Genomic DNA, 42,904 nt, shown 5'->3' with positions numbered 1-42,904 from the left:
CGCGATCACCGGTGTGCCGATCAAGGAGGATCCGTACGTGCTGTACGCGATCGGTGACGCGGCGGCGGAGATCGCGGCCTCGCGGGCGGCGATCCTGGAGACGGTGGACCGGTTCTGGGACATCACGGAGAAGGGCCAGGCGGTCAGCTTCGAGCAGCGGGCGATCGGTCGGCGCACGCAGACCGCGGCGGCGTGGCGTGCGGTGCGTGCGGTGGACGAGATCTTCGCTCGCTCGGGTGGCGGTGCGCTGCAGATGAAGACGCCGCTACAGCGGTTCTGGCGGGATGCGCATGCGGGTCTGTCGCATGCGATTCACGTGCCCGGGTCGATCTTCCACTCGTCGGCGCTGACCCAGCTCGGTGGCGAGCCGAAGGGCGTCCACCGCTCGATGATCTGAGTCTCCCGGGGGATCGGTTGACGTGGAACAGGGCGGCCGCTCACCGGCGGCCGCCCTGTTCCGCGTTCGACCCGATCCGCAGCGCCTCTGCCGCCACACTCGGCAGTCCGGAGAGACGACGGTTCATGGCGGTCGCGATCCCGGTGCCCTGCACTTTGGCGCGATCGGCTCGCGGTCCGGCGTACATCTCGTCGACGGTCGCGCGCCACAGCGTCAGCCAACGGTCGAAGTGCGGGGCGCCGAACGGGTGCCGGGTCCGTACCCGCTCGTGCACCCGCAGGGCGCTGCCCCGGTACGGCCCTGCCCCGAAGAGCACGGTCTCCCAGAAGTCGCACATCACGGGCAGGTGCGACTCGAGCCCCTTGTCCCTGACCTCGGTGAACGGCTCCGCGAGCAGGTCGTCCACCAGAGCGCGGCCGTAGAAGCGGCGCAACAGCGCCTCGATGTCGCCGCGAGTCTCGATGTCTGCGGTGCGACTCACAGGACCGCTCCGGCGATCGCGTCGGCCAACGTGATCGCGGCGGCGATCAGCAGCACGACCTTGACCAGTTCGAGCGCCACGTACGCATAGTGCATACGCGAGCGCGGCGCCTGCTCGCCCGCCAGTATCCGGTTCGACCGGCGGGTGAGCGGCGGACGGACCACGAGGACCTGGACGGCAAGGACCACCGCCACCGAGGCGACCAGCACCCAGGACGCGACGCCCGGACCGACGATCGCGCACGCGACGAGCAGCACGACCGCGAGGACCGCCTCTAGGGTGTTGAGCGCGCGGAACACCAGCCGGCCGATACCGAGACCCGAAGCGAGGGTGACACCGGGCGCCCGGAACTTCAGCGGCGTCTCGACGAACGAGATGGCCAGCACCATGCCCAGCCACAGCATCGGCAGGAACAGCAGCAGATAGCGCGCGACCTCGGTCATGCGCGGACCTCCTCGGGGCGACGGATGCACGGAGACAGAATGTTCGCATGACTATGCAGCGCGGGCATCTCACCCCCCTGTCGCGGACACACCAGTTCTGCGCGCGCGACGCGGGCGTGTCGGCGACAGCGGGTGTGTACGGAAGCGGTGCTCGCGGATCGAGGTGCGAGTGATCAGTACCTCAGTCCCCCGCGCCGACCCGCGACTCGGCCAGCGCGGCGGACCGGTGACCGCGGGTGCCGACGTGCGACTCCGCCCGCATCCGCTCGACCATGTGCGGGTAGTGCAGCTCGAACGCCGGGCGCTCCGAACGGATCCGGGGCAGCTCGGTGAAGTTGTGCCGCGGCGGCGGGCAGGTGGTCGCCCACTCCAGGGAGTTGCCGTAGCCCCACGGGTCGTCGACCGTGACGATCTCGCCGTAGCGGTAGCTCTTGAAGACGTTCCACACGAACGGCAGCGTCGACCCGCCGAGGATGAACGCACCGATCGTCGAGATCGTGTTCAGCGTGGTGAACCCGTCCGAGGGCAGGTAGTCGGCGTACCGACGCGGCATGCCCTCGGCGCCGAGCCAGTGCTGCACCAGGAACGTGGTGTGGAAACCGATGAACGTGGTCCAGAAGTGCCACTTGCCGAGCTGCTCGTCCATCAGGCGCCCGGTCATCTTCGGGAACCAGAAGTAGATGCCGGCGTAAGTGGCGAACACGATGGTGCCGAAGAGCACGTAGTGGAAGTGCGCGACGACGAAGTACGTGTCGGTGACGTGGAAGTCGATCGGCGGGCTGGCGAGCAGCACGCCCGAGAGGCCACCGAACAGGAACGTCACGATGAACCCCAGCGAGAAGAGCATGGGGGTCTCGAAGGTCACCTGGCCCTTCCACATGGTGCCGATCCAGTTGAAGAACTTCACGCCGGTCGGAACCGCGATGAGGAAGGTCATGAACGAGAAGAACGGCAGCAGCACCGCGCCGGTGGCGTACATGTGGTGCGCCCACACGGCGATCGACAGCGCCGCGATGGACATCGTCGCGAACACCATGCCGGTGTACCCGAACATCGGCTTGCGCGAGAACACCGGGATGACCTCGGTGATGATGCCGAAGAACGGTAGTGCCACGATGTAGACCTCGGGGTGGCCGAAGAACCAGAACAGGTGCTGCCACAACAGGTTCCCGCCGACACCCGGGTCGAAGATGTGCGCGCCGAGGTGCCGGTCCACGAGCAGTCCCATCAACGCCGCGGTCAGAATCGGAAACGCCAGCAGCACCATGATCATCGTGATGAAGATGTTCCAGGTGAAGATCGGCATCCGGAACATGGTCATGCCGGGTGCCCGCAGGCAGATCACCGTGGTGATCATGTTGACCCCGCCCAGGATGGTGCCGACGCCCGCGACCGCGAGGCCCGTGATCCACAGGTCCGCGCCGACGCCCGGAGAGTGCAGGGCATCCGTGAGCGGGCTGTAGGCGGTCCAGCCGAAGTCCGCCGCGCCGCCGGGAGTCAGGAATCCGGACATGGCGACGAGCGCGCCGAACAGGTACAGCCAGTAGCTCAACGCGTTCAGCCGCGGGAACGCCACGTCGGGGGCGCCGATCTGCAGCGGCAGGATGTAGTTCGCGAACCCGAACACGATCGGCGTCGCGTAGAGCAACAGCATTACCGTGCCGTGCATGGTGAACAGTTGATTGAACTGCTCGTTCGACAGGAACTGCATGCCGGGGACCGCGAGCTCCGTGCGCATCAGCAGGGCCATCAGGCCGCCGACGAGGAAGAAACCGATCGACGTCACGATGTACAGGATCCCGAGCACCTTGGGGTCGGTGGTCGTCACCATCTTGTAGAGGGCCGTCCCCTTGGGTCCGAGCCGCGCCGGATAGGGACGCGTGGGTCGGACCTCGAGGTCCGGGTTCGGCCGCACGGCCGTCATCGCGCACACCCCTGCGGACCCGCCGGACCGGCAAGCGGCCTCGACGATGCGGGACGGCATCTCACGGACTTCGCGACCTGATACGGCATCGTGCCCCCTCGGTTGACCGATTCGCACTCGCTCCCAGTAAACACCGATCGACAGCGTCCCGGGCCACGATCGCCTCCGCCTCGCGCCGACTTTTCTCGGGCCGTGGGTGCCGCCGAAACGCTGGAGTCGGAGGTGTCAGTAAAGATTCCATTACGCCACGCGGCGGACCACGCAAAGGATGCGGTTCGCCGCGCACACCACATAGGGTCACCAACTATGACGAACGCGGGTGAATCGGGGGCTGGCGTGTCGACCGCCACCTCCCCCACCATGATCTCGATGACCGCGGTGCAGAAGCACTACGGCGACCTGCACGTGCTGCGCGACATCGACCTCGAAGTGCCGACCGGGCAGGTCGTGATCGTGCTCGGCCCGTCCGGGTCCGGCAAGTCCACCCTGTGCCGGACGATCAATCGGCTCGAGCCGATCGACTCCGGCACCATCGCGGTCGAGGGCAAGGTCCTGCCCGCCGAGGGCAAGGCGCTGGCCGCCCTGCGTGCCGACGTCGGGATGGTTTTCCAGTCCTTCAACCTGTTCGCGCACAAGACAATTCTCGAGAACGTGATGCTGGCCCCGGTGAAGGTGCGCAAGAAGAGCAAGGCCGAGGCGAAGACGCGGGCACTCGAACTGCTCGAGCGGGTAGGCATCGCGAACCAGGCCGACAAGTACCCGGCGCAGCTGTCCGGCGGTCAGCAACAGCGCGTCGCGATCGCGCGGGCGCTGGCGATGAGCCCGAAGGTGATGCTGTTCGACGAGCCCACCTCCGCGCTCGACCCCGAGATGGTCAGCGAGGTGCTCGACGTGATGACCACCCTCGCCAAGGAGGGCATGACGATGCTGGTGGTCACCCACGAGATGGGATTCGCCCGCAAGGCCGGCGACCGGGTCATCTTCATGGCCGACGGGGCCATCGTCGAGGACACCACCCCCGACACCTTCTTCACCGCACCGAAAACCGACCGCGCCAAGGACTTCCTCAGCAAGATCCTCGGGCACTGAGCGACAGGGCAATCCGGTGAGACTTCGCAAGACGATTCCGGCCGTGGCTGCGCTGCTCGCGGCCGCGCTGACGCTGTCCGCGTGCGGCAGCAGCGAACCACGCGACGTCCTCGGCGACGCCGCGAACGGTCACCTGATCATCGGCACCAAGTTCGACCAGCCCGGCCTCGGCCTGCGCGAGCCGGACAAGACCATGACCGGGTTCGACGTCGAGGTGGCCAAGTACATCGCCAACTACCTGGGCGTGCCCGAGAGCGGGATCACCTGGCGCGAGGCCCCGTCGTCGCAACGCGAGACGTTGATCAAGAACGGCGAGGTCGACTACGTCGTCGGCACCTACTCGATCACCGACAACCGCAAGAAGGTCATCGACTTCGCCGGCCCGTACTACGTCGCGGGACAGTCGCTCCTGGTGCGCGCCGACGACGACTCGATCACCGGGGCCGAGTCGCTCGAGGGCGGCAAGAAGCTCTGCTCGGTGGCCGGGTCCACCCCGGCGCAAAAGATCAAGAAGTCGTACCCGGGCGTGCAGCTGCAGCAGTTCGACAGCTACTCGTCCTGCGTCGAGGCCCTGCACCGCGGCAAGGTCGACGCGCTGACCACCGACGACATCATCCTCGCCGGCTACGCGGCCCAGTACCCCGGCGAGTTCAAGCTCGCCGGCAAGCCGTTCACCACCGAGCTCTACGGCGTGGGACTGCCCAAGGGCGAGACCGAGGCCCGGATGAAGATCAACGACGCGATCACCGAGATGATCGACTCGGGCGCCTGGCAGGCGGCGTTGGAGAAGACCATGGGTAAGTCCGGCTACCCGCTGCCGCCGCCACCGACCGTCAACCGCTACTGACCCACCGCATCCAAGGGAGGTGAACATGGGACACCTGCTCGACACGTACGGCCACCAGTTGGTCAGTGCCTTCTGGACCACGATCCAGCTCACGTTCTGGGCCGCGATCGGCTCACTCATCTGGGGGACCCTGCTCGCAGCGATGCGGGTCTCGCCCGTGCCGATCCTTCGCGGGTTCACCACGGTCTACGTCAACATCGTCCGCAACACCCCACTGACCCTGATCGTGATCTTCGCGTCGGTCGGGCTGTACCAGAACCTCGGCGTGGCATTCGCGCCGGAAGGCGACCCGGCCTTCATCGACCACAACAACTTCCGCCTCGCCGTGCTCGGATTCATCGTGTACACCTCGGCGTTCGTCTGTGAGTCGCTGCGGTCGGGCATCAACACGGTGCCCGTCGGCCAGGCGGAGGCGTCCCGCTCGCTGGGCCTGACGTTCAGCCAGGGCATCCGACTGATCGTGCTGCCGCAGGCATTTCGCGCCGTGGTCGCCCCGCTCGGCAGCGTGCTCATCGCACTGACCAAGAACACCACCATCGCCTCCGTGATCGGCGTCGCCGAGGCCTCGCTGTTGATGAAGACGATGATCGAGAACGAGGCGGATCAGTTGTTCGTGGTGTTCGCGATCTTCGCCATCGGCTTCATGGTGCTGACGCTGCCGGTCGGGTTCCTGTTCGGCTACCTCGGCAAGCGGTTGGCGGTGAAGCGATGACCACGCAGGCGAGCGTCCTGTACGACATCCCGGGTCCGCGTGCTCGGATCCGGAACCGGCTCACTGCCATCGTCTTCGGGATAGTCCTGATCGCGGTGGCGCTGTACGTGATCCGGGTCCTGGCCGAGAACGGTCAGTTCGACGCGGACAAGTGGTCGCCGTTCCTGAACCACTTCACCTGGACCACATACCTCCTACCGGGCCTCAAGGGCACCCTGATCGCGGCCGGCCTGTCCATCGTGTTCGCACTGATCCTCGGCGCCGTCCTCGGCATCGGCAGACTGTCCGATCACCGCTGGGTGCGCTTGGCGAGCGGGGCGGTCGTCGAGTTCTTCCGGGCGATCCCGGTCCTGATCCTGATGATCTTCGCTTACCAGGCGTTCGCGCAGTACGGCATCTTTCCGTCGAGCCAGCTCGCACTCGCTGCGGTGGTCGTGGGGCTGACCCTCTACAACGGGTCGGTGATCGCGGAAATCCTTCGGGCGGGCATCCTTTCGCTGCCGAAGGGCCAGACCGAGGGAGCTGTCGCCCTCGGCCTGCGCAAGGGGCAGATGATGCGGCTGGTGCTGTTGCCGCAGGCAATCACCTCGATGTTGCCGGCGCTCGTCTCGCAGATGGTCGTCGCGTTGAAGGACTCGGCACTCGGCTACCAGATCGGCTACGTCGAGCTCATCCGCAGTGGTCAGCAGGCGGCCTCGTACTACCGCAATTTCTTCGCGGCACTGGTCGTGGTCGGGGTGATCATGATCGTCATCAACTTTGCGTTGTCGAGCTTCGCGACCTGGCTCGAGAAGCGGCTGCGCACCGGACGCCGCGGTGGCAGGCCGCCGATCGCACCACTGGACACCGACGTCATCGAGGGTGCGCCCGGTATCGACGACATCATGGACTTCACCGACAAGCGGACCGCCTGAGGGGATCTGCCCCGCTGACGAACGGCCCCACAGCCAACTGACCCCGCCCGGATCGGATCCCGGCGGGGTCAGTTGCTGTGTGCGTGCTGTCAGTCGACAGACAGTCCGTCGGTGTCGGTACCGGCCTGCGCGAGTTCGGTTTTCACCACGTCGAAGGCCATGCCCTGCGGATAGCCGCGACGGGCGAGCATCGACACCAGTTTGCGCACCGCGCGGTCGCGTTCGCTGCTGCGACCACCCGGACCGTCCACCGGGAAATCCAGCGACATGGTGCGGAGCTTGCGCTGGACCAGTTCAGTGGCGCGGTCACGCTCGTCGTCGCCGTCGATCTGGTCCAGGGCGGAGGCCGCGACGTCCGGCGCCACACCCTTGGTCCGCAGCTCCATCGCCAGCGCGCGCTTGCCCTTGCCGGAGAACGTGTGCCGAGAGTGCACCCACTGTGCGGCGAATGCCGCGTCGTCGATCAGTCCGACCGCGGTCAGCCGGTCGAGGACCCGCTCGCTGACCGCGTCGTCGTATCCCTTGTCCGCGAGCTTCTTCGACAGTTCCGCGCGACTGCGCGCCCGGTCCGTCAGGAGGCGCAGGCACAGGTCCTTGGCCTGCACCTCCTGAGCGGCGGGAGTCGGGGTCTGCGCGGCGTCCGGCCGCGCAGCGGATCTCGGTGACACGGGGCTAGAAGTCGACCGGGGCCGCGTCCTCGGCCGTCACGTCGGCACCGATCCCCAGCTTCTCCTTGATCTTCTTCTCGATCTCGTCGCGAATGTCGGTGTTCTCCAACAGGAACTTGCGGGCGTTCTCCTTGCCCTGCCCCAGCTGATCGCCCTCGTAGGTGAACCAGGAACCCGACTTGCGGATGAAGCCGTGCTCGACACCCATGTCGATCAGCGAGCCTTCCTTGCTGATCCCGTGACCGTAGAGGATGTCGAACTCGGCCTGCTTGAACGGCGGCGCCATCTTGTTCTTGACCACCTTGATGCGGGTGCGGTTACCGACCGCATCGGAGCCGTCCTTCAACGTCTCGATTCGGCGGATGTCCATCCGGACCGACGCGTAGAACTTGAGCGCCTTACCGCCGGTGGTGGTCTCGGGCGAGCCGAACATCACGCCGATCTTCTCGCGCAGCTGGTTGATGAAGATGACGGTGGTGCCGGAGTTGCTCATCGCACCCGTGATCTTGCGCAGCGCCTGGCTCATCAGGCGCGCCTGCAGACCGACGTGGCTGTCACCCATCTCGCCCTCGATCTCGGCGCGGGGTACCAGCGCCGCCACCGAGTCGACGACCAGGATGTCGAGCGCACCGGATCGGATCAGCATGTCCGCGATCTCCAGTGCCTGCTCACCGGTGTCCGGCTGCGAGACCAGCAGCGCATCGGTGTCGACGCCGAGCTTCTTCGCGTAGTCCGGGTCGAGCGCGTGCTCGGCGTCGATGAAGGCCGCGATACCGCCGTTGGCCTGGGCGTTGGCGACCGCATGCAGGGCCACGGTGGTCTTGCCGGAGGATTCCGGACCGTAGATCTCGATGACACGACCGCGCGGCAGACCACCGATGCCGAGGGCCACGTCCAGCGCGATCGACCCGGTCGGGATCACCGCGATGGGCTGACGCGACTCGTCTCCGAGGCGCATCACCGAACCCTTGCCGAAGTTCTTGTCGATCTGCGCCAGTGCGAGCTCGAGCGCCTTGTCGCGATCGTGTGCCTGTGGTGCCATCGGGTTCTCCTTAGTCAGCAACTCGGGTCGGCCGGGCCATGCTCAGCGATCTGGGTGATCATGCTCGGCGATCTGGGTGATGTCGTCACCGTAGAGGGAGGCACCGACAAACTCTGCCGACACGACCTGACGAACACTCCCCCAGTGTAGGCGAACACCTGTTCGAGTCAATTGCCAGGCCCGGCGCGTCGCCGGACATCCGGGCACTACCAGCGGTGTCGGGGCACCTCGAAATCGGCGCACAGCGCGCGCCACACATCGCGCGGTTCACGGCCGTCCTCGATCGCCTGGGCCGCGGTCTTGCCGCCCATGCTCAGCAGTACGTGGTCCACCAGCAGCGACTCGCCGTAGAGGCGGCCGAACTCGCCGTGTACCAATTCGTTGAACTCGGTCAGTCGCACAACGCCACGGTAGCGCGACCGCTCACCCGACCGCCGCCCTGCACACCGCGACCGGATCGGCCACCGCGGTGCTCGACGCCGCCGCCTTCGCGGCTGCCGCCGCGAAGCCCGGGTCGTCGAGCACCCGCAGGACCGCCTCCCGCAGCGCCTCGGCCCCGAGCGGCCGGACCACCACCGCACTGCCCTGCCGCGCCGCCCGGTTCGCCAGCTCCCACTGGTCCCCTCCGCCGGGCACGACCGCCGCGGGCCGGCCCGCGAGCAGGGTCTTCGCCAGCATGCCGTGGCCGCCGCCGCAGACCACCGCCGAGGCGGCCGCGAGGAGGGCGTCCTGACGGCCGAGACCTGCCCGCGCCCAGGACGGCAGATCGGCGGGCGGGGTGTCGAGCATCGAGGCGACCACCCGCACCCCGGCCCCGTCCAGTGCCGTCAGCGCGGTCTCGAGCATCCCCTCGGCGCCGGTGAAGGCGGTCGACGGGGCGATCATCACCAGCGGGTCGTCGCCGGGCGGCGGGTCGAGCAGTTCGGCCGTCGGCTCCCACAGCAGCGGACCCACCACGTGCGCGTTCTCCGGCCAGTCCGGTCGCGGCACCTCCAGCGCGGGCAGCGTCGCGATCAGCCGCGCGACCGGCCCCGGATCCTGGGCGGGCAGCCCGACCGTGACACGGGCGTCGGAACGCTGACGCAGGCCCTGCTTGATCGACCGGCCCGTCGCCGCCCGCATCATCGCGTCCCGGGCCCGACCGCGCACGCCCTCCCCCGGCGCGAGTCCACTGCCGATCGGCGGAAGGCCCTTCGACGCCGCGTAGAGCGGGTGCGGCGACAGCTCGACCCACGGCACGTCGAGTCGCTCGGCCGCCATCCCACCGCCCGCGGTGAGGATGTCCGAGACCACCAGGTCGGGCAGCATCGCACTGAGGTCCGGCAGCACCTCGGTGGAGATGTGCGCAGCCCGCGAGTGGATCCGCTGGCCCGCGTCGAGGTCGTCGTCCTCCGGCCGCGGCGCCAGCCCTTTGAGCTTGCGCGCGGTGAGCCCGGCGGCCCGGGCCGGCTCGAGCCAGCGGTCACCGGTGAACAGCACCGGATCCTCGCCCGCGGCAGCGAGTTTCAGGCACAGCGCGATGGCGGGGAAGGCATGACCGGGATCGGGACCGGCGACAACGGCGACTCGCATCCGATCAGGGTGCCACAGCCCCCACTCAGCCCGTCACGAGCGGGCGCAGTGCAGCGCCCGCCAGCTCCACGATGCCGGGCTCGTGACCGTTGGTCACCAGGTTCACCACGATCCCGTCGACCCCGTGGTCGAGGACCCGGGTCTGGATCTGCTCGGCCACCTCGTCGGGACTCCCGACGAACTGACGGTCGGTGGCGGCGGCGCGGGCATCGTCGGGCATCGCGTCGAGGTCGATGCCGCGGGAGAGCAGGAACTCACGCTGGAGTTGCCGGGCGCGGTCGCCGTCCTCGTCGATCATCACGAACGCCAGGAAGCTCGTCTCGAGCGTGTCCCGGTCGCGGCCCGCCTCCGCACAGCGCTGGGCGAGCGCGTCGAGCTTGCGAGGCAGTTCGGAGGCATTGCAGATGATGTTGAGGTGGTCGGCGTATCGGGCCGCGTACCCGAACGTCTTCTTCTCGCCGCCGCCGCCGAGCAGCACCGGCAGGTCGTCACGAAGGCGCGGCTCGTTGATGGCGGTCTCGGTGCGGTACCACTTGCCCTCGACGGTCGGCCGCTGCCCGCGCAGCATCGGGACGATGATCTCGAGGGCCTCCCCGAGCCGCTCGAACCGCTCGGTGAAGGTCCCGAACTCGTAGCCGAACTGCTGGTGCTCGAGCTCGAACCAGCCCGCACCGATGCCGAGGACCGCGCGTCCTCCGCTGACCACGTCCAGGGTGCTGACGGTCTTGGCCAGCATCGGCGGGTTGCGGTAGGTGTTGCCCGTGACCAGCGCGGACAGCTGGATGTCGGTGGTGGCCATCGCGAGTCCGGCGAGGGCCGTGTACGCCTCGAGCATCGGCTCGTCGGGTTCGCCGATGCCGGGCAGTTGATAGAAGTGGTCCATCACGAAGGCGGTGTCGAAGCCGGCAGCCTCCGCCTCGCGGGCCTGGGCGACGACGGTGGGGAACAGCTCCCGCACCGGCGTCCCGTAGCTGAAGTTGGGCATCTGGTATCCGAGTCGAATGGCCATGTCGCCCAACGCTACTCCGCACCGGCGTCACCCGCCGCCGCCCGCGAGGTATGCGCACTTTGCCCGGTCGGGTCAGAACTCCATGCCGGCGTCGACACCCATCGTCATCGTGGTGTTCGCGCCGTCGAGGCACTCTCGGATGATGTCGGCGTGTCCGGAGTGGTGGGCGGTCTCGCGCAGGATGTGCAGCAAGACCTTTCGCGCGGACCACCATTCCCGCTCGGGCGCCCACGGCGCGGTCGGCATCGGCACCTGAAGGTCCAGGTCCGCGAGGCCGGCGACCGCCTCCTCGGTGACGCGGGCGACCGCCTCGTAGTCCGCGAGCAGCGACGCCAGGGTCTCGTCTTCGCCGACGGTCCAGGACTCGGTCGCCGTCGCCATGTCGAACTCCGCGTTCTCGTCGCGCTCGAGCATCGTCTGGACCCAGTTCCGTTCGGTTCCGGCGACGTGCTTGAGCAGCGCCAGCAGGGTGAGTTCGCTGGCCGTCGACCGGGCGCGCGCACCCGCGTCGTCGAGACCACGGAAGGTGATGAGGAAGGTCCTGCGCTGATCGGCGAGGAGTTCGAGGATGTCGGACTGCTGCGAGGTCGTCATGGCGGTGGTGTCCCCTTCGTTGATGTCGGTAGGGATCACGCTACGAGGGATAGCGGCCAGAAACGGTCCTCAATAGCCGGGGGGCCGCAAGTTGGTCGATTTGCCCCGGTTCTCGGCTCACCCATGCCGAGACGACTGACTCGCGAACGAGATCAGTCACGTCCTATCCCTCGACGGCCGCCTCGAACTCCTCGCGACCGAGCTCCGACAGCACCCGCAGCGACCGCAACAGCCCGCGCCGGTCTGCGGCGGGGAGCAGAGCGAGGACGCGCTCCTCGCGCTCGCGAATACCGTCCTGCGCCGCGGCGCGGACCCGACGGCCCTTCACCGTGAGTTTGAGCAGCCGCGCCCGACGATCCGAGGGATCGGGCGAGCGTTCGATCAGCCCCGACTCCTGCAGGTCGTCCAGCACCGCAATGATCCGCGTCTTGTCCGCTCCGATCGCCTCGGCCAGTGCGGACTGGGTTCGAACGGGCTCCGCCGCCAAGGCCGACAACACGACGTAACCCCACATGGTCAGGCCGTGCCGACGAAGAACCGGCAGCTCCGCGTCGGCCAGCGCACGGCCGAGCGGGACGACCATCGCGGCGAGGTCGGGACGGTCAGACCTCGAACTCAACGACTCCGTCATGCAGGCAAAGATACGTGATGGTCATGCAGGCAAAGATACGTGATGACATATCGTGTGCAGACGCATATCATCTGTATATGCGTACGATAACAGAGCTCGACAAGCTGGCAGTGCAGGCCGGTGTCGACGTGGTGCGGCAGATCGCCGAGGCCGACCTGCTGCGCCCGACACCGTGCGAGGGCTGGAACCTACGAGATCTGCTCGACCACATGACGGTGCAGCACAACGGTTTCGCGGCGGCCGCACGCGGTTCGGGCGGAGACCTCGCGGTGTGGCGAACCGGCACCGACAGGGTCGACCCGATCGGCGACTACACGGCCGCCGCCGACGCGGTGATCGCCGCGTTCGCCCCGGACGACATCCTCGAACGCGCCTTCACCCTGCCCGAGATCTCGCCGACGGGGTCGTTCCCAGGCTCCGTCGCGATCGGCTTCCACCTCGTCGACTACGTGGTGCACGGGTGGGACGTCGCCGCCACCCTCGGCCTGGCCTACGAGCCGGCACCGGAGGTCACCGCCGCAGCGATGCGGGTCGCCGAGCTGGTCCCGAACGGGCCCGAGCGCCTCGTGACCGGCGCCGCGTTCGCGCCCGCGCTGACCACCCCGGACGCGGAGGCGCCACTGCACCGCGTCCTCCGACTGCTCGGCCGGTCCCCCGACTGGACGGCCTGACCGGCACGACGATTGCCAGCCCGCCGCAACTCGCTGTGCGATGCGTCAGCGGCCACCCAGAGCGGCTTCGGCTGCGGGCCTTGCCCGTTCGCGATCCGCAGGCACCAACCCGATCCGGGTTCGGCGGTCCAGCAGGTCGTCGACGTCGAGCGCACCCTCGTGACTGACCGCGAAGGCGAACTCCGCACGGGTGACGTCGATGCCCTCGGCGACCGGCTCGAGGTCGCCGCACGCGGCCACCGCCGCCGACTCCGCGCCGTACCGGGCGACCAGCGACGCGGGCAGGTCGCGCGGCGCCGGACCGACCCCGACCAGCGGGAGGTGGTTGGTCGCGCACGGTCCGGCGGCGAGCCCGCCCGCCCGGACCGCCGCGTCGACGGCGTCCTGCGCCATCTTCCGATAAGTCGTCAGCTTGCCGCCGACCACGCTGATGACGCCGTTCGACGAGGTCAGCACCGCGTGGTTGCGCGACAGGTCGGCGGTGTCGCCGTCGCCGGTGTCGAGCAGCGGCCGCAGGCCCGAGTACGTGGCGAGCACGTCGTCACGGGTCAGCGCGCCGCCGAGTGCGGTGTTGACGGTGTCGAGCAGGAAGTCGATCTCGAAGTCGGCGGCCTGTGGCACATCCGGGATCTCACCGTCGATCGCCTCGTCCGTCAGGCCCAGGTACACCCGCCCCAACTGCGCGGGCAGCGCGAAGACGAAGCGGTTGGTCTCCCCCGGAATCGGCACCGTCAGCGCGGCGGTCGGGTTGCCGAGCGTCTGCGCCGACAGCACCAGGTGCGTGCCGCGGCTCGGCTTGAGCGCGATGTCGGGGTCCACCTGCCCCGCCCAGACCCCGGCCGCGTTGACCACCGTCCGAGCGTGCACCGTCAGTTCCTCGCCGGTGAGCTCGTCACGCAGCCGTGCCGAACCGCCGGTCACGTCGTACGCGCCGACCCGGGTCAGGATGCGAGCGCCATTGGCGGCCGCGGTGCGGGCGATCGCCACCACCAGCCGGGCGTCGTCCACCAGTTGGCCGTCGTAGGCCAGCAGTGCTCCGCGCAGACCGTCCCGCTGCACCGCCGGGGCCAGTGCGGCCGCCTCCCCCGCACCGATCCGTCGCGACCTCGGCAACACCCGCGACGGCGTACCCGCGGTGGCGCGCAGCACGTCGCCGGCGAGGAAACCCGCGCGCACCAACGACTTCTCGAAGAGCCCGACCGACGGCAGCAGCGGCACCAGCTGGGGCATCGCGCGCACCAGGTGCGGAGCCGTGCGGGTCATCAGGATGCCGCGCTCGACGGCACTCTCGCGGGCGATCCCCACATTCCCGGACGCCAGATAACGCAGTCCGCCGTGCGCGAGCTTCGAGCTCCACCGGCTGGTGCCGAACGCCAGGTCGCGACGCTCGACCAGGGCCACCTTCAACCCGCGGGTCGCGGCGTCGAGGGCCACCCCGACACCGGTGATGCCGCCGCCGATCACCAGCATGTCGAGCTCGGCGCCGTCGCCGAGCTCGGACAGTTCCCTGCTGCGGCGGTCGGCGTCGAGGGCCGACGGAGAATGCGTGTGCACGGTGCTCCTAGGTGTTTCGCGGCGTGAGGTAGGCGTCGACCGCGAGCGTGAGCTCGACGTTCAGCGCCTCGGCGGACAGCAGTTCGGCGACCATCCCGGCGGACTGCACCGCGGACTGCGCCATCAACAGCACCATGGTCGCGAGACCGGCGGCGTCGCCGCCGCGGATCGAGCCGTCGCGCTGGCCGATCCGGATGACGGGCGTCAGCGCCTCGATGATCGCCCGCTGGCTCGCACCGAGCCGATCGACGATGTAGGTGATGAGCAGTTCGGGGTCCGAGCGCAGGATCTTGACGAAGAGCGGGTGGGTGCGCACCGTCTCGGCGGCCCCCGCAACGCCGCGTACCAGCTCTTCCCGCGCGGGGCCCGCGCCGGACATCTGCGGCAACGCCAGCCGGATCTCCCTGGTCAGCAGGTCCGCGACCACTGCCTGGGTGTCGGGCCACCGCCGGTACACGGTGGGCCTGCTGACTCCTGCGCGACGGGCGATCTCGGCCAGGGTGGTGCGTCGCAGACCGAACTCGAGCACGCACGCGCGGGTCGCGTCGAGGATCTGGTCGTCGACGGTGCGAGGCGCGGCCGACGTCTCGGCATCAGCCGGCAAATCTGCGTTACGGATAGACATCGTGTGTAACACTGTAACGCATGACCGACTCAGCAGCCACGCGATCCGACGCACCCCTCGAACGCCCGGACACCGCGGCACCTGTCATGGAGTGGGATGCCTGGGGCGTCGGCGAGTTCCGCAAGCAGCTCTCTCCGCAGGTGCTCACCCTGCTCAGCGCAGCCCTCGGAGTCTCGGCCGAGCAGTCGCCGCCGCCGGCCGAATCCGCCGTCACGTTGCGCCCGACCACCCTCACCGACGACCACCGCTCCGGGATCGTCGCGATCGTCGGCGCCGACCACGTGCGCACCGACGACGCCACCAGGCTCCGCCACGCAGGCGGCAAGAGCACACCGGACCTGTTGCGCCGCAAGGACACCGAGGCCCAGGACGCCCCGGACGCGGTAGTCCTTCCCGGCTCCCACGACGAGGTCCTCGCGCTGCTGCGCTGGTGCGCGGCCGAGTCGGTCGCGGTGGTCCCGTTCGGCGGCGGCACCAGCGTGGTCGGCGGCGTGGACCCGGATCGCGGCGGCTTCGCCGAAGTGATCGCGCTCGACCTGCGCCGCCTCGACGCACTGGTCGGCCTCGACCCGGTGTCCGGAATCGCGGTGCTGCAGGCAGGAGTCACCGGCCCGCAGGCCGAGCAACTGCTCGGCGCGCACGGCTTCTCGCTCGGCCACTTCCCGCAGAGCTTCCAGTTCGCGACCATCGGCGGGTTCGCCGCGACCCGCTCGTCCGGGCAGGCCTCGGCCGGCTACGGCCGCTTCGACGACATGGTCCAGCGTGTCCGCGTGGCGACGCCCGCGGGCGAGCTCGACCTCGGGCGGGCCCCCGCCTCCGCCGCGGGCCCCGACCTGCGCGAACTGTTCGTCGGCTCCGAGGGCACCTTCGGGATCATCACGGAGGTCGCGGTCCGCGTGCATCCGACCCCCGAGACGACCGCGTACCAGGGCTGGTCGTTCCCCGACTTCGCGACCGGCGCCGCCGCGCTACGCACGGTCATCCAGACGGGCGCCACCCCGACCGTCATGCGACTGTCCGACGAGGCGGAGACTGGCCTCAACCTGGCCCTGGCCGGCGACATCGGCGGCAGCAGCCCGACCGCGGGCTGTCTGGCGATCACCACGTTCGAGGGCACGCAGGCGCACGCGAAGGCCCGCTACGACGAGGCCTTCGCACTGCTCACGGCGGCGGGCGGGACCGCGCTCGGCGAGCAGCCGGCCCGGGACTGGGAACACGGCCGCTTCGACGCCCCCTACCTGCGTGACGCGCTGCTCAACGCGGGCGCGATCGTCGAGACCCTCGAGACGGCGACCACGTGGTCGAACCTGTCCGCCCTCAAAGCCGCCGTCACCACCGCGTTGACGGAATCGCTGACCGCGCAGGGCACCCCGGCACTGGTCATGTGCCACATCTCGCACACCTACCCGACCGGCGCGTCGCTGTACTTCACGGTCGTGTGCGGGCAGGCCGCGGATCCGCTGGCGCAGTGGGCGGCGGCGAAGAAGGCCGCCGGCGACGCGATCGTGTCCGTCGGCGCCACCATCACCCACCATCACGCGGTCGGTCGCGACCACCGTCCGTGGATGGCCGCCGAGATCGGCGAGCTCGGCGGTCGGGTGCTGCGGGCGGTCAAGGACGCCGTCGACCCCACCGGAATCCTCAACCCTGGGAAGCTGATTCCGTGACGAGGTCTGTGACGGTACTGACGAATCCGCACGCCGGCGGCGGGCACCCGCACGAGGTCGCCGCGGCCGCGACGGCGCGGCTACGCGAACGCGGCCTCGAGATCACGTCGATCGAGGGTCGAAGTGCCTCGGACGCACTGCAACTCGCGCGCGACGCCGTCGCCGCAGGCACCGACGCACTCGTCGCGGTCGGCGGGGACGGCCTGATCAACATCGCCTGGCAGGCCCTCGCCGGCACCGGCGTGCCGCTCGGCATCATCCCGGGCGGCACCGGGAACGACCACGCCCGACTGTTCCACATCCCCGTCGACGACCCTGTCGCGGCGGCCGACGTCGTCGTCGACGGACAGGTCGCCGACATCGACCTCGGCCGGGTCACCCAAGGGTCGGCGGACGAACACTGGTTCGGCACGGTTCTCGCCAGCGGATTCGACTCGCTGGTCACCGACCGGGCGAACCGGATGCGGTGGCCGCGCGGTCCGATGCGTTACAACCTCGCGATGGTCGCGGAGCTCGCGAGCCTGCGAGCAATCCCCTACCGGATCACCCTCGACGACCGCACCCTCGAACTCGACGCGGCGATGGTCTCCGTCGGCAACGGCACCTCGTACGGGGGCGGCATGCTCATCGCGCCGTCGGCGAGCCTGACCGACGGACAGCTCGACGTGATCGTGGTGTCGCCGGGCAGCCGACTCAAGCTCGCCCGCCTGTTCCCGACCGTCTACAAGGGCACCCACGTCGACCTCGACGAGGTGCAGGTCTTCCGGTCCCGCCGGGTGCGACTGGAAGCCCCGGCCCCCGGTCGCTCCGCGGGCTCCGCTCCTGCCGGCATCACCGCCTACGCCGACGGCGAGCGGATCGCCCCGCTGCCGATCGACATCGAGGCCGTGCCGGGCGCGGGTCGGGTCATCGTGGGGGCGCCGGTCGGCTGACGAACACTCAGAACGAGTACAACTCGAAGCCGACCGCCCGATCGAACTCACCCTTGGGTCCGGTTGCCCGCTCGACCTGCGCAGCGGCCTGCTCCGCGACGGGGACCTCGCTCAACGCAGAGAGGTACTCCTTGTGCTCGGCCAGTGACGCGACCGCGACATCGACGGTGTCGCGGACGTCGACGGCGTGGGTCCACCCCGACATCACGTTGACCAGCGCCGTCCGCACCCCCGTCCACCGCGGCTCGGGCAGGTCCGGGAAGATCCACTCGTTCGCGGCGTCGGCGATGGCGTCGAGCGCCGCCTGACCCGCAGCCCGATGGTCGGCACTGTTGAGGTGGCCGCCACCGGCGATCGGGTGGTGATTCAGCGTGACCACGACCTCGGGTCGATGCCGTCGGATCGCCCCGGCCAGCGCCCTGCGCAGTTCGACGCCGTACTCGAGCCGACCGTCGGGAAGTCCGAGGAACTCGACCTCGCTCACGCCCACGCACGCCGCCGAACAGCGCTGCTCCTCTTCCCGCAGCGGACCGCACTCGGCCGGAGCCATCCCCTCGATACCCGCCTCACCGCTGGTGGCCAGCACGTACCGGACATCCTTGCCCTGCGCCGTCCAGCGGGCCACCGCGGCGGCGCAGCCGTACTCGATGTCGTCCGGGTGCGCGACGATCACGACGCCGCGCTGCCAGTTCTCTGGTACCGGCGCGATCTGTGTCGACTCCATGCGGTCAGCATGCCCCGAACTCGCCGCGCCCGAGCGGTGACACGTCAGAGCGGCGACGCGTCAGACCCTCGTGACGTCGTTGCTGTCGCTGCCCGACATCGCCTTGAACAACAGGTACAGCCCGAAGACCACCGCGCTGACCGCGAGAATCCAGAACAGCCCCTTGACCAGCACCCCGACCAGTGCCATCGCGACCCAGACCAGGGCCACCACTCCGATGATCTTCCAGAACACGTCAGTTCTCCATTCACTCCAGCGAACCGGCAATGGCGGCTCGATGCGTTCAACACTGGCACGCCGGCGGCCGGAAATCACCAGCTCAACGCCAAGATCAGGGAAAGATCAGGGTGATCCCCCAGGGCCGGTTGCGGGCGGGACCCTGCCCGGACCAGGGGCCGACCCACCGGCCTGACATAAGCTCGGGCGGTCCCCCGACGTGCAAGGAGCCGTGCCCCGCCGTGTCCACCCGTATTTCTGGCGCCCCGACCTTTTCCGCGCGCGACCTCGCGCAGGTCGCCGTGTTCGCCGCGCTGATCATCGCCCTCGGCCTGCCGGGCACCATCAACATCGGCACCTCCGGCGTCCCCATCACCTTGCAGACCCTCGGCGTGATGATCGCGGGCGCACTGCTCGGACCGCGCAAGGGTGTGCTCGCGGTGCTCACCGTCATCGCGCTCGGCCTGGCCCTGCCCGTGCTCGCGGGTGGGCGTACCTCGCTGACCTCACTGTCGAGCGCCACTGCGGGGTTCCTCATCGGCTGGATCCCGACCGTCGCGTTGATCGGCTGGTTGACGGTCAAGCTGCTGCCCCGCTACAACGTGATCGTCGGGACCGCCATCAACCTGCTCGGCGGGATCGTGGTGCTGTACGCGTTCGGCATCGCAGGCATGATGATCCGCGCCGACCTGACGTTCGCGAAGGCGTTGAGCCTGAACGTGACCTTCCTGCCCGGCGACGCGATCAAGGCGGTTGTCGCGGCCGCGGTCGCCGCCCAGGTGCACCGTGCCTATCCCGCGTTGCTCACCGGCCGGGCGGCGAGCCGCGCGACGGCGTCCACACCCGCTCCCGACGCCGCCTGACCGACCCGCATGAGCGAGATCCGTTTCGAGTCCGTCGCGCACCAGTACGGCGAGCGCGCGGTGCTCGACGGCGTCGACCTGTCGCTGACCGAGGCCCGGATCGGGATCGTCGGCGCGAACGGCAGCGGTAAGTCGACGCTGGCCCGGATGGTCAACGGGCTGGTACTGCCGAGCGCCGGCCGGGTCACGGTCGACGGCCTCGACACCGCCCGCGAGGGCCGCAAGGTGCGCCGCAAGGTCGGGTTCGTGTTCACCGACCCCGACCACCAGATCATCATGCCGACGGTCGCCGAGGACATTGCGTTCTCGCTGCGCCGCAGCGGGCTCTCCCCCGCAGAGCGGGACGCCAGGGTCGCCACGGTGCTCGAGACGTTCGGCCTCGCCGGCCACGCCGAGCATCCGACGCACCACCTCTCCGGCGGGCAGAAGCAGCTCCTCGCGATCGCCGCGATCATGGTCACCGAGCCCGAGGTGATCGTCGCCGACGAGCCGACGACGCTGCTGGACCTGCGTAACACCAAGCTCGTCGCGCGGACCCTCGCCGAGCTGCCGCAGCAGGTGATCGCGGTGACCCACCACCTCGACCTGCTCGCCGACTTCGACCGGGTGCTGGTCGTCGACTCCGGCGGCGTGGTCGCGGACGGCCTGCCCGGTGAGGCGATCGGCTTCTACCGCCGGCTCGTCGGATGACCACGCTCGGTCTCTACCACCCGGGGCGTTCACTCCTGCACCGCATGCCCGCCGGAGCGAAGCTGGCCGCGCTGGTGGCGGCGCTCGTGTGCCTCGCCGCCGCGGTCCGCGTGCCGTGGCAGCTCGTTCCGGCCGCCGCGCTGGTAGCGACCGGATACCTCGTCGCGCGGATCCCCGTGCGGCTCGCACTGCTGCAGCTGCGCCCGGTGCTGTGGATGCTCGTGTTCATCGGCCTGTTCCAGACGATCTTCACCGGCTGGCAGCGCGCGGTGGTGGTCTGCGGGGTGCTGCTGATCTCGGTGGCCCTCGCGGCGCTGGTCACCCTGACCACCCGTGTGCTGGACATGCTCGACGCGGTGCACCGGGCATTGGGTCCGCTGCGGCGATTCGGCGTGAACACAGACCGTGTCGGCCTGGTGTTGGCGATGACCATTCGTTGCATCCCACTTCTCAGCGGGCTGGTGGCGAGTGTGACCGAGGCCCGCAAGGCCCGTGGCCTGGGATTCTCGCTGCGCGCGCTGGCCGTCCCGGTGGTGATCGGAGCGCTACGCACGGCGGACGCGATGGGCGAGGCGCTGGCGGCGCGCGGAGTCGACGACTGAGGGCCCTCCCGCGGCCCCGACGCAGCGCCCGGTTCGACCGACTGCAGGACCGACAATGTTACTGCCTCGTTACCTCAGGTTACGGCCCGTGACCTTACTGTTGCTTTCAGGTAATGCCTTGCGCGACAGGGCAATTAGGCGTTGGAACTGCAGATTTCGTCGGGTAGACATACCTCAAGCGCCAACGAGGGCGTCACAGTGAAGCAACGCTTCCTCGACACTAGGAGTTCACATGGGTTCATCGGCAACGGAGCTCGGCCAGGTCGCCGCAGGCGCAACCTTGGTCGCGGCAGTCATCGGACTCGTCGGTGCCGGCGCGGGCGTGGCAGCACTCTTCCTCTAGGAAGTTCGACGCTTCACCGCTCACCAGCAGCACGGAAAGGCCCCGCGGCTCACCTCGACCGCGGGGCCTTCTCGTGCCGTCAGTCGGATGCGCCGCGCTTTCGTAGATTTATCTGGAACTCGCCGTTACACTCACACGAGACCATCGCCGGGTTGCCGAACTCGAACCTCGGCGACCGGGAGACGTAGCAGCGACACGGGAGACGCGATGACCCTCACGACCAGCACACCCACCGACACGGATCGGGCGCGGTACGAGGAATCCTTGACGATGCTGTCGGACGCATCTGTGCACAAGCACTTCGACCCCTTCGAGGACATCGACTGGGACGCTCCCGAGTTCGCGGTCACCCCGAACGACCCCCGGTGGATCCTCCAGAAGGAGAGCGATCCGCTCGGCAGCCACCCCTGGTACCAGGCGCTGCCACAGGAAAAGCAGATCGAGATCGGCATGTGGCGTCAGGCCAACGTCGCCAAGGTCGGACTGCAGTTCGAGAACATCCTCATCCGGGGGATGATGCAGTACGTCTTCTTCCTCGAGAACGGCTCCGCCGAGGCCCGGTACTGCACTCACGAGACCATCGAGGAGTGCAACCACACCCTCATGTTCCAGGAGATGGTCAACCGCATCGGCAAGGACACCCCCGGGATGGGTCGGCTGATGCGCTTCGTCTCGCCGTTCCTCCCCCTTGCCGGTTCGTCACTGCCGGTCATCTTCTTCATGGGCGTGCTCGCCGGCGAGGAGCCGATCGACCACATCCAGAAGGCGGTGCTGCGCGAGAACGGCGTCATCCATCCGATCATGAAGGGCGTCATGGCGATTCACGTCGCCGAGGAAGCCCGGCACATCTCGTTCGCGCACCAGTTCCTGCGCCGCCGCGTCCCGGCGATGTCCAAGGTCGGACGATTCTTCGCCTCGCTGGCGATGCCGATCATCATGCGAATCCTGTGCGACGTCATCGTGATCCCGCCGAAGCAGTTCTGGCGTGAGTTCGACATCCCCAAGCAGGTCAGGAAGGACCTCTTCTGGGGCACCCCGGAGGCCCGCGAGACCCTGCGCGACTACTTCGCCGACGTGCGCATGCTGGCCACCGACAGCGGACTGATGAACCCGGCATCGCGCCGGGTGTGGAAGGCGCTGAAGATCGACGGCGACGTCTCGCGGTACCGCAGCGAACCCGCCCGCCGCGCGGCCTGACCTAACGCCCGAGATCGGAACCCACCGCCATGCCCCACGTCGTCACCCAGTCCTGTTGCAGCGACGCGTCCTGCGTGTACGCGTGCCCGGTCAACTGCATTCACCCGACGCCCGACGAGCCCGACTTCCTGACCGCCGAGATGCTGCACATCGACCCGGCGGCGTGCGTCGACTGTGGGGCGTGCGTCTCTGCGTGCCCGGTCGACGCGATCGTCCCGCACACGAAGCTCGAGCAGTCCCAACAGGTGTTCCTGTCGATCAACGCGGACTTCTACAAGCAGGAGCGGCCACGGCCGACGCTGGCACCGGTCATCGCCGCAGCCGCCGTCAGCCGCGACCGTGAGCCCCTGCGGGTCGCGATCGTGGGGTCCGGTCCGGCTGCGATGTACGCCGCCGACGAACTGCTCACCCAGCCGGGCGTCGAGGTAAACGTCTTCGACCGGCTTCCGGTGCCGCACGGGCTGGTTCGCGCCGGTGTCGCGCCCGACCACCAGAAGACCAAGCAGGTCGCGCGACTCTACGACACGATGGCGGCACAGCCGGGCTTCGAGTACTACCTGGGTGTCGAGATCGGCACGCACGTCACGCACGACGAGTTGCTCGCGCATCACCACGCGGTGATCTACGCGGTAGGCGCGTCGTCCGACCGCAAGCTCGAGGTGCCCGGAGCGGACCTGCCCGGAATGGCGTCCGCCACCGAGTTCGTCGCCTGGTACAACGGTCATCCCGACCATGCCCACCACGACTTCGACCTGTCCCACGAGCGGGCGGTGATCGTCGGCAACGGCAACGTCGCCCTCGACGTCGCACGAATCCTCACCGCCAACCCCGACCGGCTCGCGGGCACCGACATCGCACGGCCCGCGTTGGAAGCGTTGCGGCGCAGCCGGATCGAGGAGGTCGTGCTGGTCGCGCGTCGCGGAATCGCCCAGTCCGCGTTCACGGTCCCGGAGTTCGCCGCACTGCTGGCGACCGCGGACGCCGACGTGCTTGTCGACGCGGCCGAGACGACACTCGACGCCGAGACCGCACGACTGGCCGAGGAAGGCGCGCTCCCGCACGCAGTGGAGCAGAAGCTACGACTGCTCGGCTCCCTGCGCGAGCGCACGACCGGGTTCCCGGTCGCTCCGCAGGCTCCGCTCGGCGCCCGCCGGCGAATCACGTTGCGCTACCTGCAGTCCCCCACCCGGATCCTCGGCGAGGACGCCGTTACCGGGATCGAACTGGTCCGCAACTCGCTGGTGGTCGGGTCCGACGGCCGGGTGCGCGTCGAGCCGACCGAGGACCTCGAACTGCTGGACGCCGGCCTGGTGCTCACCTCGATCGGCTACCGCGGGGTGCCGATCGACGGTGTGCCCTTCGACCACGAGGCGGGCGTGCTCCCGAACGAGGACGGTCGGGTGCTCGACGGGGTCGGCGGCGCCGTGCTGCCGGGCACCTACGCGACCGGATGGATCAAGCGCGGCCCGTCAGGCTTCATCGGCACCAACAAGTCGTGCGCCCAGCAGACGGTGCGCGCCCTCGTCGACGACTTCAACGCCGGACGGCTGCGCGAACCGCGGTCGGCCGCACCGGCACTGGTGGATCTGGTCCGCTCGCGTCAGCCTGCCGTGATCGACCGGGCGGGCTGGCAGGCGATCGACCGCGCGGAACTCGAGCGGGGCGCCGCGGGGGCCCGGGTGCGGGAGAAGATCGTCGACCCTGACGAGTTGGCGGCGATCGCCGCGTCCGCGCGTGGCCGGGAAACCGGTGCACGCCGGAAGGATTCGCGGACCCTGCTGCGCTCGCGCCGCCGCTGACCGCAGGCGGGTACGAGAAACGGCCGGTCGGACACCATCTGAGGTGTCCGACCGGCCGTTTCTCGTCGCGCTGGATGCTACTGGGCCGCGGGACCGGCTCCGTCCGAATTCTGCGCCGCCGGAGTGGCGGGGGCAGCCGGGGTGGCGGGGGCCACGGCGGGCGTCGCCGGTGCGGCGGCAGTGCCGCCCGCGGGCAGCGCGTCGCCCTTCATCGAAGCCCGGATCTGCTCGAGGCGGCTGTGGCCCGCCATCTGCACGCTGGCCTGCTGGACCTCCATCATCCGACCCTGCACCGAGTTCTGGGCCAACTCGGCCGAACCGAGCGCATCCGCGTAACGGCGCTCGATCTTGTCGCGCACCGCGTCGAGGCTCGGCGTGTTGCCGGGCGCCTGCAGGGTGCTGTCCATCGAGCGCAGCGAGTCGCTGACCCGCTCCTGCATCTTGGCCTGCTCGAGCTGGCTGAGCAGCTTGGTGCGCTCGGCGACCTTGGCCTGCAGGGCCATCGCGTTCTGCTCCACGGCCTTCTTCGCCTGCGCGGCAGCCTGCAGCGACTGGTCGTGCAGACCCTTGAGGTCCTCGACGCTCTGCTCTGCCGTCACGAGCTGCGCGGCGAAGGCCTCCGCGGCGTTCGTGTACTGCACTGCCTTCTCGTTGTCGCCGGCGGCCGCGGCCTGATCGGCGAGAGTGACGGCCTGCCGGGCGTTCGCGTTGAGCTTCTCCACCTCGTCCAGCTGACGGCTCAGCTTCATCTCCAGCTGGCGCTGGTTGCCGATGACCGATGCGGCCTGCTGCGAAAGTGCCTGATGCTGGCGCTGCGCGTCCTCGATTGCCTGCTGAATCTGAACCTTCGGGTCCGCCTTCTCGTCGATCTTCGAGTTGAAGAGCGCCATCAGGTACTTCCAGCCCTTGACGAACGGATTAGCCATGGGTTGATCCTGCCTCCAATTGATGCGCCGCGTCGTACGCGACCCGATGCGCGACCGTCACGCACCGAACAAGGGCACTGCCCCTACCTGCTTGTTCGGATCCACCGGACGAGACCTGGTGGTCACTGTCGAATCTACCGTGGTGACACTTCCGAAGGGGATAGCTACCGGCCGTGCGTCGCGCCCGCGGACTACGCGGCTGCCAAGGCCCGCGCCGGCGCCGGAATCACCATCCGGGTGTCGCCGGCGATCCGAGTCGACCCGTCGCGAACCGACGCGGCCGGAGTCGACGAAGACTCGGCGCCGACGGCCTCACGCTGGTCGGAGACCCGCTCCGTCGTCGTTGTGGCCACACCGTCCGAGAGTGTCTCGCTGACGTCGAAGAGCACGTCCGACAGTGGAACCTCGAGGGCGTCGCAAATGGCGGCCAGCAGTTCGCTGGACGCCTCCTTGCGACCACGTTCCACCTCGGAGAGGTAGCCAAGGCTGACCCGGGCGGAACTCGAGACCTCGCGCAGGGTTCGGCTCTGCGCGACCCTCGTGCGCCGCAGACTGTCACCGATCGCTTCTCGCAACAACACCGTCATCTGGCACCTCCTTCATCTGCACCCGACTGCTCATTCAACGCGCCACCGTTACCGAATGGTTCCCGATTCCGGCAGCGAAACTTGCGTGGCAACAAGCACCGCAACGCATCGACGGACCGAGCCTATCCCTACGTCGATCCGAGGACGCGCGCGAGGAGCGTCGACACGGCCGTCCGGACCGCGGCGGACCGGATCGCCCAGCGGTCGCCGCGCAGGTCGAGATCGCTGATGTGGACCCCGTCCGGACCCGCGATCCCGAGGAAAACCGTCCCCACCGGCCGCCCGTCCTGCTGGTCCGGGCCGGCGACGCCGGTCAATCCGACGCCCCAGTCCGCCCCGCACCGGTGCGCCGCGCCGAGGGCAAGCTCGCGGGCGGTGCTCGCAGCGACGGGACCGTCACCGTCCAGCACCCGCTGGTCCACCCCGGCCAACGCGGCCTTGAGATCTGTCGCGTAGACGACCAGTCCCCCGCGCAACACGAGGCTGGCACCGGGCACCCCTGCGATCGTGGCGGCGAACAGTCCCGCAGTCAGCGACTCGGCTGTCGCGACGGTCTGCCCCCGTGCCGTGAGCGCAGCCACCAGGGCGGCGGCGTCGGTGCCGTCGGTCAGCGGATCGGTCACGAGGACAGCGGGTTCGCGTGTGCGCCCGCCCGTGGCCGGATGGCCTGCACCAGGTAGTCGATGCCGGTGGCGACAGTGAGCAGCACCGCCGACCCCATCACGATCGCACTCGCGGTCGACCAGCTGTCGGGCAGCGGCAGCAGGTACATGCCGATCGCGAACGACTGGACCAGAGTCTTGAGCTTGCCGCCGCGGCTGGCCGGAATCACCCCGTGCCGCAGCACCGCGAAGCGCAGCAGGGTGATGCCGAGCTCGCGGAACGCGATGATGCCCGTCACCCACCAGCTGAGGTCGCCGAGGACCGACAGTCCGACGAGCGCGGCACCGATCAGCGCCTTGTCCGCGATCGGGTCGGCGAGCTTGCCGAAATCGGTGACCAAGCCGTACTTGCGCGCCAGCTGGCCGTCGATCCGGTCTGTCACGGCGGCGACCGCGAACACGACCGTCGCGCCGATCCGCCAGCCGGTGCTGTGACCGCCGTCGACGAACAGGACCACCAGGAACACCGGGACGAGCACGATCCGCAGGATCGTCAGGACGTTCGCGATGTTGAGCACCGGAACCGGTCGCTCCTGGCCGACGGATTCTGCGGCGCGGTCAGCGTCGGCCACCACGGACCCGTCGACGTCCCGCGACTGGGCGCTCAACCGAGCACCACCGAGTCGGGGTGGGGGGAAGCGAATCGGACCGGCACACGGCCAAGAATATCGGTAAACCGCACGACTACTGTGCACCCCATGACTTCTGGCCCCCTCGGATCCGATCAGGACGCACCGACCGTGCGTCGCGCCCGCACCTCCGACGTCCCGGAGATCAAGCGCCTGATCGACATCTACGCCGGCCGCATCCTGCTCGAGAAGAACCTCGTGACGCTCTACGAGGCCGTCCAGGAGTTCTGGGTCGCCGAACACGACGGCGAGGTGATCGGTTGCGGCGCACTGCATGTGCTGTGGGCGGACCTCGGCGAGATCCGCACGGTCGCGGTCGATCCGAAGGTCAAGGGTCGCGGCGCAGGGCACCTGGTAGTCGCGCAGTTGATCCAGGTGGCCCGCGAGCTCGAACTCGACCGAGTGTTCGTGCTCACCTTCGAGGTCGACTTCTTCACCCGGCACGGCTTCGCGGAAATCGAGGGCACTCCGGTGACCGCGGAGGTGTACGCCGAGATGTGCCGGTCGTACGACACCGGTGTCGCCGAGTTCCTCGACCTCAGCTACGTCAAGCCCAACACCCTCGGCAACAGTCGCATGCTGCTGACACTCTGATCGCTCACCCAATCCCGAGAGAAAGCGAACCACCCGTGCCCGTCATCGCAGTCGAATACTTCTATACCACCGCAACCGCGGCGGCCCGCGACGAGGTCCGTCCCGATCACCGCGAATGGTTGGCAGGCCTCGTCGAGCGAGGTGTCGTGCTGAGCAGCGGCCCGTATACCGACGGTAGCGGTGCACTCATCCTGGTGTCCGCCGCCGACGTCGATGCCGCCCGGTCGCTGTTCGAAGCCGACCCGTTCGCCAAGGCCGGCCTCGTCGACTCCGCCCGCTTCACCGAGTGGACGCCGGTGATGGGCACGTTCGTCTCCTGAGCACCCGAGTCGACAGGGCCGGTCGGGTTCGACCGGCCCTGTCGTTCGTCTGATCGACACCGGCACGGGCGGAGTTGCTGATTCGCCCGTACCGAGCGGACTGAAGGAATACTCTCGGCACGCCGTCGCACGGTGGCATTTCGTACCGCTCGGTCTGCGTCATGGCGACCGAGCAGTCGGGGTCCACGGTGCCTGGGCCACGCGTTCCACGTTCATACCGCAGCAGAAAACCGGGGGGTCTCATGCCATTCATTGCCGTGGAGTACGTCTATCGCGACGGTTCGGTTCCCGACCGTGACCTGCACCGTCCGGCGCACTTGGCCTGGCTGTCCGAGTTGGTCAACCAGCGGCACGTCCTGACCGCCGGTCCCTACCTGGACGACAGCGGCGCCCTTCTCCTCCTCGATGCTCCCAACGCAGAGGCCGCCGCGAAGCTCCTCTCGGACGACCCGTTCACCCACGCCGGAATCGTGGTCGAGGCCCGGTACACCGAGTGGAACCCGGTCATCGGGACCTTCACCGGCCCCCTCTGACGCGCCCGGGGCCGGTCAGGCTGCGGCCTTGGTCGCGTCGCCGCGGGTCTTGAGCAGGCTCGCGACCGTGGTGACGACCAGGACACCGAGGATCACCAGGAGCGAGACACCGGTCGAGATCTCCGGCACGGTGACGTGTTCGCCGCCGTTGACGAACGGCAGGGTGTTCTCGTGCAGCGCGTGCAGCACCAACTTCACGCCGATGAACGCCAGGATAATCGAGAGTCCGTAGGACAGGTAGACCAGACGCTCGAGCAGTCCGCCGATCAGGAAGTACAGCTGCCGCAGACCCATCAGCGCGAAGGCATTGGCCGTGAAGACGATGTACGCCTCGCTGGTCAGGCCGTAGATCGCAGGGATCGAGTCCAGCGCGAACAGCACGTCGGTGAACCCGATCGCGACAAGCGCCAGCAGCAGCGGCGTGACGACCTTCTTGCCGTCGATCCGGGTGACCAGCTTGTCGCCGTCGAACTCGTCGGTGGTCGGCAGGATCCGCTTGGCCATCCGGATGATCCTGCTCTCGCGTTCCTCCTCGATCTCGGCCTCGTGACCGTGGTCCTTGACCAGCTTGATCGCGGTGTAGACCAGGAAGAAGCCGAACAGGTAGAACACCCAGCTGTAGGCATTGATTGCGGCGGCGCCGACCGCGATGAAGATCCCGCGCATCACCAGAGCCATCACGATGCCGATGAGCAGCACCTTCTGCTGATACTCGCGCGGGACCGCGAACGTCGACATGATGATGACGAAGACGAACAGGTTGTCCACCGAGAGAGCCTTCTCGGTGACGTAGCCGGCGAAGTACTCACCGCCGTGACCGCTACCCCAGGCCCACATCACGACCAACCCGAACAGCAGGGCGATGCCGATGTAGACGGCGGACCAGAACGCCGATTCGCGGAAGGTCGGGGCGTGGGGGGTGCGCACGTGCGCGAAGAAATCGAAGACGAACAGGCCGAGAATCACCAGACAGGTGATGATCCAGACCAGCGGGGAAACGTGCATGAACTACAGACCTCCGGTTGCCGATGACAAGGCACCGGAGGTCTCTCCCGCCGGCGCGAACACCGACCGACAGTCCCGGAGCGGCAACGTTGCCGCTCGTGCTGACGAGACTGTCGCAGGAATGGGGATACTCCCCTCCAAAGCACCCTCATTCAACCACAGATCCGCGGCCCTAACTTCCCGGCTTCCCGGCTTCCCGGCGTGAACGGACCGTTCAGGTCGTTGGTGAACCCGAACGGTCCGTTCGCGCCATCGGGAACCGCCGGCTGGGCGCCGCCGGCGGGGCGACGTCCGCGGCAAGAGCCGCAGTTCGAGTCAGTCCTCGCCCGCGCCATCGTCGGGGTCGCCGCCGCGGATCGACCACAGCAGCCCGTCCAGCTCGTCCGGCTTGATCAGCACGTCGCGGGCCTTGGACCCCTCGCTCGGCCCGACCACCCCGCGCGTCTCCATCAGGTCCATCAGCCGGCCCGCCTTCGCGAACCCGACACGCAGTTTGCGCTGGAGCATCGACGTCGAGCCGAACTGGCTGGTGACCACCAGTTCCACCGCCTGCAGCAGCACGTCCATGTCGTCGCCGATATCGGGGTCGACGTCCTTCTTCTCCGCTGCCTTGGACGTGGTGACGCCCTCGGTGTACTCGGGTTCGGCCTGGTTCTTGGCGAAGTCGACGACGGCGGCGATCTCCTCGTCGGTGATGAACGCGCCCTGCATACGGGTCGGTTTGCCCGCCCCCATCGGCAGGAACAGCCCGTCGCCCATGCCGATCAGCTTCTCGGCGCCCGGTTGGTCGAGGATGACCCGCGAGTCGGTCAGCGAACTCGTCGCGAACGCCAGCCGCGACGGCACGTTCGTCTTGATCAGGCCGGTCACCACGTCGACCGAAGGCCGCTGCGTGGCGAGCACCAGGTGGATGCCGGCGGCGCGGGCCTTCTGGGTGATCCGGACGATCGCCTCCTCGACGTCGCGCGGGGCGGTCATCATCAGGTCGGCGAGCTCGTCGACGATCGCGAGGATGTACGGGTAGGGCCGGTACACCCGCTCGCTGCCCAGCGGGGCGGTGATCTCGCCCGACCGCACCTTCTTGTTGAAGTCGTCGATGTGCCGGACCTTGTTGGCCTGCATGTCCTGGTAGCGCTGCTCCATCTCCTCCACCAGCCAGGCCAGCGCGGCTGCTGCCTTCTTCGGCTGGGTGATGATGGGCGTGATCAGATGCGGGATGCCCTCGTAGGGGGTCAGTTCGACCATCTTCGGGTCGATCAGGATCATCCGGACCTCGTCCGGGGTCGCGCGCTGCAGCAGCGAGACCAGCATCGAGTTGACGAAGCTGGACTTACCGGAACCGGTGGAGCCAGCCACCAGCAGGTGCGGCATCTTCGCCAGGTTGGCGCTGACGAAATCGCCCTCGATGTCCTTGCCGAGGCCGATCACCAGCGGATGGTGATCCTTGCGGGTGGACGGCGCCGAGAGCACGTCCGCCAGCCGGACCATCTCGCGGTCGGAGTTGGGCACCTCGATACCCACCGCCGACTTGCCGGGGATCGGCGCCAGCAGTCGCACGTTGTCGGTGGCGACGGCGTAGGCGATGTTGCGGGCGAGGGCGGTGATCTTCTCCACCTTCACGCCCGGGCCGAGCTCGACCTCGTAACGGGTGACGGTCGGTCCGCGGGTGTACCCGGTCACCGCGGCGTCGATCTTGAACTGCTCGAGCACCTCGGTGATGGCCTCGATCATCGCCTGGTTCGCGGAGCTGCCGGTCTTCGGCGGGTCACCCTCGATCAGCAGCGACGCCGGCGGCAGCGTGTAGTCGCCCTCGATCACCCGGTCGGGGATCAACATCTCCGGCTCGTCCTCGGACTTCGGCTTCGCGACCTTGACCTGAGGCTTCGGCCGCGGCTTCGGAGCCGGGGGTGCCGCAACGGGAGACGGCGCGATCACCTCGGTGCGGGCCTCGTCGGCGGGCTCGTCGACCGGATAGTTCGACTCCGGGTCTCCGAGGTCGTGCACCGGGTAGCCGTCCGCATCGAACAGCGCCGGGTCGTAGTCGGCCGAGTTCTTCCGACGGGACGGTCGCAGCGTGCGCAGATCCTGCAGGTAGTCCGGCTCGTAGCCGTCGTACTCACCGTGCTCGTCGTCGTGGTACTCGCCGTCGTAGGGCTCGTAGTCGTCGTCGTGGCGGGCGGTCCCGAACAGCGACCGCAGCCGCTCCGGCACCTCGCGCACCGTCGTCCCGGTCACCAGCAGGATCCCGAACCCCAGCGCGAGCAGCAGCAACGGGACCGACAACCACAGCGTCAGACCGTCGGTCAGCGGACCGCCTGCGGCGTAACCGACAAAGCCGGCCCCGTCTGCCCGGCCCGGCGCGTCGACCGGCGCCCCACAGATGACATGGAAGATGCCGAGCGCGGGCAGTGCGATCAGCAACGACCCGAGCACCAGCCGCGGGCGCACCTCGGGTTGCGGCTCGGAGCGCATGAGCACGACCGCGATCCCGACGCCGATGACGGGCAGCAGAGCCGCGGCCCCACCGAACACCGCCCGCACCGCGGTCTCGATCCAGTTCCCGACCGGGCCGCCCGCCGCGAACCACATGGCGGCCGCAATGATCACGCTGCCCGCGATCAGTCCGAGTGCGATGCCGTCGCGACGGTGACCGTGCTCGATGTCCGCGGCCTTGCTCACTGTCCGGGTGGTGGCGCCGACCCCACGCGCGGCCAGTGTCCACCCGCGTCCGAGTCCATTGCCGATCGCCCTGAGCGGGCTGGTCTTCGCCTTGGCGGCGGGCCTACGCGGGGCGGTCGAGCGTGCCCGCGGCGCGGTCGCCTTGCGTGGGGTGGAAACGGTCTTCGTGGTGCGACCCCCGGACCGCGGCTTCGCGGCAGCCGGCTTCGACCTGCCCGAGGCGGAGGATCCCGTGCGTGCGGAAGGCCGCGACGAGGATGACGCGCTCGTGGTAGTTCGGGTCCCGGTCTTACCTGCCATGACTGCCAGGCTAGTCGCTCGGGCCCCATCGGGACCATCCGCAACACCCGCAACAAGGGGCTCAGATGCCCCGATCCAGCGCGTTCACCGCCGCGACGGCCTCTGCGGGACCCTCGACGGTCACTCGCACCGCATCCCGACCGAACGCGTGCAGGGCCAACTCCGCCGCGGCGCCGTGCACCTCTACCGCCACGCCCGGCGCCTTGTGCACAGTCACCCGTCGACCGTCCGGCGCCACCAACACGACCGCGCACGGCGCCTTGCGGTACGACATCCGTCCGGTGCGGCCGGCCAACGACCACAGCGCCGATTGCCAGCGGGAGTCCAGTTCGCGCGGCTCCCAGTCCGGTCCGGCGCGGCGGACGTCCTCGTGGTGCACGAACATCTCCCCGAGGTTGAGCTGCGCGTCGAACGGTCGCATCGGAGACCACAACGGCGGACCCGTCCGCACCGACTCGAGAAGGTCGACGTAGGGGCGCGCGGCCAACGAGGCCTGCACCCGCTCGGCGTACGAGGCGAGCGGCTTGACCAGGATCCCGGCTGCGGCGTCGGGGCGTCGCTCCCGCAGTACCAGGTGCGCGGCGAGGTCGCGGGTGGTCCACGACCCACACAGGGTCGGGGCGTCCGGGCCGACGCGGACCATCGTGTCCACCAGTGCGAGTCGTTCGTCGTGCGCCAGGCTCATCCGCCGCACGCTACCGCTCCCCGCGCAGTTCGTGGCCCGCACCCGCCGTAGCGTTCCGTGCGTGCCCGTCACCGACATGATCGTCATCGCCATCGCGGGGTTCGGCGCCGGGGCGATCAATGCGATCGTCGGGTCCGGCACCCTCATCACCTTTCCCACCCTCGTCGCGTTCGGGTATCCGCCGGTCGTCGCCACGATGTCGAACGCGATCGGGTTGGTCGCCGGCGGCATCTCCGGGACCTGGGGCTACCGGCGCGAACTGCGCGGACAGTGGGACCGGCTGCGCTGGCAGATCCCGGCGTCGCTGCTCGGCGCCTGCCTCGGCTCCTGGCTGCTGCTGCACCTGCCCGACACGGCCTTCGTCACCGTGGTGCCGATCCTGCTGGTGCTCGCGCTGGTGCTCGTGGTGGCCGGGCCGCGAATCCAGTCCTGGGCGCGGCGCCGCGCCGAGGACGCCGGCCGGACGGCCGAGCACGTGGGCGGCCCCCGGCTGGTGGCGCTCACCGCGGGGACCTTCGCGGTAGGCGTGTACGGCGGCTACTTCACCGCGGCCCAGGGCATCTTGCTGATCGGAGTGATGGGCGCCCTGCTGCCCGAGTCGATACAGCGGATGAACGCGGCGAAGAACCTGCTGTCGCTGCTGGTGAACATCGTCGCGGCGACCTCGTACACCCTCGTCGCATTCGACCGAATCAACTGGGCGGCGGCCGGACTGATCGCGGTCGGCTCGTTGATCGGCGGATCCGTCGGTGCCCGCTACGGCCGACGCCTCTCCCCGACCGCTCTGCGCGCCGCGATCGTCGTGCTCGGTGTGATCGGACTGTGGCGACTGTTGGCCTGAAACGTGCTCTGACCTGAAACGTGTTCGGCCCCGGTGCATGCACCGGGGCCGAACACATCGTCAAACGTCAGACACCGATGACGGTCGGCACGATCATCGGCCGTCGCCGGTACTTGTCCGCGACCCAGCGGCCGACGACTCGGCGCACGGCCTGCGCGATCCGGTGCGTGTCGGTGATGCCCTCGGTCGCCAGTCGGGCCAGTTCGGCCTCGACCAGCACGGCGGCCTCCTTGAGCGCAGCCGGGTCGTCGGAGAAGCCGCGCCCGTGCACCTGCGGAGTGCTCACCGCCTTGCCCGTGTGCTGGTCGACGGCCAGCGAGATCGAGATGAACCCGCCCTCGCCGAGCACCAGCCGGTCCGAGAGCGTCGAGTCGCCGACGTCGCCGACGGAGTTGCCGTCCACGTAGACCATCCCGACCGGGACGCGACCCACGATCTCCGCGAGCCCGTCGACCATGTCGACCACCACGCCGTCCTCGGCCAGCACCACCCGGTCCTCGGGGACACCGGTGGCCTTGGCCAGCGCCGCGTTCGCACGCAGGTGCCGCCACTCGCCGTGCACGGGCATCGCATTGGTCGGACGCACCGCGTTGTACAGGTACAGCAGTTCGCCGGCGGACGCGTGCCCGGAGACGTGCACCTTCGCGCTCTGCTGCGTGACGACCGTCGCGCCGCGCTTGGCGAGACCGTTGACCACGGCGAACACCGAGTTCTCGTTGCCCGGGATCAGCGAGGACGCCAGCACCACGAGGTCGTTGGCACGGATGTTGATCTGCCGGTGCTCGCCGCGGGCCATCCGCGACAGCGCCGACAGCGGCTCACCCTGCGAGCCGGTCGAGATCAGCACGAGTCGGTCGTCGGGCAGGTTGGCCGCGGTGTCGATGTCGACGACCACACCGTCCGGGACCGTCAGGTACCCGAGATCCTGCGCGATCTGCATGTTCCGGACCATCGACCGGCCGACGAACGCGATCCGACGGTTGTAGCGCACCGCGACGTCCACGACCTGCTGGATGCGGTGCACGTGGCTGGCGAACGACGCGACGATGACCCGCTGCTTCGCCTTGCCGATGACGCCGTCCAGGACGCCGCCGATCTCCCGCTCGGGGGTGACGAAGCCGGGCACCTCGGCGTTGGTGGAGTCCACCAGGAACAGGTCGACGCCCTCGTCGCCGAGCCGCGAGAAACCGGCCAGGTCGGTCAGCCTGCCGTCCAGGGGCAACTGGTCGAGCTTGATGTCGCCGGTGTGCAGCGCGATGCCCGCCGAGGTGCGGATCGCGACCGCGATCGCGTCGGGGATCGAGTGGTTGACGGCGAAGTACTCGCACTCGAAGGGCCCGTGCGTGGTGCGCTGGCCCTCGATGACCTCGACCAGGTTCGGCCGCTGCCGGTGCTCACGGCACTTCGCGGCAACCAGGGCGAGGGTGAACTTGGAGCCGATCACCGGCAGGTCGGGACGAAGCCGCAGCAGGAACGGCACCGCGCCGATGTGGTCCTCGTGGCCGTGCGTGAGGACGACGGCCTCGACGTCGGCCATCCGGTCCTCGATGTGCGCGAAGTCCGGCAGGATCAGGTCGACGCCGGGCTGCTGGTCCTCGGGGAAGAGCACGCCGCAGTCGACGATGAGCAGCTTGCCCTTGTGCTCGAAGACCGTCATGTTGCGGCCGATCTCGCCGATACCGCCGAGGGCGACGACGCGCAGGCCGTTGTGCGGGGCCTTCGGCGGCAGGCCGAGACGCTCGGTGGGGTCGACGCCGACGCGACCGTCGGGGCGACCACCGCCGCCCTTCTGCCGCTGCGGACGACCGCCGCCGGTGCGCTGCGACTTGCCCGCATCGGACTTCTGGGCCGCCGACTTCTGGCCCTGGGTCTTCTGACCTTCGGCCTTCTGACCTTCCGACTTACGGCGACGCGGGGCCGACTCTGCCTGCCGAGACTCCCCGGCGGACGCCTGGGCCTTTGCCCTGGCCGGCTCCTGCGCCTTGGGCTGTTCGACGGGAGCGGACTCCTGCGGAGCCTGCTGGGCCTGCGGCGCGACGACCGACTCCGGGGCCGGCGCGGTGGGCGGGCCGGACGGGCGTCGGGCTGCGCGACGACGCGGCGGCGGGGTCACGCGAGGACCCCTGCTGCGCGCAGGTCGGCCGCGAGGACCTCGACCTGCTCCGCGGTGGGGGCCACCTGCGGTAGTCGTGGATCTCCGACGTCGAGGCCCTGCAGTCGAAGTCCCGCCTTCGAGGCGGAGACGCCGCCGAGCCGGACGACCGAGCGGATCAGCGGCAGCAGGCTCGCGTTGATGTCGCGGGCGCGGACGATGTCGCCCGCCTCGTACGCGGTGAGCAGCTCGCGCAGTCGTCCGGGGGCGAGATGGCCGATCACACTGACGAAGCCGACCGCCCCGACCGACAGCCAGGGCAGGTTGAGCGGGTCGTCACCCGAGTAGAACTCCAGGTCGGTGTTCGCGATCAGTTCGGCGCCGGCGTTGAGGTCGCCCTTGGCGTCCTTGACGGCCTTGATCCGGGGGTGCTCGGCCAACCGGTAGATCGTCTCGGTCTCGATCGGCACCACCGAGCGCGGCGGGATGTCGTAGAGCATCACCGGCAGGTCGGTCGCGTCGGCAACGGCGGTGAAGTGCGCCAGCAAGCCCGCCTGCGGGGGCTTCGAGTAGTACGGGGTGACCACGAGCAGGCCGTGGGCACCGGCCCGGGCGGCGTCGCGCGCGAGTTCGACACTGTGCGCGGTGTCGTTGCTGCCCGCACCGGCGATGATCTTGGCGCGGTCGCCGACCGCGTCGATCACGGCCCGCATCAGGTCGAGCTTCTCGTCCTCGGTGGTGGTCGGCGACTCGCCGGTGGTGCCGGCGAGCACGAGGCCGTCGCAGCCTCCGTCGACGAGGTGGGCCGCCAGCTTCACGCCCGCGTCGACGTCCAGCTTGCCGTCCACTGTGAACGGGGTCACCATCGCGGTCAGAATGGTGCCGAACGTACGCCCGGCCGGGGCGGTTTCACCGTTGGTCATGGTTGTCAAGGTTACCCGGTACAGGGGCGAAGACTGCACACCACGGGGAGCCGGCCGGAGCCGACCGGTCAGCTATCGACGTCGAACTCACTGACCGCCACCTCGGTGCCGTCGGCCAGCTCGGCAATCTCGAAGTCACCGAACACATTTGGTGCCGCCATTGTGAGCTGCCGCAGGCACTCCACCGCGACCTGCCGGATCTCCACGTCGGCGTGCTCGGTGGCCCGCATCGCGACGAAATGTCGCCAGGCCCGGTAGTTGCCGGTGACCACGAGCCGGGTCTCGGTGGCATTGGGCAACACTGAGCGCGCAGCCTGACGCGCCTGCCGTCCGCGCAACGACCCGTTGGGCACGTGCGCGAGCTTGTCGTCGAGGGCCTCGAGCAGTTCGACGTACGCGGCGCGACTGGCATCGGTCGCGGCCTCGAACAAGGCCTCGAGGTCCGGGTCGCCGACGATCGCGGGCGGCACCACGACATTCGCCTCCCGCTCGGGCACCGACCGCTGGGACAGCTGCGAGTACGACAGGTGCCGGTGCCGGATCAACTCGTGCGTGCACGAGCGCGAGATCCCGGTGATGTAGAAGCTGACGCTGCCGTGCTCGAGCACGGACAGGTGCCCGACCTCCAGCAGATGCCGCAGGTAGCCGGCGTTGGTCGCGGTCCGCGGATTCGGCTTGGACCAGCTCTGGTAACACGCACGGCCGGCGAACTCGACCAGCGCCTCGCCTCCGTCGGCGTCGGTGTCCCAGGGGACGTCCGCGGGCGGCACGAAGTCCGTCTTCGCAATGAGCTGCACCTTCAGGGACACCGCTTGCCGCACCGCACACCCTTTCGTGGACCCGGCGCCGCCGTGGGGCACCGCCGCGTCGCACCCTATCGCCACGACCCTCGAAATCGATTCTGCCGAATCGTCACCGCCGGTTCACCTGGACGGTGTACCAACTCGGTGGGGCCTCCCCGACCCGCGCGCCCACGCGACCGCCGTGGCCGGCCCTCGACAACGCCCGTTCCCTCGATCCGATACTGGAGCGCACCTGTGGCCCTCACCTCGACCCGTGTCCGCGTCCTACGGGCGGCCGCCGCCCTCGCCGCCGGCACCGCCCTGTTCGTCGGCGGCACCACCGGGACCGCCCTCGCCGCCGCGACCGACGTTGCCACGCAGACCAGCTTCGACCGGTCGCTGCACCTGGAGGGCGCCAAGAACGCCCGCGACGTCGGCGGCTACACGACCGTCGACGGCAAGACCGTCAAGCCCGGCCTGGTCTTCCGCACCGACGCTCTGAGCAATCTCACCCCGGCCGACCTGACCAAGCTGCAGAGTCTGAACGTCAAGGTGGACGACGACCTGCGGACGGTCTACGAGCGCACCGTGCAGCCGGACCGCGTGCCGGCGGGCGCGAAGGCCAACTGGTACGACGTGCTCGGCCGCTCGCCGATCACCACCCTGGTCGACCTGAACTCGGCGTACGTCGCGTTCGTCGACGGCCCGGGCGCCAACGAGGCGTTCGGTTCGGTGCTGCGCGACATCCGCGACACCGACGGGGCGGTCCTCTACCACTGCAGCGCGGGCAAGGACCGGACCGGTTGGACCACCGCAGTGCTGCTGACGATCCTCGGCGTCGACCGCGCGACCGTGAACGCGGACTTCATGCTGTCGAACACCTACCGCAACGTGGACACCAACAGCAGTTCCGCCGGCTTCGACGGCGTCAGGCAGGAGTGGCTGGACACCTCGTTCGCGACCGCCGAGAAGCGGTACGGCAGCTTCGACAATTACGTGCACCAGGGACTCGGATTGACCGACGTCGACATCGCGGCGCTGAAGGCCAAGCTGCTCGACTGACATCACTTGTCGTCATTGTGACGCCATTTCAGGGGGTTGACCGACGTCATGAATGACGTCACACTGACGACATGGACCTTTCGAACTACGCGCAGACGCTGCGCCAGGACCTGAGCACGGCGGCGGCGCTGGGCGACGAGAACACCCGCCGGATCGCCGAAGCCCTCGCCGGTGCTGCCGAGAACTCGGCCCGGCTGATGTTGCTGTCGGCACTGTCGGACCTCGCCGGCGAGATCTCCGAGGAGTTGGGTGACCGCACAGTGCACGTGCGCCTGGACGGGACGCGGGTGGCCGTCGAGGTCGCCCGCGCAGCCGACACCGAAGAATCCGACGACGCGCCGACCGAGAAGGCCACCAAGGATTCCGGGTCCGCCTTCGACGACGTCACGGGCGACATCTCACGAGTGACGCTGCGCCTGGTCGAGCAGATCAAGGCCCGCGCCGAGGAGTCCGCCGCCCAGAACGGCGTGTCGCTCAACTCGTGGATCGGCCAGGCCGTGCAGGGCGCGCTACGCGACCAGGCCCGCCACGGTCGGTACGGCCTCTGAGATCCACCGGCCTCTGAGATCCACCGCCGGTCCGGCTTTCCCGTCTCGGACATTCCCGGCAACGCCGCACCTCGTTCCGGCAGACCATCTCCCCCGGATGATCTAATGACGCGCACGTTCTGTTCGCTGTCAGCAATCACGTTGGTCGGCAATCACGCTGGTCAGCAATCACACAAGGGGTGGACCCGATGGCCGTGTCTGGCACCAAGGAATTCGACATCAAGGCCGCACCGGCCGAGGTCATGGCGGCGCTGGTCGCGGTGGATCGGTTGGGCGAATGGTCCTCCTCGCACAAGAAGGTCGAGATCGAGACCACCCATCCCGACGGACGGCCGGACCGGGTTCGCATGACCGTTTCCGTCGTCGGCATCACCGACGAGCAGGTCGTCGACTACTCCTTCGAGGGCGACGAGAAGCTGTCCTGGACGCTCGTCTCGAGCACCCAGCAGCGTCAGCAGGACGGCAGTTACGTGCTCAGCCCCAACGCCGACGGCGGCACGCACGTCGTGTTCGAGCTCACCGTCGACCCGACCATCCCGCTGCCCGGGTTCATCGTGAAGAAGGCGCAGAAGCACGCACTCGAGACCGCGTCGAAGGGTCTGACGAAGTTCGTCGAGGGACTCTGATCGATCGATCATGCTGACGCGACGGCGGTGCGCCCCGCGCGCGGAGCCCGGGGATTCACGGGCCCGCTGGACGTGGCGGGACACCACCGTCGTCGCGTCGGTGGTGACGGCCACGTCAATCGGATATCCCTGTCCGGCAACGGGACTCCGCTCACTTTCGACCAACTCCAGTCGCTCGCGACCGCGCCGGGACTGGACCTCTGAGACCTCGATCCGCGGAAGCAGTTGCAGCACTGGTCATATGCACTGCGCTAGCGGTGCGGCGAGGTCGCCGCGCTCGCCGACGACGACATCCGCCAGACCGAGCCAGTCCGCCATGTCCCGCAGCGCGACCGCGAGCGCATCCGCGACCGGTCCCGATTCGTGCACCGGTTCAAGGTGGGCCGCAGGTACCCGCAGCGCATCCGCTGCCCGGTCGGCCTTGAGGTCGACGCGGGCGACGAGCCGACCGTCCAGCAGGAACGGGAAGACGTAATACCCGTGCACCCGTTTGTGCTGCGGGGTGTAGATCTCGAGACGGTAGTGGAAATCGAAGATGCGTTCAGCGCGCGGCCGGAAGAACACCACCGGGTCGAACGGGCAGAGCAGCGCGCCGCCTCGGATCGCGCGCGGCACGCGCGCCCCGGCGGACAGGTACGCCTGCTCGTCCCACCCGCGGACCGCGACCGGAGTCAGCGCGCCCTCGTCGACCAGATCGGCGATCGCGGGTCGCGACTGCGTCGGGGACAGTCGGTAGTAGTCCCGCAGGTCCGTCTCGGTGCCGACCCCGAGCGCGCGGGCGGAGCGACGGACGAGTTCGCGCACCGCGTCGGCCTCGTCGACTCGGGTGGCGACGACGGCGGGCGGCAGCACCCGCTCGGCGAGGTCGTAGTGTCGGGTGAAGCCGACCCGCTTGTCCACCGACAGCGCACCCGCCGAGAACAACTGCTCGCACACGACCTTGGTGTCGCTGCGGCCCCACCAGGGCCCGCCCCGCTCGCGGACCTCGAGTTCGAGGTGTCGTTCGACCTCGCCCGCGGAGGTGGCGCCGACCTCGGTGATGACGTCGAGCACGTCGCGACCCAGTGTGGGGTTCCTTTCCAGCACACGCTGGGCACCAGCCCATCGGCCGCCCTCGAACCGTCGCATCCGCCACCGCAGCAGCGGCCAGTCCTCCACCGGGATCAATGCCGCCTCGTGCGCCCAGTACTCCACCAGCGCTCGAGGTTTCGCGGCAGTGTGCCGCCAGGACGCGGCATCGAGCAGTGAACGGTCGTATGCGCCGATGCGGCTGAACACCGGCATGTAGTGCGCGCGGACCGCGACTGAGACTGAGTCGATCTGGAGCAGTCCTGTTCGCTGCACAGCCTTGAGCAGGTGTCGGCGAGTGGGCGCGGCGGGGCGGGCGTCGGCGAAACCCTGCGCACCGAGCGCGATTCGCCGAGCAGTGTCGGCACTCAACTCCTGCATGGGCACACCATGCCACCGGGGACCGACATTCCGCACCGCCCGAACCGGTGCAGGTGCTCTCATGACCCTTGACGTGTGACCTTGGCGTGGCGATCTCCGTTGGCTGCCCATGCTCGACAGAGGAGCGTCCGTTATCCCGGAGTCAGCGTCACCGCGACTGTCGCACCCAATTCGTAACAGCGCTCCCGCGCGGCCGCGTCCACCCCACCGGTGATCTCGACTGTCGCGGCAACCTTGGTCAGGGCCAGACCGGTGACGATCTTTTCCACTGCCCGGACCGCGCCGGCAGTGTCGTTGTTGCCGTGAACCCACAATCCGTACGGTCGGCCCGCGACCGCGTCCAGGCACGGGTAGTACACGGTGTCGAAGAAGTGCTTGAGCGCACCCGACATGTAGCCGAAGTTGGCGCTGGTGCCGAAAACATAGCCGTCCGCGGACAGGACGTCGGGGATCGTCGCGCCGAGCGCGGGCACCGAACGGACTGTCACCCCCTCGATCTCGGGATCGTTCGCGCCCGAGAGCACGGCCTCGAGCAGTTCACGAGTCGGGGGCGATGGCGTGTGGTGCACCACCAGAAGTACTGGCGCTCGGTCGGCAGTCACAGCAGCAGACTACGGGAGTGACACCGGGGGTCACGGAACCTCGCCGTCGTCGGATGCCTGCTCGCCGCGCTCGGCACGTGGCCCGGATCGGGTGCGGTGTCGCCGGACCTCGGCGTCCCGCCGTGCTCGGGCACGTCGGAGTGCCTGGGTGAGGAGGTCGTCCAGGTGGTGGCGGTGATTGACCCGCGGTTGTCGGTCGGGGTCGATGTGTGCGGGTGCGATCCACTCGGTGCGGCCGGGATGCTCGGATTCCGGTGGGGCGGTGCGGGTTCTCCACCCCGCGGGGCCGTCCTTGACGAGGGCGTGGCAGGCGTCGCAGGCGAGGTCTTCGTTGGTGATGTCGGTGCCGGCGCCGTGGTTCCACTCTCGGATGTGATGGACGGCGGTCATGGTGGCGGGTGCGTCGCAGCCGGGGCGGGTGCAGCCGCGGGAGGATGCGATCAACGCGAGGCGTTGGTCGGGGGTGGCGAGCCGTTTGGATCGGCCCAGGTGCAGCGGCCGGCCGTGGTGGTCGAACAGGCACAGCACCGGGTGCGCGTGTTCGGCCATTCGCAGGGCGTCGCGGATGGGGACGATCCCGCCGCCGGCGGTCGTCACCACCCCGGATGCGTCCTCGAGTTGAGCCAGGGTCATGGTGATGATCGCCGTGACGGGGAGTCCGCGGTGACTGCCCAGTACCCCCGACGTCAGCAACTGCCGCAGGCCGGCCTTGAGACCGTCGTGATTGCGCTGTCCGGCGGTGCGGGTGTCGCGGGCCGCGGCCTTCGCGAGGGCATCGTGGTCGAGGTTCGGGGATTCGGCGTCGCCGGCGGGTGAGTCGGGGTCGTCGGGGTTGTTCATGCCGGGCCGGGCG

Annotated in this window: 47 protein-coding genes; 20 read left to right on the top strand and 27 right to left on the bottom strand. The window is 69.0% G+C overall.

The annotated features are described in order from the left end of the window. The coding region (locus FK531_RS21985; RefSeq protein WP_494338136.1) for an acyl-CoA dehydrogenase family protein at positions 1 to 397 on the top strand (397 nt) is incomplete at its 5' end. A 40-nt stretch (positions 398 to 437) separates the two neighbouring features. Here the strand turns inward: FK531_RS21985 and FK531_RS21980 are convergent. From FK531_RS21980 to ctaD, 3 genes are all read right to left on the bottom strand, one after another. Next, positions 438 to 878, bottom strand: coding sequence for a group III truncated hemoglobin (locus FK531_RS21980; RefSeq protein WP_142103315.1), 441 nt, complete (start codon positions 876 to 878; stop codon positions 438 to 440). After that, complete coding sequence (locus tag FK531_RS21975) at positions 875 to 1,321, bottom strand: hypothetical protein (protein ID WP_142103314.1); 447 nt, start codon at positions 1,319 to 1,321, stop codon at positions 875 to 877. Before FK531_RS21975 ends, FK531_RS21980 begins: the two co-directional genes overlap by 4 nt. A 181-nt stretch (positions 1,322 to 1,502) precedes the next feature. Continuing rightward, the gene (gene ctaD, locus FK531_RS21970; RefSeq protein WP_142103312.1) at positions 1,503 to 3,245 is read right to left on the bottom strand and encodes an aa3-type cytochrome oxidase subunit I; all 1,743 of its coding nucleotides are present in this window, start codon (positions 3,243 to 3,245) and stop codon (positions 1,503 to 1,505) included. A 360-nt stretch (positions 3,246 to 3,605) separates the two neighbouring features. Here ctaD and FK531_RS21965 point away from each other — a divergent pair, with 360 nt between their 5' ends. Genes FK531_RS21965 through FK531_RS21950 form a run of 4 tightly spaced genes read left to right on the top strand, consistent with a single transcriptional unit; the run spans position 3,606 to position 6,807 of the window. Continuing rightward, positions 3,606 to 4,334 (top strand): amino acid ABC transporter ATP-binding protein, encoded by a 729-nt coding sequence (locus FK531_RS21965; protein WP_142103325.1) that lies wholly within the window; start codon positions 3,606 to 3,608, stop codon positions 4,332 to 4,334. Positions 4,335 to 4,350: 16 nt separating this feature from the next. Beyond that, entirely contained in the window at positions 4,351 to 5,181 is an 831-nt protein-coding gene (locus FK531_RS21960; RefSeq protein ID WP_142103311.1) for a glutamate ABC transporter substrate-binding protein, read from the top strand. Between the two features lie 25 nt (positions 5,182 to 5,206). Beyond that, the gene (locus FK531_RS21955; RefSeq protein ID WP_142103310.1) at positions 5,207 to 5,893 is read left to right on the top strand and encodes an amino acid ABC transporter permease; all 687 of its coding nucleotides are present in this window, start codon (positions 5,207 to 5,209) and stop codon (positions 5,891 to 5,893) included. Then, positions 5,890 to 6,807 (top strand): amino acid ABC transporter permease, encoded by a 918-nt coding sequence (locus FK531_RS21950; RefSeq protein ID WP_142103309.1) that lies wholly within the window; start codon positions 5,890 to 5,892, stop codon positions 6,805 to 6,807. Before FK531_RS21955 ends, FK531_RS21950 begins: the two co-directional genes overlap by 4 nt. Before the next feature lie 89 nt (positions 6,808 to 6,896). Here FK531_RS21950 and recX read toward each other — a convergent pair whose 3' ends face one another. The 7 genes from recX to FK531_RS21915 all read right to left on the bottom strand — a co-directional run bounded on the left by recX (position 6,897) and on the right by FK531_RS21915 (position 12,323). After that, positions 6,897 to 7,475 (bottom strand): recombination regulator RecX, encoded by a 579-nt coding sequence (gene recX / locus FK531_RS21945; RefSeq protein ID WP_142103308.1) that lies wholly within the window; start codon positions 7,473 to 7,475, stop codon positions 6,897 to 6,899. A 4-nt stretch (positions 7,476 to 7,479) separates the two neighbouring features. Further along, positions 7,480 to 8,517, bottom strand: a complete 1,038-nt coding sequence (gene recA / locus FK531_RS21940; protein WP_142103307.1) for a recombinase RecA — start codon at positions 8,515 to 8,517, stop codon at positions 7,480 to 7,482. A 206-nt stretch (positions 8,518 to 8,723) separates the two neighbouring features. Beyond that, positions 8,724 to 8,918, bottom strand: coding sequence for a DUF3046 domain-containing protein (locus FK531_RS21935; protein ID WP_142103306.1), 195 nt, complete (start codon positions 8,916 to 8,918; stop codon positions 8,724 to 8,726). A 22-nt stretch (positions 8,919 to 8,940) separates the two neighbouring features. After that, positions 8,941 to 10,089 carry a glycosyltransferase gene (locus tag FK531_RS21930; protein WP_142103305.1) on the bottom strand — a complete coding sequence of 383 codons (1,149 nt, stop codon included), beginning with the start codon at positions 10,087 to 10,089 and terminating at the stop codon, positions 8,941 to 8,943. A gap of 25 nt (positions 10,090 to 10,114) precedes the next feature. After that, positions 10,115 to 11,098 carry an LLM class F420-dependent oxidoreductase gene (locus FK531_RS21925; protein ID WP_142103304.1) on the bottom strand — a complete coding sequence of 328 codons (984 nt, stop codon included), beginning with the start codon at positions 11,096 to 11,098 and terminating at the stop codon, positions 10,115 to 10,117. A 72-nt stretch (positions 11,099 to 11,170) separates the two neighbouring features. After that, a complete protein-coding gene (locus FK531_RS21920; RefSeq protein WP_142103323.1) occupies positions 11,171 to 11,692 on the bottom strand; it encodes a DinB family protein in 522 nt (173 codons plus the stop codon). A 163-nt stretch (positions 11,693 to 11,855) separates the two neighbouring features. Further along, the gene (locus FK531_RS21915) at positions 11,856 to 12,323 is read right to left on the bottom strand and encodes a MarR family winged helix-turn-helix transcriptional regulator (RefSeq protein WP_142103303.1); all 468 of its coding nucleotides are present in this window, start codon (positions 12,321 to 12,323) and stop codon (positions 11,856 to 11,858) included. Positions 12,324 to 12,400: 77 nt separating this feature from the next. On the opposite strand from FK531_RS21915, the gene FK531_RS21910 reads away from it, so the two are divergent. After that, on the top strand, positions 12,401 to 12,994 hold the full coding sequence (locus FK531_RS21910; protein ID WP_142103302.1) for a TIGR03086 family metal-binding protein: 594 nt from the start codon (positions 12,401 to 12,403) through the stop codon (positions 12,992 to 12,994). 45 nt (positions 12,995 to 13,039) lie between these two features. Here FK531_RS21910 and FK531_RS21905 read toward each other — a convergent pair whose 3' ends face one another. Both FK531_RS21905 and FK531_RS21900 read right to left on the bottom strand, forming a co-directional pair. Further along, the gene (locus FK531_RS21905) at positions 13,040 to 14,548 is read right to left on the bottom strand and encodes a glycerol-3-phosphate dehydrogenase/oxidase (protein ID WP_142103301.1); all 1,509 of its coding nucleotides are present in this window, start codon (positions 14,546 to 14,548) and stop codon (positions 13,040 to 13,042) included. Positions 14,549 to 14,555: 7 nt separating this feature from the next. Beyond that, positions 14,556 to 15,173: a TetR/AcrR family transcriptional regulator gene (locus FK531_RS21900; protein ID WP_142103299.1), complete on the bottom strand. Its 618-nt coding sequence runs from the start codon at positions 15,171 to 15,173 to the stop codon at positions 14,556 to 14,558. 86 nt (positions 15,174 to 15,259) lie between these two features. On the opposite strand from FK531_RS21900, the gene FK531_RS21895 reads away from it, so the two are divergent. Both FK531_RS21895 and FK531_RS21890 read left to right on the top strand, forming a co-directional pair. After that, positions 15,260 to 16,840 carry an FAD-binding oxidoreductase gene (locus tag FK531_RS21895; protein WP_181763076.1) on the top strand — a complete coding sequence of 527 codons (1,581 nt, stop codon included), beginning with the start codon at positions 15,260 to 15,262 and terminating at the stop codon, positions 16,838 to 16,840. Beyond that, positions 16,837 to 17,772 (top strand): diacylglycerol kinase, encoded by a 936-nt coding sequence (locus FK531_RS21890; RefSeq protein ID WP_142103295.1) that lies wholly within the window; start codon positions 16,837 to 16,839, stop codon positions 17,770 to 17,772. Before FK531_RS21895 ends, FK531_RS21890 begins: the two co-directional genes overlap by 4 nt. A gap of 7 nt (positions 17,773 to 17,779) precedes the next feature. Here FK531_RS21890 and FK531_RS21885 read toward each other — a convergent pair whose 3' ends face one another. Next, on the bottom strand, positions 17,780 to 18,481 hold the full coding sequence (locus tag FK531_RS21885) for a PIG-L deacetylase family protein (RefSeq protein WP_142103321.1): 702 nt from the start codon (positions 18,479 to 18,481) through the stop codon (positions 17,780 to 17,782). A 75-nt stretch (positions 18,482 to 18,556) separates the two neighbouring features. Further along, positions 18,557 to 18,730, bottom strand: coding sequence for a hypothetical protein (locus tag FK531_RS22525; RefSeq protein ID WP_181763074.1), 174 nt, complete (start codon positions 18,728 to 18,730; stop codon positions 18,557 to 18,559). A 236-nt stretch (positions 18,731 to 18,966) separates the two neighbouring features. Between FK531_RS22525 and FK531_RS21880 the strand changes: the two genes are divergently transcribed. The 5 genes from FK531_RS21880 (at position 18,967) to FK531_RS21860 (ending at position 24,206) form a co-directional block, all read left to right on the top strand. After that, the gene (locus FK531_RS21880) at positions 18,967 to 19,575 is read left to right on the top strand and encodes a biotin transporter BioY (RefSeq protein WP_246098319.1); all 609 of its coding nucleotides are present in this window, start codon (positions 18,967 to 18,969) and stop codon (positions 19,573 to 19,575) included. Between the two features lie 9 nt (positions 19,576 to 19,584). Then, positions 19,585 to 20,265 carry an energy-coupling factor ABC transporter ATP-binding protein gene (locus tag FK531_RS21875; protein ID WP_142103292.1) on the top strand — a complete coding sequence of 227 codons (681 nt, stop codon included), beginning with the start codon at positions 19,585 to 19,587 and terminating at the stop codon, positions 20,263 to 20,265. Beyond that, positions 20,262 to 20,867, top strand: a complete 606-nt coding sequence (locus tag FK531_RS21870) for an energy-coupling factor transporter transmembrane component T family protein (RefSeq protein WP_142103290.1) — start codon at positions 20,262 to 20,264, stop codon at positions 20,865 to 20,867. The genes FK531_RS21875 and FK531_RS21870 overlap by 4 nt, the downstream gene beginning before the upstream one ends. 550 nt (positions 20,868 to 21,417) lie before the next feature. Continuing rightward, positions 21,418 to 22,407, top strand: coding sequence for an AurF N-oxygenase family protein (locus tag FK531_RS21865; RefSeq protein WP_142103288.1), 990 nt, complete (start codon positions 21,418 to 21,420; stop codon positions 22,405 to 22,407). 29 nt (positions 22,408 to 22,436) lie between these two features. Next, the gene (locus tag FK531_RS21860) at positions 22,437 to 24,206 is read left to right on the top strand and encodes an FAD-dependent oxidoreductase (protein ID WP_142103286.1); all 1,770 of its coding nucleotides are present in this window, start codon (positions 22,437 to 22,439) and stop codon (positions 24,204 to 24,206) included. Positions 24,207 to 24,283: 77 nt separating this feature from the next. On the opposite strand, the gene FK531_RS21855 is transcribed toward FK531_RS21860, so the two are convergent. The 4 genes from FK531_RS21855 to pgsA form a co-directional block, all read right to left on the bottom strand. Then, positions 24,284 to 25,132 (bottom strand): PspA/IM30 family protein, encoded by an 849-nt coding sequence (locus tag FK531_RS21855; protein WP_142103284.1) that lies wholly within the window; start codon positions 25,130 to 25,132, stop codon positions 24,284 to 24,286. A 191-nt stretch (positions 25,133 to 25,323) separates the two neighbouring features. Beyond that, on the bottom strand, positions 25,324 to 25,719 hold the full coding sequence (locus FK531_RS21850) for a helix-turn-helix domain-containing protein (protein ID WP_142103282.1): 396 nt from the start codon (positions 25,717 to 25,719) through the stop codon (positions 25,324 to 25,326). Between the two features lie 128 nt (positions 25,720 to 25,847). Next, entirely contained in the window at positions 25,848 to 26,342 is a 495-nt protein-coding gene (locus FK531_RS21845) for a CinA family protein (RefSeq protein ID WP_142103280.1), read from the bottom strand. Continuing rightward, positions 26,339 to 26,956 carry a CDP-diacylglycerol--glycerol-3-phosphate 3-phosphatidyltransferase gene (pgsA, locus tag FK531_RS21840; protein ID WP_142103319.1) on the bottom strand — a complete coding sequence of 206 codons (618 nt, stop codon included), beginning with the start codon at positions 26,954 to 26,956 and terminating at the stop codon, positions 26,339 to 26,341. The genes FK531_RS21845 and pgsA overlap by 4 nt, the downstream gene beginning before the upstream one ends. A gap of 123 nt (positions 26,957 to 27,079) precedes the next feature. Between pgsA and FK531_RS21835 the strand changes: the two genes are divergently transcribed. The 3 genes from FK531_RS21835 to FK531_RS21825 all read left to right on the top strand — a co-directional run bounded on the left by FK531_RS21835 (position 27,080) and on the right by FK531_RS21825 (position 28,457). Beyond that, positions 27,080 to 27,604 (top strand): amino-acid N-acetyltransferase, encoded by a 525-nt coding sequence (locus FK531_RS21835; RefSeq protein WP_142103279.1) that lies wholly within the window; start codon positions 27,080 to 27,082, stop codon positions 27,602 to 27,604. 35 nt (positions 27,605 to 27,639) lie between these two features. Continuing rightward, a complete protein-coding gene (locus FK531_RS21830) occupies positions 27,640 to 27,924 on the top strand; it encodes a YciI family protein (protein WP_142103278.1) in 285 nt (94 codons plus the stop codon). 242 nt (positions 27,925 to 28,166) lie between these two features. Then, positions 28,167 to 28,457 (top strand): YciI family protein, encoded by a 291-nt coding sequence (locus FK531_RS21825; protein ID WP_142103276.1) that lies wholly within the window; start codon positions 28,167 to 28,169, stop codon positions 28,455 to 28,457. 15 nt (positions 28,458 to 28,472) lie between these two features. On the opposite strand, the gene FK531_RS21820 is transcribed toward FK531_RS21825, so the two are convergent. From FK531_RS21820 to FK531_RS21810, 3 genes are all read right to left on the bottom strand, one after another. Further along, a complete protein-coding gene (locus FK531_RS21820; protein WP_142103275.1) occupies positions 28,473 to 29,462 on the bottom strand; it encodes a TerC family protein in 990 nt (329 codons plus the stop codon). 315 nt (positions 29,463 to 29,777) lie between these two features. Further along, positions 29,778 to 32,441 (bottom strand): FtsK/SpoIIIE family DNA translocase, encoded by a 2,664-nt coding sequence (locus FK531_RS21815; RefSeq protein WP_181763073.1) that lies wholly within the window; start codon positions 32,439 to 32,441, stop codon positions 29,778 to 29,780. A 61-nt stretch (positions 32,442 to 32,502) separates the two neighbouring features. Further along, positions 32,503 to 33,126 carry a TIGR03085 family metal-binding protein gene (locus FK531_RS21810; protein ID WP_142103273.1) on the bottom strand — a complete coding sequence of 208 codons (624 nt, stop codon included), beginning with the start codon at positions 33,124 to 33,126 and terminating at the stop codon, positions 32,503 to 32,505. A 61-nt stretch (positions 33,127 to 33,187) separates the two neighbouring features. On the opposite strand from FK531_RS21810, the gene FK531_RS21805 reads away from it, so the two are divergent. After that, complete coding sequence (locus FK531_RS21805; RefSeq protein WP_142103271.1) at positions 33,188 to 33,967, top strand: sulfite exporter TauE/SafE family protein; 780 nt, start codon at positions 33,188 to 33,190, stop codon at positions 33,965 to 33,967. Positions 33,968 to 34,034: 67 nt separating this feature from the next. On the opposite strand, the gene FK531_RS21800 is transcribed toward FK531_RS21805, so the two are convergent. The 3 genes from FK531_RS21800 to thyX all read right to left on the bottom strand — a co-directional run bounded on the left by FK531_RS21800 (position 34,035) and on the right by thyX (position 37,803). Further along, a complete protein-coding gene (locus FK531_RS21800) occupies positions 34,035 to 36,080 on the bottom strand; it encodes a ribonuclease J (protein WP_142103269.1) in 2,046 nt (681 codons plus the stop codon). Further along, positions 36,077 to 36,982, bottom strand: a complete 906-nt coding sequence (gene dapA / locus FK531_RS21795) for a 4-hydroxy-tetrahydrodipicolinate synthase (RefSeq protein ID WP_142103266.1) — start codon at positions 36,980 to 36,982, stop codon at positions 36,077 to 36,079. The genes FK531_RS21800 and dapA overlap by 4 nt, the downstream gene beginning before the upstream one ends. A 68-nt stretch (positions 36,983 to 37,050) precedes the next feature. Further along, positions 37,051 to 37,803, bottom strand: a complete 753-nt coding sequence (gene thyX / locus FK531_RS21790) for an FAD-dependent thymidylate synthase (RefSeq protein ID WP_142103264.1) — start codon at positions 37,801 to 37,803, stop codon at positions 37,051 to 37,053. A gap of 216 nt (positions 37,804 to 38,019) precedes the next feature. On the opposite strand from thyX, the gene FK531_RS21785 reads away from it, so the two are divergent. The 3 genes from FK531_RS21785 to FK531_RS21775 all read left to right on the top strand — a co-directional run bounded on the left by FK531_RS21785 (position 38,020) and on the right by FK531_RS21775 (position 40,000). After that, positions 38,020 to 38,826, top strand: coding sequence for a tyrosine-protein phosphatase (locus FK531_RS21785; RefSeq protein ID WP_181763072.1), 807 nt, complete (start codon positions 38,020 to 38,022; stop codon positions 38,824 to 38,826). 71 nt (positions 38,827 to 38,897) lie between these two features. Beyond that, positions 38,898 to 39,374: a toxin-antitoxin system HicB family antitoxin gene (locus FK531_RS21780; RefSeq protein WP_142103260.1), complete on the top strand. Its 477-nt coding sequence runs from the start codon at positions 38,898 to 38,900 to the stop codon at positions 39,372 to 39,374. A gap of 188 nt (positions 39,375 to 39,562) precedes the next feature. Continuing rightward, positions 39,563 to 40,000 carry an SRPBCC family protein gene (locus FK531_RS21775; RefSeq protein ID WP_142103258.1) on the top strand — a complete coding sequence of 146 codons (438 nt, stop codon included), beginning with the start codon at positions 39,563 to 39,565 and terminating at the stop codon, positions 39,998 to 40,000. A gap of 237 nt (positions 40,001 to 40,237) precedes the next feature. Here FK531_RS21775 and FK531_RS21770 read toward each other — a convergent pair whose 3' ends face one another. From FK531_RS21770 to FK531_RS21760, 3 genes are all read right to left on the bottom strand, one after another. Next, the gene (locus FK531_RS21770) at positions 40,238 to 41,449 is read right to left on the bottom strand and encodes a winged helix-turn-helix domain-containing protein (protein WP_142103256.1); all 1,212 of its coding nucleotides are present in this window, start codon (positions 41,447 to 41,449) and stop codon (positions 40,238 to 40,240) included. A gap of 131 nt (positions 41,450 to 41,580) precedes the next feature. Next, complete coding sequence (locus tag FK531_RS21765; RefSeq protein WP_142103254.1) at positions 41,581 to 42,051, bottom strand: flavodoxin family protein; 471 nt, start codon at positions 42,049 to 42,051, stop codon at positions 41,581 to 41,583. A 30-nt stretch (positions 42,052 to 42,081) separates the two neighbouring features. Next, positions 42,082 to 42,904 (bottom strand): HNH endonuclease signature motif containing protein (locus FK531_RS21760; protein ID WP_142103252.1); only part of this gene is annotated, 823 nt, incomplete at its 5' end.

The sequence above is a fragment of the Rhodococcus spelaei genome (genome assembly GCF_006704125.1).
Lineage (GTDB): Bacteria > Actinomycetota > Actinomycetes > Mycobacteriales > Mycobacteriaceae > Rhodococcus_G > Rhodococcus_G spelaei.
This window is presented reverse-complemented; position numbering and strand designations above follow the sequence as displayed.

Excerpts from the sequence above, each read along its gene's own strand:
- FK531_RS21975 (WP_142103314.1), bottom strand. The coding sequence starts at position 1,321 with ATGACCGAGGTCGCGCGCTATCTGCTGCTGTTCCTGCCGATGCTGTGG.
- ctaD (WP_142103312.1), bottom strand. The coding sequence starts at position 3,245 with ATGACGGCCGTGCGGCCGAACCCGGACCTCGAGGTCCGACCCACGCGT.
- FK531_RS21965 (WP_142103325.1), top strand. The coding sequence starts at position 3,606 with ATGATCTCGATGACCGCGGTGCAGAAGCACTACGGCGACCTGCACGTG.
- FK531_RS21955 (WP_142103310.1), top strand. The coding sequence starts at position 5,207 with ATGGGACACCTGCTCGACACGTACGGCCACCAGTTGGTCAGTGCCTTC.
- FK531_RS21950 (WP_142103309.1), top strand. The coding sequence starts at position 5,890 with ATGACCACGCAGGCGAGCGTCCTGTACGACATCCCGGGTCCGCGTGCT.
- recA (WP_142103307.1), bottom strand. The coding sequence starts at position 8,517 with ATGGCACCACAGGCACACGATCGCGACAAGGCGCTCGAGCTCGCACTG.
- FK531_RS21930 (WP_142103305.1), bottom strand. The coding sequence starts at position 10,089 with ATGCGAGTCGCCGTTGTCGCCGGTCCCGATCCCGGTCATGCCTTCCCC.
- FK531_RS21925 (WP_142103304.1), bottom strand. The coding sequence starts at position 11,098 with ATGGCCATTCGACTCGGATACCAGATGCCCAACTTCAGCTACGGGACG.
- FK531_RS21920 (WP_142103323.1), bottom strand. The coding sequence starts at position 11,692 with ATGACGACCTCGCAGCAGTCCGACATCCTCGAACTCCTCGCCGATCAG.
- FK531_RS21915 (WP_142103303.1), bottom strand. The coding sequence starts at position 12,323 with ATGACGGAGTCGTTGAGTTCGAGGTCTGACCGTCCCGACCTCGCCGCG.
- FK531_RS21910 (WP_142103302.1), top strand. The coding sequence starts at position 12,401 with ATGCGTACGATAACAGAGCTCGACAAGCTGGCAGTGCAGGCCGGTGTC.
- FK531_RS21900 (WP_142103299.1), bottom strand. The coding sequence starts at position 15,173 with ATGTCTATCCGTAACGCAGATTTGCCGGCTGATGCCGAGACGTCGGCC.
- FK531_RS21895 (WP_181763076.1), top strand. The coding sequence starts at position 15,260 with ATGGAGTGGGATGCCTGGGGCGTCGGCGAGTTCCGCAAGCAGCTCTCT.
- FK531_RS21875 (WP_142103292.1), top strand. The coding sequence starts at position 19,585 with ATGAGCGAGATCCGTTTCGAGTCCGTCGCGCACCAGTACGGCGAGCGC.
- FK531_RS21870 (WP_142103290.1), top strand. The coding sequence starts at position 20,262 with ATGACCACGCTCGGTCTCTACCACCCGGGGCGTTCACTCCTGCACCGC.
- FK531_RS21865 (WP_142103288.1), top strand. The coding sequence starts at position 21,418 with ATGACCCTCACGACCAGCACACCCACCGACACGGATCGGGCGCGGTAC.
- FK531_RS21860 (WP_142103286.1), top strand. The coding sequence starts at position 22,437 with ATGCCCCACGTCGTCACCCAGTCCTGTTGCAGCGACGCGTCCTGCGTG.
- FK531_RS21855 (WP_142103284.1), bottom strand. The coding sequence starts at position 25,132 with ATGGCTAATCCGTTCGTCAAGGGCTGGAAGTACCTGATGGCGCTCTTC.
- FK531_RS21850 (WP_142103282.1), bottom strand. The coding sequence starts at position 25,719 with ATGACGGTGTTGTTGCGAGAAGCGATCGGTGACAGTCTGCGGCGCACG.
- FK531_RS21835 (WP_142103279.1), top strand. The coding sequence starts at position 27,080 with ATGACTTCTGGCCCCCTCGGATCCGATCAGGACGCACCGACCGTGCGT.
- FK531_RS21825 (WP_142103276.1), top strand. The coding sequence starts at position 28,167 with ATGCCATTCATTGCCGTGGAGTACGTCTATCGCGACGGTTCGGTTCCC.
- FK531_RS21820 (WP_142103275.1), bottom strand. The coding sequence starts at position 29,462 with ATGCACGTTTCCCCGCTGGTCTGGATCATCACCTGTCTGGTGATTCTC.
- FK531_RS21815 (WP_181763073.1), bottom strand. The coding sequence starts at position 32,441 with ATGGCAGGTAAGACCGGGACCCGAACTACCACGAGCGCGTCATCCTCG.
- FK531_RS21810 (WP_142103273.1), bottom strand. The coding sequence starts at position 33,126 with ATGAGCCTGGCGCACGACGAACGACTCGCACTGGTGGACACGATGGTC.
- dapA (WP_142103266.1), bottom strand. The coding sequence starts at position 36,982 with ATGACCAACGGTGAAACCGCCCCGGCCGGGCGTACGTTCGGCACCATT.
- FK531_RS21780 (WP_142103260.1), top strand. The coding sequence starts at position 38,898 with ATGGACCTTTCGAACTACGCGCAGACGCTGCGCCAGGACCTGAGCACG.
- FK531_RS21775 (WP_142103258.1), top strand. The coding sequence starts at position 39,563 with ATGGCCGTGTCTGGCACCAAGGAATTCGACATCAAGGCCGCACCGGCC.
- FK531_RS21770 (WP_142103256.1), bottom strand. The coding sequence starts at position 41,449 with ATGCAGGAGTTGAGTGCCGACACTGCTCGGCGAATCGCGCTCGGTGCG.